Annotated in this window: 61 protein-coding genes, 2 tRNA genes and 1 riboswitch (2 of these 64 running past the window's edge); of the genes, 18 read left to right on the top strand and 45 right to left on the bottom strand. The window is 44.9% G+C overall.

The annotated features are described in order from the left end of the window. From N6H06_RS13930 to N6H06_RS13920, 3 genes are all read right to left on the bottom strand, one after another. Positions 1-61, bottom strand: a tRNA-Ser gene (locus tag N6H06_RS13930) (it extends 27 nt beyond the left edge of the window). 1 nt (position 62) lies between these two features. Further along, positions 63-137: transfer RNA gene (locus N6H06_RS13925), tRNA-Asn, on the bottom strand. Between the two features lie 52 nt (positions 138-189). Next, entirely contained in the window at positions 190-654 is a 465-nt protein-coding gene (locus N6H06_RS13920; protein WP_062751345.1) for a SprT family protein, read from the bottom strand. 80 nt (positions 655-734) lie between these two features. On the opposite strand from N6H06_RS13920, the gene cmpA reads away from it, so the two are divergent. Continuing rightward, entirely contained in the window at positions 735-878 is a 144-nt protein-coding gene (gene cmpA / locus N6H06_RS13915) for a cortex morphogenetic protein CmpA (protein WP_153020606.1), read from the top strand. Positions 879-905: 27 nt separating this feature from the next. Here cmpA and N6H06_RS13910 read toward each other — a convergent pair whose 3' ends face one another. From N6H06_RS13910 to acpS, 14 genes are all read right to left on the bottom strand, one after another. Then, positions 906-3,068: a Tex family protein gene (locus tag N6H06_RS13910; RefSeq protein WP_213029299.1), complete on the bottom strand. Its 2,163-nt coding sequence runs from the start codon at positions 3,066-3,068 to the stop codon at positions 906-908. A gap of 99 nt (positions 3,069-3,167) precedes the next feature. Beyond that, a complete protein-coding gene (locus N6H06_RS13905) occupies positions 3,168-3,794 on the bottom strand; it encodes a SpoIIE family protein phosphatase (protein WP_263707228.1) in 627 nt (208 codons plus the stop codon). A 1-nt stretch (position 3,795) separates the two neighbouring features. After that, positions 3,796-4,581: an RNA polymerase sigma factor SigB gene (sigB, locus tag N6H06_RS13900; protein WP_213029298.1), complete on the bottom strand. Its 786-nt coding sequence runs from the start codon at positions 4,579-4,581 to the stop codon at positions 3,796-3,798. After that, positions 4,541-5,023: an anti-sigma B factor RsbW gene (gene rsbW, locus N6H06_RS13895; protein ID WP_213029297.1), complete on the bottom strand. Its 483-nt coding sequence runs from the start codon at positions 5,021-5,023 to the stop codon at positions 4,541-4,543. Before rsbW ends, sigB begins: the two co-directional genes overlap by 41 nt. Further along, a complete protein-coding gene (locus N6H06_RS13890) occupies positions 5,023-5,352 on the bottom strand; it encodes an STAS domain-containing protein (RefSeq protein ID WP_062751354.1) in 330 nt (109 codons plus the stop codon). The genes rsbW and N6H06_RS13890 overlap by 1 nt, the downstream gene beginning before the upstream one ends. Before the next feature lie 64 nt (positions 5,353-5,416). Further along, on the bottom strand, positions 5,417-6,433 hold the full coding sequence (locus N6H06_RS13885; protein ID WP_213029295.1) for a PP2C family protein-serine/threonine phosphatase: 1,017 nt from the start codon (positions 6,431-6,433) through the stop codon (positions 5,417-5,419). Then, a complete protein-coding gene (locus N6H06_RS13880) occupies positions 6,434-6,865 on the bottom strand; it encodes an anti-sigma regulatory factor (RefSeq protein WP_062751358.1) in 432 nt (143 codons plus the stop codon). A gap of 2 nt (positions 6,866-6,867) precedes the next feature. After that, positions 6,868-7,224 carry an STAS domain-containing protein gene (locus tag N6H06_RS13875; RefSeq protein ID WP_062751360.1) on the bottom strand — a complete coding sequence of 119 codons (357 nt, stop codon included), beginning with the start codon at positions 7,222-7,224 and terminating at the stop codon, positions 6,868-6,870. Between the two features lie 17 nt (positions 7,225-7,241). Then, on the bottom strand, positions 7,242-8,060 hold the full coding sequence (locus tag N6H06_RS13870) for an RsbT co-antagonist protein RsbRA (protein WP_062751362.1): 819 nt from the start codon (positions 8,058-8,060) through the stop codon (positions 7,242-7,244). Positions 8,061-8,353: 293 nt separating this feature from the next. Then, on the bottom strand, positions 8,354-8,704 hold the full coding sequence (locus tag N6H06_RS13865; protein ID WP_062751375.1) for a type II toxin-antitoxin system PemK/MazF family toxin: 351 nt from the start codon (positions 8,702-8,704) through the stop codon (positions 8,354-8,356). Between the two features lie 4 nt (positions 8,705-8,708). Beyond that, positions 8,709-8,909, bottom strand: coding sequence for a hypothetical protein (locus N6H06_RS13860; protein ID WP_050748939.1), 201 nt, complete (start codon positions 8,907-8,909; stop codon positions 8,709-8,711). 142 nt (positions 8,910-9,051) lie between these two features. Beyond that, positions 9,052-10,284: an alanine racemase gene (gene alr, locus N6H06_RS13855; protein ID WP_263707216.1), complete on the bottom strand. Its 1,233-nt coding sequence runs from the start codon at positions 10,282-10,284 to the stop codon at positions 9,052-9,054. A gap of 268 nt (positions 10,285-10,552) precedes the next feature. Next, positions 10,553-11,575: a LolA family protein gene (locus N6H06_RS13850; protein ID WP_062751365.1), complete on the bottom strand. Its 1,023-nt coding sequence runs from the start codon at positions 11,573-11,575 to the stop codon at positions 10,553-10,555. Positions 11,576-11,694: 119 nt separating this feature from the next. Continuing rightward, positions 11,695-12,048 (bottom strand): holo-ACP synthase, encoded by a 354-nt coding sequence (acpS, locus tag N6H06_RS13845; protein WP_062751367.1) that lies wholly within the window; start codon positions 12,046-12,048, stop codon positions 11,695-11,697. A 123-nt stretch (positions 12,049-12,171) separates the two neighbouring features. On the opposite strand from acpS, the gene N6H06_RS13840 reads away from it, so the two are divergent. Further along, positions 12,172-12,933, top strand: coding sequence for a rhomboid family intramembrane serine protease (locus N6H06_RS13840; RefSeq protein ID WP_062751369.1), 762 nt, complete (start codon positions 12,172-12,174; stop codon positions 12,931-12,933). A 107-nt stretch (positions 12,934-13,040) separates the two neighbouring features. After that, positions 13,041-13,649, top strand: coding sequence for a YitT family protein (locus N6H06_RS13835; RefSeq protein ID WP_249413922.1), 609 nt, complete (start codon positions 13,041-13,043; stop codon positions 13,647-13,649). Between the two features lie 26 nt (positions 13,650-13,675). Here the strand turns inward: N6H06_RS13835 and N6H06_RS13830 are convergent, their stop codons facing one another. Together N6H06_RS13830 and N6H06_RS13825 are read right to left on the bottom strand one after the other, a co-directional pair. Then, complete coding sequence (locus N6H06_RS13830) at positions 13,676-15,559, bottom strand: LTA synthase family protein (protein WP_062747954.1); 1,884 nt, start codon at positions 15,557-15,559, stop codon at positions 13,676-13,678. Between the two features lie 190 nt (positions 15,560-15,749). Next, on the bottom strand, positions 15,750-16,502 hold the full coding sequence (locus N6H06_RS13825) for a M15 family metallopeptidase (protein WP_062747956.1): 753 nt from the start codon (positions 16,500-16,502) through the stop codon (positions 15,750-15,752). 379 nt (positions 16,503-16,881) lie between these two features. On the opposite strand from N6H06_RS13825, the gene N6H06_RS13820 reads away from it, so the two are divergent. The 3 genes from N6H06_RS13820 to N6H06_RS13810 all read left to right on the top strand — a co-directional run bounded on the left by N6H06_RS13820 (position 16,882) and on the right by N6H06_RS13810 (position 19,197). Beyond that, the gene (locus N6H06_RS13820; RefSeq protein WP_062747958.1) at positions 16,882-17,190 is read left to right on the top strand and encodes a hypothetical protein; all 309 of its coding nucleotides are present in this window, start codon (positions 16,882-16,884) and stop codon (positions 17,188-17,190) included. 93 nt (positions 17,191-17,283) lie between these two features. Further along, positions 17,284-17,916, top strand: a complete 633-nt coding sequence (locus N6H06_RS13815) for a YesL family protein (RefSeq protein ID WP_062747960.1) — start codon at positions 17,284-17,286, stop codon at positions 17,914-17,916. A gap of 126 nt (positions 17,917-18,042) precedes the next feature. Continuing rightward, positions 18,043-19,197 (top strand): DNA glycosylase AlkZ-like family protein, encoded by a 1,155-nt coding sequence (locus N6H06_RS13810; RefSeq protein WP_263707205.1) that lies wholly within the window; start codon positions 18,043-18,045, stop codon positions 19,195-19,197. Positions 19,198-19,415: 218 nt separating this feature from the next. On the opposite strand, the gene N6H06_RS13805 is transcribed toward N6H06_RS13810, so the two are convergent. From N6H06_RS13805 to N6H06_RS13795, 3 genes are read right to left on the bottom strand one after another with little or no spacing between them, the layout of a single operon-like run. Further along, a complete protein-coding gene (locus N6H06_RS13805) occupies positions 19,416-20,159 on the bottom strand; it encodes a sugar phosphate isomerase/epimerase family protein (RefSeq protein ID WP_213029291.1) in 744 nt (247 codons plus the stop codon). Positions 20,160-20,170: 11 nt separating this feature from the next. Further along, positions 20,171-21,208: a Gfo/Idh/MocA family protein gene (locus N6H06_RS13800; protein ID WP_062747966.1), complete on the bottom strand. Its 1,038-nt coding sequence runs from the start codon at positions 21,206-21,208 to the stop codon at positions 20,171-20,173. A gap of 14 nt (positions 21,209-21,222) precedes the next feature. Next, positions 21,223-22,191 (bottom strand): sugar phosphate isomerase/epimerase family protein, encoded by a 969-nt coding sequence (locus N6H06_RS13795; RefSeq protein WP_263707203.1) that lies wholly within the window; start codon positions 22,189-22,191, stop codon positions 21,223-21,225. Between the two features lie 174 nt (positions 22,192-22,365). Here N6H06_RS13795 and N6H06_RS13790 point away from each other — a divergent pair, with 174 nt between their 5' ends. Next, positions 22,366-23,217: a PRC-barrel domain-containing protein gene (locus tag N6H06_RS13790; protein ID WP_263707201.1), complete on the top strand. Its 852-nt coding sequence runs from the start codon at positions 22,366-22,368 to the stop codon at positions 23,215-23,217. A 214-nt stretch (positions 23,218-23,431) separates the two neighbouring features. Here N6H06_RS13790 and N6H06_RS13785 read toward each other — a convergent pair whose 3' ends face one another. The 7 genes from N6H06_RS13785 to N6H06_RS13755 are packed head-to-tail and all read right to left on the bottom strand — an operon-like array spanning position 23,432 to position 29,259. Continuing rightward, positions 23,432-23,824 carry a Na+/H+ antiporter subunit G gene (locus N6H06_RS13785; protein WP_062747972.1) on the bottom strand — a complete coding sequence of 131 codons (393 nt, stop codon included), beginning with the start codon at positions 23,822-23,824 and terminating at the stop codon, positions 23,432-23,434. Next, a complete protein-coding gene (locus tag N6H06_RS13780; protein ID WP_062747974.1) occupies positions 23,802-24,086 on the bottom strand; it encodes a Na(+)/H(+) antiporter subunit F1 in 285 nt (94 codons plus the stop codon). The genes N6H06_RS13785 and N6H06_RS13780 overlap by 23 nt, the downstream gene beginning before the upstream one ends. Further along, on the bottom strand, positions 24,086-24,568 hold the full coding sequence (locus tag N6H06_RS13775; protein ID WP_062749050.1) for a Na+/H+ antiporter subunit E: 483 nt from the start codon (positions 24,566-24,568) through the stop codon (positions 24,086-24,088). The genes N6H06_RS13780 and N6H06_RS13775 overlap by 1 nt, the downstream gene beginning before the upstream one ends. A 36-nt stretch (positions 24,569-24,604) precedes the next feature. Beyond that, a complete protein-coding gene (locus N6H06_RS13770) occupies positions 24,605-26,092 on the bottom strand; it encodes a Na+/H+ antiporter subunit D (RefSeq protein ID WP_263707304.1) in 1,488 nt (495 codons plus the stop codon). After that, complete coding sequence (locus N6H06_RS13765; RefSeq protein WP_062747976.1) at positions 26,085-26,429, bottom strand: Na(+)/H(+) antiporter subunit C; 345 nt, start codon at positions 26,427-26,429, stop codon at positions 26,085-26,087. Before N6H06_RS13765 ends, N6H06_RS13770 begins: the two co-directional genes overlap by 8 nt. A 3-nt stretch (positions 26,430-26,432) precedes the next feature. After that, complete coding sequence (locus N6H06_RS13760; RefSeq protein WP_062747978.1) at positions 26,433-26,855, bottom strand: Na(+)/H(+) antiporter subunit B; 423 nt, start codon at positions 26,853-26,855, stop codon at positions 26,433-26,435. Further along, complete coding sequence (locus tag N6H06_RS13755; protein ID WP_062747980.1) at positions 26,842-29,259, bottom strand: Na+/H+ antiporter subunit A; 2,418 nt, start codon at positions 29,257-29,259, stop codon at positions 26,842-26,844. Before N6H06_RS13755 ends, N6H06_RS13760 begins: the two co-directional genes overlap by 14 nt. A gap of 624 nt (positions 29,260-29,883) precedes the next feature. On the opposite strand from N6H06_RS13755, the gene N6H06_RS13750 reads away from it, so the two are divergent. After that, positions 29,884-30,570, top strand: a complete 687-nt coding sequence (locus N6H06_RS13750) for a universal stress protein (RefSeq protein WP_062747982.1) — start codon at positions 29,884-29,886, stop codon at positions 30,568-30,570. 66 nt (positions 30,571-30,636) lie between these two features. On the opposite strand, the gene N6H06_RS13745 is transcribed toward N6H06_RS13750, so the two are convergent. Beyond that, entirely contained in the window at positions 30,637-31,233 is a 597-nt protein-coding gene (locus tag N6H06_RS13745; RefSeq protein ID WP_062747984.1) for a nitroreductase family protein, read from the bottom strand. 201 nt (positions 31,234-31,434) lie between these two features. Here N6H06_RS13745 and N6H06_RS13740 point away from each other — a divergent pair, with 201 nt between their 5' ends. After that, positions 31,435-31,776 carry a winged helix-turn-helix transcriptional regulator gene (locus tag N6H06_RS13740; RefSeq protein ID WP_153020531.1) on the top strand — a complete coding sequence of 114 codons (342 nt, stop codon included), beginning with the start codon at positions 31,435-31,437 and terminating at the stop codon, positions 31,774-31,776. Between the two features lie 62 nt (positions 31,777-31,838). Here the strand turns inward: N6H06_RS13740 and N6H06_RS13735 are convergent, their stop codons facing one another. The 8 genes from N6H06_RS13735 to N6H06_RS13700 all read right to left on the bottom strand — a co-directional run bounded on the left by N6H06_RS13735 (position 31,839) and on the right by N6H06_RS13700 (position 40,099). Beyond that, positions 31,839-32,837, bottom strand: a complete 999-nt coding sequence (locus tag N6H06_RS13735) for an ABC transporter ATP-binding protein (protein WP_263707190.1) — start codon at positions 32,835-32,837, stop codon at positions 31,839-31,841. Next, positions 32,837-33,742, bottom strand: a complete 906-nt coding sequence (locus tag N6H06_RS13730) for a C40 family peptidase (RefSeq protein WP_062747991.1) — start codon at positions 33,740-33,742, stop codon at positions 32,837-32,839. Before N6H06_RS13730 ends, N6H06_RS13735 begins: the two co-directional genes overlap by 1 nt. After that, positions 33,739-34,677 carry a S66 peptidase family protein gene (locus N6H06_RS13725; RefSeq protein WP_062747993.1) on the bottom strand — a complete coding sequence of 313 codons (939 nt, stop codon included), beginning with the start codon at positions 34,675-34,677 and terminating at the stop codon, positions 33,739-33,741. The genes N6H06_RS13730 and N6H06_RS13725 overlap by 4 nt, the downstream gene beginning before the upstream one ends. Before the next feature lie 61 nt (positions 34,678-34,738). Further along, positions 34,739-36,385, bottom strand: coding sequence for a peptide ABC transporter substrate-binding protein (locus N6H06_RS13720; RefSeq protein ID WP_263707187.1), 1,647 nt, complete (start codon positions 36,383-36,385; stop codon positions 34,739-34,741). 13 nt (positions 36,386-36,398) lie between these two features. Then, on the bottom strand, positions 36,399-37,394 hold the full coding sequence (locus N6H06_RS13715; protein ID WP_062747997.1) for an ABC transporter ATP-binding protein: 996 nt from the start codon (positions 37,392-37,394) through the stop codon (positions 36,399-36,401). Positions 37,395-37,397: 3 nt separating this feature from the next. After that, positions 37,398-38,339, bottom strand: a complete 942-nt coding sequence (locus N6H06_RS13710; RefSeq protein WP_062747999.1) for an ABC transporter permease — start codon at positions 38,337-38,339, stop codon at positions 37,398-37,400. Continuing rightward, the gene (locus tag N6H06_RS13705; protein WP_094423776.1) at positions 38,339-39,262 is read right to left on the bottom strand and encodes an ABC transporter permease; all 924 of its coding nucleotides are present in this window, start codon (positions 39,260-39,262) and stop codon (positions 38,339-38,341) included. The genes N6H06_RS13710 and N6H06_RS13705 overlap by 1 nt, the downstream gene beginning before the upstream one ends. A gap of 15 nt (positions 39,263-39,277) precedes the next feature. Next, the gene (locus N6H06_RS13700) at positions 39,278-40,099 is read right to left on the bottom strand and encodes a M55 family metallopeptidase (protein ID WP_062748001.1); all 822 of its coding nucleotides are present in this window, start codon (positions 40,097-40,099) and stop codon (positions 39,278-39,280) included. A 255-nt stretch (positions 40,100-40,354) separates the two neighbouring features. Between N6H06_RS13700 and rarD the strand changes: the two genes are divergently transcribed. Both rarD and N6H06_RS13690 read left to right on the top strand, forming a co-directional pair. After that, on the top strand, positions 40,355-41,263 hold the full coding sequence (gene rarD / locus N6H06_RS13695) for an EamA family transporter RarD (protein ID WP_263707182.1): 909 nt from the start codon (positions 40,355-40,357) through the stop codon (positions 41,261-41,263). Positions 41,264-41,321: 58 nt separating this feature from the next. Further along, on the top strand, positions 41,322-42,377 hold the full coding sequence (locus N6H06_RS13690; protein WP_062748005.1) for a lactonase family protein: 1,056 nt from the start codon (positions 41,322-41,324) through the stop codon (positions 42,375-42,377). A gap of 48 nt (positions 42,378-42,425) precedes the next feature. Here the strand turns inward: N6H06_RS13690 and ald are convergent, their stop codons facing one another. The 3 genes from ald to N6H06_RS13675 all read right to left on the bottom strand — a co-directional run bounded on the left by ald (position 42,426) and on the right by N6H06_RS13675 (position 45,817). After that, positions 42,426-43,550, bottom strand: a complete 1,125-nt coding sequence (ald, locus tag N6H06_RS13685; protein ID WP_263707178.1) for an alanine dehydrogenase — start codon at positions 43,548-43,550, stop codon at positions 42,426-42,428. Between the two features lie 45 nt (positions 43,551-43,595). Next, positions 43,596-44,828 carry a PucR family transcriptional regulator gene (locus tag N6H06_RS13680; protein WP_062748009.1) on the bottom strand — a complete coding sequence of 411 codons (1,233 nt, stop codon included), beginning with the start codon at positions 44,826-44,828 and terminating at the stop codon, positions 43,596-43,598. Between the two features lie 161 nt (positions 44,829-44,989). After that, positions 44,990-45,817 (bottom strand): sulfurtransferase, encoded by an 828-nt coding sequence (locus tag N6H06_RS13675; RefSeq protein ID WP_263707176.1) that lies wholly within the window; start codon positions 45,815-45,817, stop codon positions 44,990-44,992. A gap of 156 nt (positions 45,818-45,973) precedes the next feature. Here N6H06_RS13675 and N6H06_RS13670 point away from each other — a divergent pair, with 156 nt between their 5' ends. The 3 genes from N6H06_RS13670 (at position 45,974) to N6H06_RS13660 (ending at position 49,475) form a co-directional block, all read left to right on the top strand. Further along, positions 45,974-47,314 (top strand): APC family permease, encoded by a 1,341-nt coding sequence (locus N6H06_RS13670; RefSeq protein WP_062748013.1) that lies wholly within the window; start codon positions 45,974-45,976, stop codon positions 47,312-47,314. A 132-nt stretch (positions 47,315-47,446) separates the two neighbouring features. Continuing rightward, a complete protein-coding gene (locus tag N6H06_RS13665) occupies positions 47,447-48,049 on the top strand; it encodes a M15 family metallopeptidase (protein ID WP_062748015.1) in 603 nt (200 codons plus the stop codon). A gap of 166 nt (positions 48,050-48,215) precedes the next feature. Then, complete coding sequence (locus tag N6H06_RS13660) at positions 48,216-49,475, top strand: helix-turn-helix domain-containing protein (RefSeq protein WP_062748017.1); 1,260 nt, start codon at positions 48,216-48,218, stop codon at positions 49,473-49,475. Positions 49,476-49,628: 153 nt separating this feature from the next. On the opposite strand, the gene N6H06_RS13655 is transcribed toward N6H06_RS13660, so the two are convergent. Then, positions 49,629-50,771: an alkaline protease gene (locus tag N6H06_RS13655; RefSeq protein ID WP_263707172.1), complete on the bottom strand. Its 1,143-nt coding sequence runs from the start codon at positions 50,769-50,771 to the stop codon at positions 49,629-49,631. Positions 50,772-50,953: 182 nt separating this feature from the next. On the opposite strand from N6H06_RS13655, the gene N6H06_RS13650 reads away from it, so the two are divergent. Continuing rightward, the gene (locus N6H06_RS13650) at positions 50,954-51,097 is read left to right on the top strand and encodes a hypothetical protein (protein WP_193754491.1); all 144 of its coding nucleotides are present in this window, start codon (positions 50,954-50,956) and stop codon (positions 51,095-51,097) included. Between the two features lie 94 nt (positions 51,098-51,191). On the opposite strand, the gene hflX is transcribed toward N6H06_RS13650, so the two are convergent. Together hflX and N6H06_RS13640 are read right to left on the bottom strand one after the other, a co-directional pair. Beyond that, positions 51,192-52,466, bottom strand: a complete 1,275-nt coding sequence (gene hflX / locus N6H06_RS13645) for a GTPase HflX (protein ID WP_263707170.1) — start codon at positions 52,464-52,466, stop codon at positions 51,192-51,194. 279 nt (positions 52,467-52,745) lie between these two features. Then, entirely contained in the window at positions 52,746-53,636 is an 891-nt protein-coding gene (locus N6H06_RS13640; protein WP_062748021.1) for an alpha/beta fold hydrolase, read from the bottom strand. Between the two features lie 356 nt (positions 53,637-53,992). Between N6H06_RS13640 and N6H06_RS13635 the strand changes: the two genes are divergently transcribed. Continuing rightward, positions 53,993-54,802 carry a TerC family protein gene (locus tag N6H06_RS13635; protein WP_062748023.1) on the top strand — a complete coding sequence of 270 codons (810 nt, stop codon included), beginning with the start codon at positions 53,993-53,995 and terminating at the stop codon, positions 54,800-54,802. A gap of 147 nt (positions 54,803-54,949) precedes the next feature. Here N6H06_RS13635 and N6H06_RS13630 read toward each other — a convergent pair whose 3' ends face one another. Beyond that, entirely contained in the window at positions 54,950-55,975 is a 1,026-nt protein-coding gene (locus N6H06_RS13630) for a PTS transporter subunit IIC (protein WP_263707302.1), read from the bottom strand. A gap of 185 nt (positions 55,976-56,160) precedes the next feature. Beyond that, positions 56,161-56,260, top strand: a riboswitch (TPP riboswitch). A 72-nt stretch (positions 56,261-56,332) separates the two neighbouring features. On the opposite strand from N6H06_RS13630, the gene tenA reads away from it, so the two are divergent. Further along, entirely contained in the window at positions 56,333-57,007 is a 675-nt protein-coding gene (gene tenA, locus N6H06_RS13625) for a thiaminase II (protein ID WP_263707166.1), read from the top strand. 39 nt (positions 57,008-57,046) lie between these two features. After that, positions 57,047-57,086 carry the 5' end (the start) of a DNA-3-methyladenine glycosylase I gene (locus N6H06_RS13620; protein WP_263707164.1) on the top strand. Its footprint extends 491 nt past the window's final position, so only the first 40 of its 531 coding nucleotides appear in the window; it begins with the start codon at positions 57,047-57,049; the stop codon falls past the right edge of the window.

Below are 57,086 nucleotides of genomic sequence, written 5' to 3'. Positions count from 1 at the left end.
GCCGCTTACACGACCTACTCCCTTAGCAGGGGAGCCCCTTCAGCCACTTGGGTACTTCTCCATGGCTCCACAGGCAGGATTCGAACCTGCGACCGATCGGTTAACAGCCGATAGCTCTACCACTGAGCTACTGTGGAATATGTAGACTATTTTCCGCCTCTCCTTGGCGACTCTTATAATATAGCATAGTCACTTCCTTTGATGCAATACTTTTTTCGATAAAAATTTTAGTTTCCCGTGGCAGTTGCCACAAACATATTTTTGCGTATTGATTTTTCGCCGCCGGTGGTATATTCGGCTACAAGATGTACATGTATACACCAGAACTGTCTGTTCGTCTTGCGCTGTTTTGCAGTAGCGAGGTGCTCCTGTTTTGGCAAGCCATTCCTGAAAATCTTTATCGCCATGTTTGTAGCCTTTCCCTTCGAGATGAAGGTGGTAATGGCAAAGTTCATGTTTAATGATGCCGATCAGTTCTTCTTTGCCATAGCGCTCATATTGTTTTGGGTTTAGCTCGATATCGTGGCTTTTTAGCAAATACCTTCCCCCCGTTGTGCGAAGGCGGTTATTGAAACGGGCCGTGTGTGTAAAAGGGCGCTTAAAAAAAGCAAGAGAAATCGTTTCTGTTAGCTGTTGCAATTCTTTGTTTGTCATTCTTTGTCCCCCATAAAAACTATTCAACTCTGACAAACAGCCTAACATATACTACTTGAAACATGAGAGGAGCGTTCGATATGCCTATTTGGTTAAAGAGACAGCTTCGCAAAGCGTATGCTGAAAAAAACCGCCATCAATTGAAGCTTTTAAATCAATGTTGGTTTTATTATAAAGCAACTCATGGAGAAAACACGCTTTCTCAACGTAAAGAACCGATGTAGGGAGCTTGAGACGCTCCCTTCATGCAGTTAGACAACAACCGGTGCCTTCATTGTCAGGCTGATGCGTCCTTTTTTCTCGTCAACGCCCTCTACCCAAACAGTAACAACGTCGCCAATGGACACAACTTCCATAGGGTGTTTGATGTAACGGTCCGCCAATTTGGAAACATGCACGAGACCGTCCTGTTTGACGCCAATATCGACAAAGGCGCCAAAATCGACGATATTGCGCACGGTGCCTTGAAGCTCCATACCTTCTTCCAAGTCCTCCATCTTAAGAACATCTTGTTTTAATTGTGGCGCTGCTAATTCATCCCGTGGATCCCGGTTTGGACGGGCAAGTGCGTCGATAATATCGGCTAATGTTAACGTGCCAATGTCAAGTTTTTCTGCTAATTCGCCTTGATTGAGGCTGTTTAGTCTTTGTTTCAATTTGTCTGTGCCAATGTCTTTTTGCTCGGCTTCTACATACTGAAGGAGTTTTTTCGCCTCGTTGTAGCTTTCTGGATGAATGGCCGTCGCATCCAATCGATTTTTGCCGTCTGGGACACGTAAAAAGCCAATGCATTGCTCATATGTTTTGGCGCCTAAACGGGGAACGCTTTTTAATGCTGTTCTTGTTGTAAATGGCCCGTGTTCGTCTCGATAGGCAACAATGTTGGTCGCTTGCGTTTTATTAAGCCCAGCCACATAAGAAAGCAATGCTGCTGAAGCAGTATTGACATTGACGCCGACACGGTTGACGGCTGTTTCCACGACAAAAGCAAGCGACTCATTTAGCTTTTTCTGTGACACATCATGCTGGTATTGGCCGACGCCAACCGATTTTGGATCAATTTTGACTAGCTCCGCCAACGGGTCTTGCAGGCGACGGGCAATGGAGATCGCGCTCCGCTGCTCGACTTGGAGATCAGGGAATTCAGTGCGGGCGATTTCAGAAGCAGAATAGACGCTCGCCCCCGCTTCGTTAACGATACAATAGTAAAGCGTATCATCGATCTCTTTAATCGTACTTGCGATAAATTGCTCGGTTTCACGGGAAGCTGTTCCGTTGCCGATGGCAATCATTTTGACGCCGTATTTTGTCGTCACATTCCGTATGATCGCTGCTGCTTCTTCTGTTTTATGGTGTGGCGCTGTTGGATACATGACCCCTACTTCAAGCGCTTTGCCTGTCGCATCTACAACCGCCCATTTGCAGCCTGTCCGAAAAGCTGGATCGATGCCTAACACGACTTTGCCTTTCATCGGCGGCTGCAAGAGCAGTTGCTTTACATTTTCTGCGAAAATCGTGATCGCCTGCTCTTCCGCTTTTTCAGTCAAAAATGCCCGTACTTCCCTTTCTAGTGAAGGCTCAACCAAACGCTTGTAAGCATCTTCAATCGCCTCTTCGACAATGGGAACGACCGGTGAACCATGCTTTTTGATGGTGAGGCGTTTGATTTGGTCGATAAAGGCATCGCTTGGGAAGCGTACGTGAACGCGCAATACCTCTTCTCGCTCACCGCGGTTAACGGCGAGTGTCCGGTGGGGCACCATTTTTTTAATAGGCTCTTGGAAATCATAATAAAGGGCGTAGACGCCTTTTTCATCTTCTGCGCCGCCATTTTTTCGGCTTGTTTCAACTGTCGCTTGCTTTAATGCCCGTTCACGGAGCCTCGACCGTACTTCTGGGTCTTCGGCAAACATCTCTGCTAGTATATCTTTCGCGCCAGCGATTGCGGTATCACTGTCTGGCACTCCTAATTCTTGATTGATAAAGGGCGTTGTCGCTGTTTCTAGCGAAAATTCTCTCGGAAAAGACAATATTTCTTGCGCCAATGGCTCAAGCCCTTTTTCTTTTGCTGCGGTTGCCCGAGTGCGTCGCTTTTGTTTATATGGCCGGTATAAGTCTTCTAATGTTTGCAGCTTTCGGGCCGCTTTAATTTGCGCCTTTAATTCGGCTGTCAATTTGCCTTGTTCATCAATGAGGCGTAGCACTTCTTCTCGCCGTTGCATGACGTTTTCAGCATATTCATGCGCATCGGCGATTGCTTTGATTTGCAATTCATCAAGACCGCCTGTTTGTTCTTTCCGGTATCGAGCAATAAAAGGGACCGTATTGCCTTCCTTTAACAACTCGACAACTTGCCTAACTTGTTTCGGCGCTAAGCCTGTTTCCGTTACCGTTTCGTTTACCAATTCCTCCATTGCCTTACCGTCCTCCAATCTCCGTTTATCATAGCACAAAAGCAAATAAACAAAAAAGAAACACCTCGCCCTGTAAGGTGTTTCTTTTCGCTTATCGCCCTATCCCCTATGTACCGGAGCAGGCACTCTAAATTTGCCGACCATTAACGTCGCGTCATCTTTTTGATTAAACCGTTTGGCTGCCACCACGTTCTCACTTACGTTGTATAAGCCACTCTGGTCAATTAACGCTTGTTTTGGCGGAAGCCGGTCGACGCCATCTGTATAGATCATAAAGGCGCTACCAGGAGAATATAAAAACTTGTCGCTTTTGATTTGGCTTTTGCGGCCACACAAATAACCCCGCGCCGGCATTGGCTGAATAAACGAGCCGTCAGGATGGAACAAGACAAAGCCAATGTTTCCGAAGTTTGCATAATGGAGGATGTTGCTTTCGTAATCAATTTTAACGACTGTAATAACAGCGCCCCGTTGGTGGATTAAAGCCCTATTGCAATGTTCAAGAATCACATCGACCGATTCAGCATGATACGTTTGTACCGCTTCTAGTGCAGTTATAGTAGAATGGTAAGCCCCTTGGCCGCTCCCTAAACCATCGACAACGGCACATACTGTGTATGTGCCTTTTTGAATCACCATATGCCCGTCGCCGCAAACGGCATTGCCTGGTTTGATTTGCTGGACAGTCGCAATATCCGTATAGTGGTCTTTAAAATACGTAAGCATTTCAGAAAATCTCCGTAGGCTCCACACGGATGGAGTCGCGCAGTTTTTGAAGTGCACGGCGCTGCAAACGGGATACATGCATTTGTGAAATGCCCAATTTTTCGCCTGTCTCTTTTTGGCTTAAATTCTCATAATAGGTGCATTGAAGAATGTCCTTTTCCCGTTCGTTTAGCACTTCGAACGCTTTTTCAAGCAATAACTTTTGGTCAGCTTGCTCATAGCCATCCTCTTCATTTCCAACAAGATCAAGAAGCGTCACTTCTCCGCCTTCTTGGTCTGCCTCAAGAGGACGATTGACGGATAGTGCTTGGTAACTTTTGCTCATTTCCATTGTCTCAAGCACCTCTTCCTCTGTAACTTGAAGGTACTCGGCAATTTCATGAACATAGGGGGAACGTTGCAACTCAATGGTTAATGTATCCGCTGCTTTCTTAATTTTTGGGCCTAGTTCTTTAATGCGGCGCGGCACATGGACACTCCATGTTTTGTCGCGGATAAACCGTTTAATCTCTCCTACCACTGTAGGAACAGCGAACGATTCAAAGCTTCTGCCATAGTCTTCGTTATAACGTTTCATTGCGGCGAGCAGGCCAACCATGCCGACTTGATACAAGTCTTCATCGTATTCCCGCCCTTTTGAAAACTTCCTTGAAAGGGAGCGGACAAGCGCTTCAAAATGGTTTACCAATTTGATTTGGGCTTCTTCACTTCCAGTTTTTTGGTATTCTTCGATCCAAAGATAGATATCATCCTTGTTCTGACTGTAAGGAAGAGATTCCGTCGACACTTTCCTCCACCCCACTCTCGTAAAGATACTTTGTCATGACGAGCATCACGCCGTTATCTTCATTAATTTCAACTTTATCCATTAAACTGCTGATGAGGAATAAACCAAGCCCTCCTTCCTTCAAATCTCCAACTGGCTTTTGCCCATCTACTGGGCCTAGTCGACTTTCCACATCTTGAATGTCAAAACTCTTGCCTTGATCAGCAACGACTACTTGAATTCGATCGTCATAAATATAACAAGCTAAATAAATCGATCCACCTTCGGAATAGGCGTGCTCTACGACATTCGTACATGCCTCGGCAACGGCGATCTTAATATCCTCAATGTCGTCGTAAGCAAAACCAAGACGGTTCGCGACGCCAGAAACCGTTAAGCGTGCAATACTTACGTATTCGGGCTTGGCAGGGAGCTCCACGTGGATACGGTCATGTTGTTCCATTAACTCTGCCCCTCCTTCACTTCTTCAATCGTAATCACTTCATCGAGTCCCGTTATCGAAAAAAGCCGCCTAACTCGACTGGACATGCCACAAAGCTTTAAGTTGCCGCCATTTGCATCGGTTGTTTTCAACACGCCAACAAAAACACCAAGTCCAGTACTGTCAATATATTCCACCTCATTAAAATGAATCGTCAACTCAATACCTTTTTCCTTTGCTAGAGGGATGAGAGATTCACGTAGTTGAGGAGCTGTATAAGCATCAATCTCGCCAGCAAGGTAAATATGATGGGCGTTGTCTGTTTGTTCTGATCGTATTGTAAGGTTCATATGTAAACCGTCCTCCTCAAGCAATTAAGTTCCATTTCTCTTTCATACCCGGCCAATCATATTTTTAAACTGTTCTCCGCAAAAGAATAAGCGTAAAATCATCACGTAATACAAAATCTTGGATTTTTACAAGTTCCTCATAAACGCGGTTCACGGTTTCTTGTGCGGATAAATGCATGTATTTACGAATTAATTTCGTTATCTCTTCCCGCTCAATAAATTCGTCGCCAATGCGGCATTCTGTTACGCCGTCGGACAAGAGCACAATAAAATCACCTACATCCAAGTGGCGTGTATATTCTTTATATTTTGTTTGCCGAGACACGCCTAATACGAGCCCTTTGGCATGCAATTCTTCAAATGCGTCGTTCGCCACGCTGTAAAAAAAGCCTGGCTCGTGTCCCGCACCTGAGTAGTGGAAATCACCCGTCGTTCTGTTATAATACCCGTACATCATCGTAATAAACATGCTGTCTCCGACGTTTTGGGCAACAACACGGTTTAAATTTTCAAGTAAAAGCGAAGGTTGGAGTTGCTGTTCTGATGGCAAACTGTCCATCGCATATTTGATCATAGACATGCAAAGAGCCGCTGGCACGCCTTTGCCAATGATATCGGCAATTGCCATGCCCAGCCCTTTGTCATCCTCGTGCACATAATGGTAATAATCGCCGCTCATTTTCTTTGCTGGTTCGCAAACAACACCGACATCGAGAAAATCCGTTTTTGGCTTTTCTTGCGGGAGAAGGGTCTGCTGCATATTGGCTGCGACGTCAATTTCTGACTCAAGTTCTTGCTGTCGGTTTCTCAAAATTTGATGTTCTTGATAAGCGAGCCCGTACCCCATCATGACTTCCAATAGGAGAACAAATGAATCTTGAACTTGCTCGTCCATTTGCGGGAGCATTTCTGTCAACACCTTAAAATGGATGCTGACAAATTCTTCAGGCGAAATTTTTTGCTCCAACAAAAACTTGCTCACTTTTTGCGCCTCGTAGAGACTTTGTTCAGATTTGTGTTCCAAAAAGTCTTTCAAGATGCGCTTATAAGAAAGCTGTAATTTATAGTCTACAACAGACATCTATCTCACATGCCCCCTCACTTGGGCCCATTTTGTTGCCGTGATCGTTGTTCCTACGCCTATTTCTGAATCAATTGTAAATTCATCCATAAGCCTTTTCACGCCAGGCAAACCTGCCCCTAGGCCGCTGGAGGTAGTAAATCCGTCTACCATCACTTGCCGTATATCTTGAATGCCAGGGCCGTCATCTTTAGCAATCACACGAATGCCTTTGATTACCTCGAGCTTGGAGGGCTTTTCCACCAATTCAAGGCGAATTTCTCCCCGTTTCGCATATAAATAAATGTTTCTTGCAAGTTCAGAAATGGCTGTCGTGATCCGAGCTTGATCTACACTGCCAAAGCCTATTTGGCGTGAAAGGTCGCGCCCTGCCTGCCTAGCAGCGACGATCCCCCATTCATTTTTTACTTCCACACAGGATTGGATATCCATCTCTAACCCTCCAATTCCTGTTGCAAGCTTGCGAGTCCCTGTTCAAGATCTAACGCGGTTGAAACACCTTCTAATTTGATTCCCATATCAATTAATGTAATCGCGACAGCAGGACGAATGCCGGTCAATACGACACGAGCCCCCATCAAATTGGACATGTCGACAACATCGCCAAGCACTTTGGCAATGAACGAGTCAATCATATCGACACTTGTCAAATCGATAACGACTCCCTTTGAACCTTCTTCGTGGATTTTTTTAAGCAGATCCTCCTGGAATTGGAGGGCTGTTTGATCATCTAACTCAATTTGGATGCTAATTAACAAATATTGATTGAGCTTGAGAATCGGAATCCTCATTGCATTTCCCCCTCCCATCATAAATCTACTACTTTCTTTCCTGTCATTTCTAAAGCCAACACAACCCCTTTGCGAAGCGTACTCTGCGTTGGAAATCTAGCCAGGTCAATGCCCAAGTTGACAATTGTCTGGGCAATTTCAGGGCGAATGCCTACTAATACAGCCTTCGCTCCAATTAAACGGACAGCTTCGGAAGCTTCAATGATATGCTGGGCAACCATTGTATCGACAACCGGGACACCTGTAATATCAATCAAAACAACTTTTGACCGGTGTTCAATCACACCTTCAAGCAAATTTTCCATAATCAATTTTGCCCTCGCTGTGTCAATCGTTCCGATTAGTGGCATCACGGTGATCCCTTCAAAAACAGGAATCAGCGGAGCGGACAATTCTAACAGCGAAAGCTTCTGCATTTCGATCGTACGTTCCCAATTCCCTGCATAGTCGTTTACAATTCGATCCGTCCGTTCATCGATCCATTCATTTAATTCAGCTAACATTTCCACAGCCTGACTTTCTCTTAAATCAGACGCTAAAACCAACCTTTGGCATACTTTCCTAAACAAATGCATCGATTTTGAAAATAAGATAAGTGAACCGCCATTTTGAATAAAACGGTCGACTTGCTCCTTTAATTCCGTGTAATAACTGTCTTTATGTCCTTCAGCCGTAGACAGCACCAATTCCATAAGTTTTTTGTTCGTATGTTCAAACGCCTCGTCAGGTAGCATTTGCAAATCGCTATCTGAACGAAGCTTAACCCATTCTTTTCCCCATTCTTCGATAAGTTTTGCTCGATTTTTTAATAGATAAGAAGCAATAAACGATTGCATAGCCTTCCCCTTTCACCCTGTATTTCTCTTATTGCTATTATTTCACGAGTCGACATCGCATGCAAAGATTAATCGTGTTCAGCGATCGTTTTTCTCCGTGTTTAACAATTCCACATTTTAAGGAATCGTACTTATAAATGGCAAATAAAAAACCCTGTACGAGTGCTGCCCCCAAGTTAGAGTTAAAAATCTAACCTTTTAGGGTCACTACCATGTACAGGGTATTGCATAAAAAAAGATTCGTGATGCACACCAATGAGATGGTTGCCATCCTCTTTTTTATACTCAAATGGTTAAAAATCAATTAATCCCAAACTGATCGTGAGTGCCTTGTCAACAGACCGCATCATTTTCTCGTCAAGATGGGTAATTTTATCTGTCAGTCGCTGTTTGTCAATGGTGCGTACTTGCTCAAGAAGAATGACCGAATCTCGGTCGAACCCATATTTGCTTGCATTGATTTCCACGTGTGTTGGGAGTTTTGCTTTTTGGATTTGGGCTGTAATGGCTGCTACGATCACTGTCGGGCTAAATCGGTTACCGATATTATTTTGTATGATGAGTACAGGCCTGACCCCACCTTGTTCTGAACCGACCACGGGGGAGAGATCTGCAAAATACACATCGCCGCGTTTGACTATCACATCGCTACACCCCACTAACGAGACGCGTCAGCGTATGATTCGCTTCCTCCTCAGCAAGAAAGGCTTCTGATGCAATTGTAAGATTAATTTTCGCCATCTCCATATAGCCTTGTTGCATTGACTCACGAATTTCAGCTTTTAGTTTTGCACGCTTATTGCTGTTTTCTTCGTTGTCCCACTTTTCCTGCTCAAGCACAGCATCCACCTCATTTAATCAGTGTAAGGCCTATTTAGGCAATTCATTTCTACGTCCGACCATTCGCCGCAAGTTATACATCATTTATCATAGCATTGCCAATCGCTCTTTGCAAAGCTCTTTTTCAAAATCTTGCTTTGCTATTTAGCCATTATCCATTCTGTTGGTCATTTTTCCCTTGCTCTTCTATTTTATGCATAACCCTTGATTCTATTTGCACAGATTGATATTTGCCGTTTTTCACGTAAACACGGGGCAAGCGAGGATTGAGCATACAGGCAGCTTCATAATTAATCGTATCAAGCCGCTTCGCGACGTCATCAAGCTCAATTTGTTCTTGGGCGTCTTTGCCTACAAGAGTAACAGTCGTTCCATTTGGCACTGGCTCAGGAAGTTCAATCATGCATTGGTCCATACAAATTCTCCCTGCAAAGCGCGCTTTTTGCCCATTGACAAGTGCATACCCGCCTTTCGTGCTGTTTTGCCTTGCCCAGCCATCGGCATAGCCGATTGGCAATGTCGCAATCCATGTTGGTGCTTCTGCTTGATAAGTAGCTCCGTAACTGACGGCGTCCCCTTTTTGAATAAGCTTTGTGAAAACTGTTTTTGTTTTTAGCGATAAGGCTGGAACGAGCTTAAATGGCAGCGCTTGTTTTATTTCTAATGAAGGGGTAAGTCCATACATGGAAATGCCAAAACGCACCATATTGTACATATCGCCTGGATAGCGCATGCTCGCTGCGCTATTGCCAGTGTGAATGAACGGAATCGACACCTTTGCTTCTTCCAATTTGTCGACACATGCTGCAAATCGTTCTTGTTGTTTTCGGTAATACGCATGATCGAGCTCGTCGGCAGTGGCAAAATGGGTAAACAGCCCTTCAACAACACCTATTTTTTGTGCAGCACAAACAACGGCGATCGTTTTTTCAACCGTTTGTTGGCCTAGGCGGCCCATGCCCGTGTCCATTTTGACATGGATACGGAGCGGATCGTTTAATGTTTTTGCCAGAAAACGTGTAGCCTTTTCTAGCCATTCCTGCTCAAATACAGTCACCGAGATCCCCTCAGAGCGGGCAAGCTCTGCATTTTCTGGGCGTGTTTTGCCAAGGACAAGGATTGGCGCCTGAATGCCTGCCTTTCTAAGTTCCAATGCTTCGTCTAATAAAGCCACGCCAAGAAAGGTCGCTCCGGCAGCAAGCGCCTCCTTAGCAACGGCTATAGCCCCGTGGCCATAGCCGTTCGCTTTCACCACTGCCATAATGGCGACATCGCGGCCTTGGCCGCTATAAAAGCGCGCTAGCGACGAAACATTGCTTGAAATAGCATCCAAATCAACCTCAACCCATGTATCCCTAAAGAAAGGGAGTGCCGTTCGATCCATCTAATTACCTCCAGGACAGTTAAGTTCTTATCCTAGTATAAAAGCTCATTGGAAAATTGTCGAACGGTGTTCTTTGGCAACACCGTTCCTTTGCATATGCTAAAAAAGCCACGAGTTCCCTCGCGGCTTCAGACTGTAGACAAACGCTCGCACCCTTCGATGCTTTCCTCGTTCACATGCTTTTTCATAGGCAAGAAACTTGTTGCTCACACGTCTTTTCCCATCTTTACTCGGTTTCGCGCCTCGGCTGACAAGCGTCTTCTCTCAGTTACTTTTCGGTCGTGGCGTAAACAGAGCGGGCAACATCAGCCATCTCTTCTTCTGATAAGCTCTCTGAAATCAGGGAGTAGTCGATGCCCTCATGGGACCACATAATGCGGTCAGCCGATTGGATTCCAATCGTAAAACCAAGGTCAACTGGATCTCCCTTCACTAAATTTAAAGGCGCTGTTGTCGCTGGGACGATCGTGCTCTTCTCTTGTATCAGTGTGAAAGGTTTATCGCCAGAATACTGTTGCACATAAGCTGTGCGCTCGCCTGTTTCGACAGTCTCCAATTTAGGCTCACTGTCGACTCCATCCGGGATAAACATCGGGTAGCGAATCGAAATTTCCTCCTCTTCTTCAGGAGTAGCCATTGTCGGTTCGGACATTTGCGCGCCATCCATTGTTTTTTCTGTATTAAAGTCCTCATTCGACAGCTCTGGATTTTTCTCGAATTCAGTAAACGTCAAGTCCACTAACACATTGTTGTCAGCATCCATAATCTTTACGGAAACAGGCGCTAAATCTTTTTTATTCAACCGAATTTCTTGGCTGTTTAAGTTTTTGTTTTGATACGTTGTCGCTGTTTTAAAGACATAATGGTTTTCGTCTTGTGAAAACATGACATCAGCGTCAAGGCTAATATCCTTTAAAAGCGATTCATATAGATAAGCTTGACTGCTCGTTTTTGGCCAATCGCTTTGGAAACGGAATGTTTTGTTTAGCGCTGGCGTCAAAACAAACACGCCGTCATCATTTTTTAAAATGATTTGGCTTTGTTCGTTTTTCGCATTTTTTAAATCAACTTTGTAATAAGCGTTATCTTTTTGCCACACTTCTACATCATACGTCTGCGGTTCTTGGCCGGTTTCCAGTACCATCGTCGCTTTTGATTTGTAGCTCTCCGTATTTTCTAGAGCCTCTTCTACGTCATTTAAAACATCCTCTTGCGATTTCTCTCCACATGCTGCCAATACGACTACCATTAGGACAGCAACCATGGCCAGCCATGATTTCGTCTTCTTCATGCCTACCTTCACCCCTTCGGCTCACTTTAGGCATGGACGGCGAGTCCATTGCCCTGTTGCTGTAAACTATATGAGCCGAATGGCGTCAATATGCAGACGAGTATTGACAAGTAGCATTTTTATGTTTCAATGACGACTTGTGCAGCAGCGTAATCTTTTGAGTGTGTAATGGAAAGATGGACACGGGCGCCGTCGTCGGTCACCACAATATACGGCTTCCCACTGCCTTCAGTGCGGATTTCAATATCATGCCAAGAAAGGCCGGCGCCAATTCCAGTCCCTTTCGCTTTCGCAAAAGCTTCCTTTGCAGCAAAGCGGCCAGCCAAATATTCGATTTGGCGGTTCAGCGCCAGCTGTGCCATTTGCTCTTGTTCATAGGAAGTCAACACCCGTGCCGGGAAACGAGGCTGTCTCACAAAAACAGCCTCAATTCGTTTTAGTTCAATCAAATCAATGCCAATGCCGACAATCATTTGCACACCACCTGTTTATCATTCTGTCCGGTTATGCGGCACAAGGCGCAAGCTGCTATAATGAGACTAATTCATGATGGCCAAACGCCTTATACTGCTAATTACCTAAAAAGGGGGACTCCCATGTTTTATCGCAACGAAACCTTTTCGAGCTATATTCGCAACTACCCTGTCATCACCACCATTATAGCGGCCAATGTGATCGTCTATTTCCTTTTCCTCATTATACCTTACGGGAGCTGGCTTCACTATTCTGGGATGGGATGGAATGCAGCGATTCTTGCTGGCGAGTACTGGCGCCTCGTAACGCCGATCTTTTTGCATGGCGGACTGTTCCATTTGTTTTCAAACATGTTCGCTTTGCTCATTTTCGCTCCTGCACTTGAAGTGATGCTTGGAAAAATAAAATTCGCAACCATTTATCTCATTTCAGGCGTCTTGGCAAACGTGGCCACTTTGTTTTTGGAATCACCAAGCTATACCCATGTCGGTGCGTCAGGCTCCATCTTTGGCTTATTTGGCATCTTTTTGTTTATGTACCTTTACCGTAAAGATTTAATGGATAGCCAATCGGGGCAAACGATTATTCCGATCATTGTTATTTCTGTGATCATGACTTTTGTCGGTGCCCATATTAATATTTTCGCCCACTTATTCGGACTGTTATTTGGCTTCCTACTAGCACCTTCCTTTCTAAAAGGGGCGCGTCCTTTTTATAGCCTCCAAACGACCAGCCGTGTTCGCCGTGCTTATTTTGACGACGATGAAATCCAGTTTAATCCTCAGCGCTGGAAACGTGCTAATAGCAATCGGAAACTGAAAAAAGTGTTATGGTTGCTTGTAGCGATTATTGCCATTATTTTATTGGGAACGATTCAGTTATAAGGGGCTTTGCGCCTTTAAACGCTCATCACACATCACCCGGCATAGCGATACGTTTGTCCGCATAGGATGGAAGAAAGCTTGGCTACTGAGTGGGTGAGGGTGATAGGGTGATAAAAGGACTTCGTTATGTCATTGTGTTGTTTGCAGGCTGTTTGCTAATTAGCCTTGGAATTAACTTATTTTTTGTTTCCTACCATTTGCTTGACGGCGGCATTATTGGCGTCGGATTGATCGCCCATTACATCTGGGACTTTCCAGTTGGGATGACCATCATTGTGGTCAGTATTCCCATTTACATTATTGCTTGGATGTACTATAGGCCGTTTTTTTACAACTCACTGGTAGGCGTTATTGTTTCTTCCTTAATGATCGATTACTTTGCCGCTTTTATACCGGCTACTCCCCTTTTGCCTCCACTTCCTAGCGCCATTATTGGTGGCCTGATGCTCGGAGTAGGCGCCGGTATTATGTTTCTCCTAGATATTAGCACTGGGGGCTTTGACTTGTTGGCACAGATGATTGCTGCTAAAACAAAATGGAATGTCGGTGTCTTAATTGTCGGTTTTGATTTAGGAGCAGTCGTAGCTGGCATTCCCATTGTGACACACGATGAGATCATTTTATCGGCTATTGCCGTCATTGGTACTGGCTTTGCTACCACTGTTATTACAGCTCTTGGCGGCGTGAATGGCCATGGCAGCATGTCGGCGAAATAAAAAGCCGTCGCATATGCGACGGCTTTTTATTCTTCAGAGCGATCAAACAAATCATTGTCTGGCTCAAAAAAGCGCAGCAAGTCACCATAAATGATTTTATCGGAGTACTCTAAGTCTGATTGCGCACGTGGGATAAATTCTTCACAGCTTGATGGGTCTTCCGTCTCTACTCCTGTATGTTTGTCATAGCACGTGTTATTGGCGTACACAAGATCATCCGTGATAAAATTGCCATTACGCAAAACCGCATAAGACTCATGTTCCGGAGAAAATAAGTCGCTGCCAAACTGGATGTCCTCTTTGGTCGACAAACCGAGCAAATGCATGAGCGTTGGCTTAATATCGATTTGCCCGCCGACTGTGTCAAATGTTTCCCCTTCATGGCCCGGAATATGAATGATCAGCGGGACACGTTGAAGCTGGACAGAATCAAATGGAGTAATCTCCTCTTTGTCGAGGTACATGGCCATTGCCCTGTTATGGTTGTCAGAAATTCCGTAATGGTCTCCATAAAGGATAAAGATGCTGTCTTCATAAAGGCCGGCTTCTTTTATATCCTCAAAAAACTGCTCAACCGCATAATCCATATAACGGACAGTTGGGAAGTAACGGTTTAACGTGCCGCTGTTCGAATCGTACTCCTCAATCATTTTGTCTTCCTCGCCCAGTTCAAATGGAAAATGGTTTGTCAACGTAATGAATTTTGTATAAAATGGCTGCGGCTGCTCCTTAAGCAAGTCAATCGACTGTTCGAAAAACTCCTTGTCTTTTAAGCCCCAACCAACTGAATTTTCCTCCGTTACTTCATAAGAGTCCACATCAAAAAAGCGGTCATACCCGAGCGTGTCATAAATGACATCACGGTTCCAAAACGTTCGGTTATTGGCATGCATGACAGATGAGTAGTAGCCATTCTCACCTAAAATTTCCGGCAACGCATTGTAGTCGTTTTGGGCATGGGTAAAGAATACAGCTCCACTGCTACGGGCAAACAGCGAATTGGCAACAATAAACTCAGAATCTGATGTTTTGCCTTGTTCAGTTTGGTGATAAAAATTCTCAAAATAATAACTTTCTTCTTTTAATTGGTTTAAAAACGGTGTAATTTCTTGTCCATAAACATCGTTGTCAATGACAAAACTTTGCAGCGACTCAAGGGAAATCATAAACACGTTTTTCCCTTCAGCTACGCCAAATAAATCTGGATTTGGCTCTTTATGGTTTGCCTGGGTATAGTTTTTCACTTCGACAATGTCGGAACTATCGGCTAATACACGCTGTGCTCTCGATTGTGATTGCAAAAAGACGTCGTAAATATGGAAGTTAAAAACGCCGATGTTTTTAACAATCATATCCCTGTCAAAAGAGCGCGTAAGCAGTTGTGGACGTTCTGTTTGCGCTAAGGACAAATTCCCTAAAAATAACAAGATCGCCAAAGCAAAAATTAAGCTAGGTTCTCTTTTTAAACGTCCCACTACAGGCACTTTTTTACGTGCGACCAAAATCCAAAGTACAGCAACATTTGTAAATAAGAAAACGTCCCAAAAGCTCATCAACTCAAATACACTGCCTGATAAATCTTGCATATTGTTGGTTTGCAGCAGCACAGGAAGCGTCAAGAAGTCCGTATAGAACCGGTAAAACAGCAAATTGACATACAAAATGAGTGAACCGACGAACGAAAGGACGACGACCATGATGTTGCGCATCCTGTTTTTAAATAACAGGGCAATCCCTAAAAGCAGGACAGACGAACTGATCGGATTAATGAGCAGTAAAAACTCTTGCATCATGTTATCAGCAGGAATCGCAAACGCGACTTTGTAAAGCACGTACGTTGTAATCGTTAGCAACGCGACAGCCAGCCAATAAAATGTCAGTCGCCTGAAGCCGGCTTTAATTTTTGTCATGAATTTTACTCTCCTCTCATGAACTTTGCATTTAAACAATACTCCGCCTAACTGTCTATTTGACGGGCCAGAAAACGGTTTTATATGTCCTAAAGCAAAAAACAGTCATTTGCCATTCAAGCAATCAGTTTATCAAAATTTCTGCTCCTTGAACATAGTTCCTTTGACATAACGAACTTTCACATCGTTTTTACAACTTCTTGACATTTTCCAGATATTCTTCAAGAGTAATAAAGTGGTTGTAAATGTCGTTGGCCACATCGCCCACATAGCGCAAGTGCCATGGTTCATAGCCATAGCCTGTTATTTCCTCTTTTTCGGCAGGATAGCGTATAATAAAGCCGAACTGATGGGCGTGTTCAGCAACCCATTGCCCTTCTGCCGTCAAACCAAACGCCTCAATCAAGCCATAATCGACAGAAGCGCTGCTAATATCCATCGCCAACCCAGTTTGATGTTCACTGTGCCCTGGCATGGCCACTAAATCTTGGTCTTCTCCTTGATTTTCAAGAGCTTCCTCATATAAAAGCTCTTGTCGTTCGTAAGATCTGAAACCTGATATAGCAAACAGTTCATAGCCTTCCTCTGCTGCGGCAGCAAACAATGCTTCCAAAGCTTCGGCAGCTTCTGCCCTGAGATAACGCCGGTCTTCTTCCTCATCAAAGGGAAAGGGAACATTCGGGATGGTTAAGTCGTCAGGTCGATAATCTTCCGGAAGGCGGTAGTCTTTATTGACATTGACCACAATATTATCCGGATTCATAATGGTCATTTGCCCATTTACGACCTCGGTTTCGTTAAAATAACGCTCTTCTAAGAAAAAAACAGGTGCAGAATCGCCGCCTTTTTTCATTTCCTCTTCATGTAGTCGTGGATGAGAATCTCCATCGCAAGCTGTAATAACTACGAGTGCACAAACAAAAGCGATAACAAGTTTGAGCATAGTTCTACCTTCCTCAAGGGTTTAATTTCTTCACTATAGCACAGCTCGTCCGGATAGAAAATCCCCTTCAGGTAGGATTTATTGACGATCATTCAACGGTTTGCCATAAAGTAAACGGGGTAAGGCTTGGTTAAGTGTTCCCCTAGTTGTCCCAGTAACGAAGACAAGATGTTTGCTTATAAGCTTGGCATATCCATTATTGTATGTTAGAGATAAAGGTTCTATGTCTTAGCCTAATGAATTGATGCAGTCGCTTTCTGTTTTGTTACCCAACTTTCTGAAAATGAAACACGCTCTTCCTTTTGTAGACAGTAATATGTGTAGAAAATCAATAATCGGGTATCAATAGGGAACAGAAAAAATTGGAGGGACGATTGCAATGGGCCGGAAACGTTATTTTGTTACAATCGATATGGCAATGATGCGCCTCTCAACCACAAAAACGCCTGACAACACGATCCAATATGAGATCTATGCCACAGATGAGGAAGCAGACAAAATTAAAGCGCTGCTGGAACAAATTCGATCTGAAGACTTTCGTGAGGAACAAGTTTTTCAACACCCGTTCCAAGAAAAGAAAGCCGACCAAGAAAAAGAAGCCACACAAAACGAACTTCAAGAGTTGTATCAAATCATTTACGATTTAGGGACAATTGAAACAAAAGAAGTCGTGAAAGATTTAAAATAAGTGAGCTATGTAAGGGGAGCGGCAATTTAACAAGCCGTCTTCCTTTTTTTGTGGTACAATTAGGATAACGCTTTCAAAAGGTGGTTAGTACAAATGGAAATGAATGGATTCATGGGAGGGATTTATAAAGCTGCCGAGTGGATCATGCGGCTTGCCATAGTCAACTTGCTTTGGCTTGGGTTTACATTTGCTGGACTGATTGTTGGCGGGTTGTTCCCAGCAACACAGGCTGCCTTTGCCGTTTGCCGCCAGTGGATTCGTGGAGAAACAGACATCCCTTTGTTCAAAACATTCCTTTCGTACTTCAAAAAAGACTATTGGAAAGTACAGCGTCTTGGCTTGATACTCGTCCTAATTGGTTTTGTCCTAGTAGTTGATGTCATGTTTATTTACAACCATACCAACCCTTATGTAACGATGCTCGCCATGCCGATTCTTCTTCTTTGCTTTTTGTATATATTAACAGCCGTTTACGCGTTTACGTTATTTGTCCATTACGAGATGCCCGTTTCACGCCTATTAAAGCATGCTGTCCTTCATGTGCTTGTTCGTCCTTTTCTGAGCATAGGCATGCTAATTACATCATTTGCTGTCGCTATACTCATGCTTCGCTTTCCAGGCGTTCTGCCTTTTTTCGGTGTGTCAGTCCCCATCTTTTTATTCATGTGGTTTTCCCATACGGGATTTGTCCGCAACGAAGAAAAACAACGGAGCCAAGCAGCATAGCTTGGCGCTGATTTTGATGTAGCCGGCAAGGCTCTTAAGTCTTTAAGCCCCTTTATTCCCTTAAAAGAAAAACGGTTTTGGTTTTTGTTGCCTTGCATTTCGCTATAGAAAGGACAGATCGTTACATTGCTCTTCATTTCAAAAGAAACGGCGCGTGCCTTTTTGCATAAAACGTTTATCGCGACACACTATTCAAGCATGCCTGACCTTCTTAATGGCTTGGAAGCCATTCAACTTGATCCTGTTGCTGTCATTGAGCGTAATCACCATTTGACTGCAAGTTTGCGAATGAAACGGTACAACCCAGCTGAATTAGAGCAGCTGCTTGAAAAGCAGCAAGCATTCGAATACTACGCTCAAGCTGCCTGCTTATTGCCGATCGCCGACTTTCCCTTATTTGAAGATGTTCGGCAGCGACTTCTAGCAGCTTGTGCTTCCGATTTATCCGCCCACAAGGATGTCATTCGCGTCATATTCAATCGGCTGGCAACCGAAGGTCCTCTCGCTTCAAACGCCTTTCAAAGCGAACGAAAAGTTATTGGTGGTTGGGATACAAACAGCGCCTCCACTAAAGAAACGTCTCATGCCTTGCAACTGCTCTTCCTAACAGGGCAAATCCAAGTCGTAAAACGTCAAGGGGCGAAACGGTTTTTTGCATTAACGGAAGACGCGATTCCAAACCATTACTTGAAATCGCCTTTGTCGACACAAGAGCGGACAAGGGCGTTACTCCTAAAATATGCACGCGCGTACCGGTTATTTAGCGCTGACGATCCTCGTTATGGATGGCAGAAGCACCGAGCTGCAACGCGAAAAAAATGGCACACACAGCTTGTTGAGGAGGGAGTCTTGACTGAAGTGGCGATTGAGGACGTGAAACGGCCTTATGCAGTGCTTTCAACCGATGTGGACGAGCTGCTTTCACTTAATGACAATCAACCTAGAGGCATTGCGTTCCTATCGCCGCTAGACCCTCTTTTATGGCGGAGAGAACGTTTACAAGATATTTACGACTTCCACTACCGCTGGGAAATTTACACGCCAAAAGCAGCCCGGAAAGTGGGCTCCTATGGCATGCCGATACTCTGGGACGGAAAGCTAATCGGCCAAATTTCGCCATTAATGAATCGGGAAACGGCTACTTTACATATTGAAAACATTGTCGTTGAGCCGTCATTCAAATGGACTCCAACGAGAAAAAAAGCGTTTGCCCGGGCATTGGAACAATTAGCCAAACGTGTCGGCGCAAAACAAGTTGCTTATGACTGTTTGTTTTGGTAAAAAAACGAAACGCCCACATTGCTTGGGCGTTTGAGGTTGTCGACAAAGTCGATAACCGCCCTCAGACTGATAGAAAACGCTTGTCAGACGAGGAGTGCAGCCGAGGGAAGATGCGAATAGAACGGGGGTTCATGAGCATATGACCGAGGCAAACGACGAAGTATGCGAGCGTTTGTCTACAGTCTGAAACGCCCACATTGCTTGGGCGTTTCATATTTTTAAGATAAGCGTTGTATGTTGTTAAAGCTAATTGAAATGCTTTCTAGAGGGGGGCGTTCACAAATGTCCTGTTCGACAAAAACGTAGCGAGCACCTGCTTCTTTCCCTGCCTGGATAATGCCTTTTATATCCAATGTTCCCTCTCCAACCTCGGCAAACGACTTATCGGTGGCTTTCATGTCTTTCAAATGAACCATCGGCACACGTCCAGTGTATTGGTTCATATAACGTTTGGCATCCACACCCGCAAACTCGACCCAATACGCATCACATTCTAATTGCACATGTTCCTTTGTTGTCTGGCTTAGCAACAAATCAAGGGCATATTCGCCATCGAATGTTTGCATTTCGAAATCGTGGTTATGGTAGCAAAATCCAATGCCAGCTTCTTTGCAGGCCCTTCCAATCGTTTCAAGGTCTTTCGCCAATTCGAGGTAATCGTCTTTTGCCTGCCGCTCTTCTGGCGTTAAGTATGGGCAGACAATATAATGAACACCGACTTCTTTATGGTAGGCAAGTACATCGTCAAGAGACTCACGAAGCTGAGCAAGAGGCACATGACTTGACCATGCTTCTAGACCAACTTCCTCTAACATTGCTTTTATCTCTGAAGCAGAGTGGTCGCCAAAACCAGCAAATTCGACACCCGCATACCCAATCTCTTTTACTTTTGCTAATGTGCCTTTAAAGTCTTTTGCTAACTCGTCACGCAGTGTAAATAAGGCAATTCCCCATTTATCCATGCTTTTCCCCCTTATTTGATGGTTGCAACAGACACAAACGTTTTGGACTTGGTCGACTCCAACGCTGCAAGAACAGTGCGCAAAGATTCCATTGCCGATTCTCCTGTAATGGAAGGAGTGCGGTCATTGGCAATCGCATCGACAAACTCGTCAATCACACCACTTGCCACTTGGCCGCCTGCTTCATTGGTCGCAATTGCCCCTACTGAATACCTTTCAATTGTGCCGTTAGCTAGCTTAACAACAACTTGGACATCAGGATCATCGTGGATTTCCAATACACCCTTTTCGCCGTAAATCGATGTCGTGTTGTCTTCGCCTTTGTAGTACGTCCAACTTGCTGCCATTGTACCAATTGCTCCGTTTTCCATGCGTAGTAACGTTGTCGCATTATCGTCTACATCCGCATCCTTATCGAGCGTCTCTACAAATGCAGCCACTTCAGCCACTTCTTCGTCAAAAAGCCAGCGCATTAAGTCAATCTTATGGACGCCTAAATCACCCATTGCGCCAACAAAAGCCTTGTCTTTTTGAAAGAACCATGTGTCTTTGCCTTGAATGCTCCAGGAATCAGGGCCACCATGGCCAAATGTCGTTTTAAATGTTAACGGCTTGCCGATTTTTCCAGATTGCAAGATTTCTTTCGCTTTTACATGGGGCGGCATAAGCCTTTGATTGTGACCTATCATCAACTTGACATTGTTGGTTTTAGCGGCGTCAATCATCTGTTGCGCTTCTTCGATCGAAGTAGCCATTGGCTTTTCGCACAATACATGGCAACCTGCGTTTGCTGCATCAATCGACACGTGTGCATGGTCCACATTTTGTGTACATACACTAACTGCATCAATTTGTACCTCTTTAAGCATAGCTTCGTGGGAGTCGTATACACGTTTGACTCCATATTGATCAGCAAGTCTTTGAGCGACTTCGATGTTTAGGTCACAAAAAGCGACCAGTTCTACATTTGGGTTGGCCGCATATTCAGGTACATGGCGGTGGATGGCAATCGACCCGCAGCCAACTACTGCTACTTTCAGTTTTGACATTGACTTTCTCCTCCTTACAGCCACCACATGTCTGGAGCTGGTTCTTTCATTAAAACTTGTTGCAAATTGGAAACAGCTTTTTGGAAACCTTCATCAATGGACATTAGCCCGTCTTCATGTTCAATGCTGACTGCACCGTCATAACCTACAAGGCGCAGAGCACTAATAATATCCGCCCACGTTTTCAAGTCATGGCCATAGCCAACTGAGCGGAAATACCAAGCACGGTCTTGCATATTTGCATAAGATTGCATATCAAGCAAACCGTGCATATTGACATTTTCTTGATCGATGTACGTATCTTTTGCATGGAAAAAGTGGATGGCATTATGCTTACCTAAAATTTTAATCGCTGCAACTGGATCGATTCCTTGCCACCATAAATGGCTAGGGTCCACATTTGCGCCAATCGCTTCGCCGCACGCTTCACGGAGTTTTAATAATGTAGCCGGCGAGTGCACTAAAAAACCACCATGCAGTTCAAGGGCGACTTTGACATTGTGATCGGCTGCATATTGGCCCCATTCGCTCCAATAAGGAATCAGTTTTTCTTGCCATTGCCATTTCAATATATCTCCATACTCATTCGGCCACGGGGCAACAGGCCAACTTGGCTGCTTTGCGCCTTCATACGCTCCTGCCGTTCCTGAAAAAGTAGTAACGGTCGGCACTTCTAGCTTTTCAGCCAATTGGACTGTTTTCACAAAGGCATCATGCGACTGTTTAGCAAAATCGGCATCTGGCGTTAGTGCATTGCCATGGCAGCTTAAGCTAGAAATCGTCAAACCACGGTCCTCTACCGCTTTTTTAAACGCTTTCAATTTTGTCTCATTTTCTAGTAGTTCGTCTGGATTGCAGTGTGCGTTCCCAGGATATCCTCCTGTACCAATCTCGACTGTTTCTAGGCCGAGCGCTTTTACATGGTCTAGCATCTCTTCAAACGGCTTTTCCGAAAATAGGACAGTAAACACGCCTAATTTCACTTTTACCCCTCCCTGAAATCGATCTCATATTAATGATAACGCTTTCTAGATTATTGTACTTCTTTTGCTGTTCGATTTTAACCCCCTTTTTTTGATTTCCCTAAAAAAGATTTTGCGTTTGGCCTCCGCCGAAAACGGCTATACGAACATTAATACGAATTCTGGAGGGGAAAAATGATGCTGATCCATGCAAAAACGCTCGAAAAGTACACAATGCGCGCCACAGACGGGGAACTCGGTTCACTTGCTGATTTTTATGTGGATGCAGACACGTTGCACCTTCGCTACTTTGTTGGAGATACACGCACTTGGTTTTTGGGCGGCAAAGTTCTCTTAAGTCCCCATGCGTTTACAAATGTGGATAAAGAAAACATGGCCATCGACGTTGATGCGACGAAAGCACAAATTAAAGATAGCCCAAAGCCAGAAGAACATGCACCAATTAATCGCAAATATGAAAAGGAACTGAACGAGCATTATGGCTGGCCACTTTATTGGTTTGGGCCCGCAGCCCCTCTCAACCAAACATATGGAGCTGGCTCTCCAGCAAGTGCGCCGCTAATCCCTCCTGTTCATATTCCAGAACGCAAAAACTTAGAAGGCACGGCCGATGATATACGAACAGGTGCAGACGAAGCACAAACAGAAGCACACTTCCAAGAACAAACTCGCCTATTTAGCCTTGAAGAGCTAACAGGGTATACCATTCATGCCAAGGGCGGTAAAGTCGGCAAAGTCGTAGATTTCATCATTGAACAAGAAGATGACTGGCTTGTCCGTTATTTTGTCGTTGATACAGGAGGGTTTATGCAGCGGGAGCTTGTGCTCGTCCTCATGGAAGACGTCCAAGAAGTTACCTGGCATGACCATGCGATCCTTGTCAAGACGAGTAAAGCCCAAATCGAATCGGCTCCTGCCCATTCACGAGAAAAAGAGCTGACAAAAGATGCTGAAAAAACTGTTTACGACCATTATGGAAAAACGCCACATTGGAAGCACGAGAGAAGTCTAGGCAAAAACAATTGAACATCTTTCTTGCACTTACACAAAAAGGCCGTCCGTCAAACAGCGGCCAGAACTCCAGATTAATCAAAACGCTTGTCAGCCGTGGAGAGAAGAGTGCATAAAACATGCGTTCATGGGCAACGATTTTCTTGCGCATGTATACGATAGATTCATATGCAAATGACCGAGAAGCGGGCATTTGTCTACAGTCTAATGGGGCGTGTAGCACGCCCCATTATTTATCTACATCAGCATGCTTAACTGGTTCATTGTAATTTTCTTTGTTTAACACTTCCTTCAGTTCATCTTCTACGCTTTCTTCCGTAAGCGGTACTTTAGAACGATATGCTGCACGCGTAATCAAATGTCCCGCCACCGGAGCAGTTAAAAACACGAATACAATACCGAGTACGAGACGAATGCTAATATAAGCGTCTGCAAGCCAAAAATAGATAAAGGAGCCGGTCAGCGTTAACAAAACAGCAAGCGTTGCGCTTTTTGTGGCGGCATGGGACCTTGTATAGACATCAGGAAGCCGGATGATGCCGATCGCGCTAATCACACTTATTATCGCACCCACACAAATAAAAATAGAAGCTAGCAGTTCACCGGTTACGCTTGCGTTCAATAATGACACCCCTCTCTATAAACTTCGAGAAAGCAACGGTGCTAATAAACGCAAGGATGCCTATAATTAAAATGACTTCCAAAAACGCTTTTGTCTCAAGGACAATTGAAATCACTGCAGCGATTGAAATTAAATTGACGCCAATTGTATCCAAAGCAACGACACGATCTGGCATCGTCGGCCCTTTCATAATTCTAACCGTACAAATACTAATTGCCGTTGCGAAAAGCACAAGAGATCCGACCATTGCAATCTCAAACATTATCGCGTCACCTCCATAATCGCTTTTTCAAATGTAGTCATTGCCCGTAAAACGGAATTTTTAGACTCGGGGATGTCCATCGTATGGATATAGAAGACGTCATTCGATGGAGAAACCTCAATAACGACAGAACCAGGCGTCAACATAAGCAAGAGTGCTAAAGCCGTTACTTCCACATCACTTTTTAGCTCTGTTTGATACGTAAAAATCCCCGGCGTAATTTTTTGTTTTGGGCTTAAAATATGCTTGATAATCATAATGCTCGAGTAGAGGAGCTCGCGGATGAAAATAAACAACAGTTTGATTACCGCAAACAGCCTATGCAAATAAAATTCTTTAAAAAAGAAACGACGCATTACGTAAATGATGCCGATCCCTACTAAATAGCCGGCGAAAAGCGTTGACAAGTAAAACTGGTCCTCATCTTGCAATAGTACCCACAGAAATGCGATCAAAATGTTTAGCAAAAGCTGTCCGAACATCGAGCCACCTCCCTTTGCTGTCGATCCTTCCATACCCTAAGCGCCTCCCCGATTTAATACAGCATCAATATAGATTTGTGGATTTAACAACGTATTTACAGCATCTTGGACAATACCAGAAATACTTTCAGTGCCGAGACCTAATGCCAGTGTTGCAGCACCAAGAAGGGCGCAAGGAAGGATCATACCTGTTTTCAATGGAACCATTTCGTCAGTGGCAATAATCGTTTCTCCCCAAAATACAGTACGGAAAATCCGCAAAAGCGAATAAAGGACAAATATACTTGAAATGAGCGTAACCGCCAACAGGACAAACGCTTGGCCGTCAATGGCGCCCTGTGCTACAAAGACTTTGCCGACAAAACCACTTAATGGTGGAATGCCAGCAAGAGAAATCGTCGCCAGGAAAAACAGCCAGCCTAGTAACGGATAGTTGCGAATCATGCCGCTCATTCGTTCGAGTCGTTGCGTCCCCGATAAATAAATCGTTACGCCTACTAATAAGAACAAAAACGCTTTGACGATCATGTCATGCACAAGGTAATAGATCGAACCTTCAATCGCAGCTTCGTTGAAGATCGCGAGTCCGCTTAAAATAAAGCCTACTGCGATGACCACATTATAAGAAACAATTTTCCGCAAATCATTGTAAGCGACTGCTCCAATGCTGCCACCGACCATCGTCACAATCGCCATAACTGCTATGATCGTATGGGTCAGTTCTGGTTCGTGGTAAAACAACATCGTGAAGAAGCGGAACAATGCGTAAATCCCCACTTTGGTAAGCAAAGCCCCAAACAACGCTGCAATGGCCATCGGTGGTGCCCCGTATGCGCCAGGCAACCAAAAATAAAGGAGCAGTCCGGCTTTTAAACTAAAGACGAGTAAGAAAACAATCGCGATTGTCGTTAGGATTGGCGGCTGCCCAGCTTCAGCAATCCGCACCGACAAATGGGCTAAGTTTAACGTCCCCGTCACGCCGTATAAATAAGCGATGGCGATTAAAAAAATAAAAGAAGACAGGACATTGACAAGAACATACTTAATCGCTTCCCGCAACTGCAAACGCTCTCCGCCAAGCATGATCAAGGCGTACGAAGCAAGAAGCATCACTTCAAAACAGACATACAAGTTAAACAAGTCGCCTGTCAAAAACGAACCAGAAACGCCAGCCAATAGCATGTGGACTAGAGGATAAACAAACATGTTTTCTTTGTCTTTGCCAATGGTCGAAAACGAGTAAAGCGAACAGATTGTTGCAATGAAATAGGTCGTAGCTGTTAACAACAATGAAAACGAATCGCCGACAAAAGAAATCCCAAATGGAGGATACCAGCCACCAAAATCAAGCGTTATAATGCCTTCCTGCTGAACATAAAGCAACAAATAAATGCTAAGGGCAAATGTCAGGAGCAACGTCACAAAACTAATGACTCGCTGCCATTTGACAAAAGGCCTCAAAAATATGAGTAGGATTCCTACAAGCAGCGGGAGAACCATCGGCAATACAAGTAAATTATTCATCATCATCGAGTCCCCTTAACTTTGTAAGATCATCCGTGCCTAAATCCCGGTACGTTCGATAGGCCAGTACTAAGAAAAGCGCCGTCACGCCAAAGCTAATAACAATAGCTGTTAAAATTAGCGCTTGAGGGAGTGCGTCTGTGTAAGAAGTTGCTTCCTCCCCAAGCAACGGGGCGCTTGAATCTCCCGAAAAGCCGCCCATAATCATAATGAGCAAGTGAACAGCGTGAGACATAATCGCAGTGCCTAAAATCACACGGAGCAAGCTTTTGGAAAGGATTAAATAAGTGGCGACTGAAACAAGCACGCCGACTAATAGAGACATCATAGTTTCCATAAGCTAAACATCCTCACTTATACTCAGAATAATAGTCACAACAGTGCCAATAACGGCGAGTGCGACTCCTGCTTCAAACAAAATGACAGACGTAAACCCTACCTCGCCAAAAATCGGCAAAGTCAGATGGGCTTCTTCCTGTGTAAGAAACGGAACGCCAAAGGCAATCGACGCTACTCCAGTGGCCACGGAGAGGAAAGCCCCTGCTCCTGCAAGCATTTTAAAATCGATGGGTATACCTCTTTGCACGGTCTCTATATCAAACGCCAAGTACATGAGCACAAATGCCGAAGCTAGGACGAGACCACCGACAAAGCCGCCGCCAGGTTCGTAATGCCCAGCTAAAAACAAGTGGACGCCATATGTTAAAATGATAAAGACAACCACTTTCGTTACTGTCCGTAAAATCACATCATTTGCCTTCAAGGTCACGTCCCCCCTTACTCGCCTTCAGCTTGATCAGCACATACACGCCAAGGCCGGCTATGAGCAACACCACAACTTCAAGCATCGTATCAAATGCACGGAAGTCACCGAGAATGGCGTTCACAATGTTCTTTGCGCCTGCAAGTTCATAGGCATTTTCATAAAAAGCGGAAATCGAGTCAAACAAGCGATTGCTGTTGACTGACAGCGCCAGCACAGTCACCATAGCTCCTGTTGCTACCGCGATCAAGCCATTGAGTAGTTTAGGCTTAGTCTTGTGCTTTTGTTTGTCCCAATCAGGCAGGAAATAAAAACAAAGCAAGAACAGTGCAGCTGTTACGGTTTCGATGACAAGCTGTGTCAGCGCTAAATCAGGGGCACGGAAAAAGACGAAGAACAATGCTACTAAATAACCAAGAACGCCATTTAGAAGAATGCCAGTCATTCGTGATTTAGCAAATAGGATTGAAATCGCTGTAATCGCCATCACAGCAGCAAGAATACCTTCATAGATACTAATAGGAGCATCATTCGAGGCATCAAAAGACAACGCGCCTGTCGTCAAGGCAATCGTATATACAAGCCCCAATATCACAAGGAATATATAGAGCAAATAGTGGTACATATTCCCTGTCATATAGCGGTTTGTTATTTCATTCGAGCGTCTTTCAACCGAAATCAGCGCCCCATTATATAGACGGTCCAACGATAGCTTTGCCGGAAAGAGAGAATACACCCCACTCCACCGCGGCAACGCCCGGTATAGAACAAAACCGAAACCAACAATCCCTAGCGTCATTAGCAGTTCCGTATTGATGCCATGCCACGCCTTGATCTGATAGTCGAATACCCCTGCTTCTATAAACGCAGGCATAACGGCCCCATATGCCGGTTTAAGCAAAAATTCGCCTAATACATTCGGGAAGAAGAAGAAAGCGACAACCAGGCTCGCTAAAATAACAGGCGAGACAAGCATACCAAACGGCGCTTCATGCGCTGACTTTTCTAGTTTTTCTGGCTGATGTTCGCCAAAAAACGTTTTGAATATGAGAATCAAGCAATAAACAAAGGTGAGCACGCTCGCCAGCCATGCAATGATCGGAAATAGCAGCCCCCATGTCTCAATCGAGAAAAATGGCAGCTCTATTATGCGCAAAACGGCCGTAAAAAACATTTCTTTGCTTAAAAAGCCGTTAAACGGTGGCAAACCTGCCATCGAAAAGCTGCCAATAACCGCTACAGTAAACGTTACTGGCATAACTGTCATCAATCCGCCCAGCCTACGAATGTCCCGTGTTCCTGTTTCATGGTCGACAATACCTACCACCATAAACAGTGCCCCTTTAAACGTCGAATGATTGACAAGGTGGAACAAAGCGGCAAAAATTGCGAGTGAATAGTAGAAAGACTGATTGTCTATAACGTCAAAATGCAGCGCTGCCGAGCCGAGCCCGAGCAACGTCATAATCAATCCTAGTTGGCTGATCGTCGAGTAAGCGAGAAGCGCTTTTAAATCCGTTTGGCGAATCGCTGTAAATGAGCCCCAGAATAGCGTCACAATCCCTACGATACTGACAACCCAAAACCAAACGGCCTCCCCGCCAAAAACAGGCGTAAACCGGGCAACTAAGTAAATGCCCGCCTTTACCATCGTTGCTGAGTGGAGATACGCGCTAACAGGTGTTGGCGCCTCCATTGCGTCAGGCAACCAAATATGAAACGGAAATTGGGCTGATTTCGTAAATGCACCTAATAGAACCAACAGCATTGCCGGCAAAAAAAGGGCGTGGCTGGCATAGTCGCCCATCCCGCCAATGATTTCTCTTATGCTGAATGTGCCTGCAAACGAACTAAGCATTAAAAATCCAGCAAGCATGCCAATTCCGCCCATCACCGTAATCAACATCGATTTTTGTGCTCCGTATCGAGATTGGCGGCGATGGTGCCAGTAAGCAATAAGCAAAAACGATGAAATGCTCGTCAATTCCCAAAATACATAAAGTACAAGCAAATTATCTGAGAACACCACGCCAAGCATGGCTCCCATAAACATGAGCAAATAAATATAAAAATGATGCAATGATTCCCGTTCTTTTGAAAGGTAATAAATCGAATAGAGGACCACCAAGCTTCCAACGCCTGTGATAAGCAACGCAAAAATTAAACCTAACCCGTCTAAATACGCTGTAAAATTAATGCCAAGTGACGGCAGCCATGGGATCGAGGAATAGAATGTGTCTCCAGTAGCAACAGCGGGAATATAACTAGCTAATATTGCGAAAAGGGTGACTGGTACAGCCAGCACAAACCAGCCTGTATGAATAGCAGATACCCTTTTATATAAGAAGGGGATAAAAAGAGCGACTATAAAAGGTGTTAAAATAGCAATGTTAACAGTGTACAAAACGCGACCTCCTTTTTCTCAAGTTACTGCGTAAATCTATGTACGTATTCATTCCTTTCACTTATGTCCTTCCAAGTGTTCCCTAAAAAAACCAAGCCAATCAAAGCTTGTGCTTCCTAGAGAGAACGTGTATGATGAAAGCAAAATATTGGAATGTCTGCTTTATGCCAGCTCGAAATCGCGCAACGGAGTGGATGCTGCACGGAAAAGCCAATTCGCCTGCTTTGGACGCTAGGCCTTTTATATACTTTTCCAGAGCACGAGGGAAGGCCAAAAAAGCATGAGGGTTGTTTGTAAAAAATGAACCGTTGGTGATTTACTTGTTGATTAAAAGTATATACTAATTTTGAAGGCAATGCACACAATACGCCTTGGGACACACAAAAATGTCACAAGCTGTACAGCGGCCCAAGCAAACAGACGTAATTGGCATTCAATAAGGATGAGAAAGAATTTTAATCTTTTTTGTAGAAACAATTGAAATTCGTCCATCGCCGTTATATAATAACGAAGTTTTCAAGATGCCTCGGTGGCAATGAGCTGACTGAGGGCAGAAGCCATATTCAGACCTAAACGTCATTCTTCATTGTTGGTTCGATAACATATTAACTGAGGTGATTTTTTATGAAAAAAGCTAAAGGACGCATGGATGAAAGCATTCTTGTGTGCGTTTATTACGGGCCAAACGGCGAACGTTTAATCAAACGCGGTGCTAAAATTGCTAACATGCTTGACTGCCCTTTATATATATTAACGGTTGACCCTCTCCCTTATGATGAATTAGATGCCGAAAAATCGGCCTATATTGATAGGTGGAAAGAGTTGGCGGAAGAGTATGATGTTGAAGAATTTATTATTCGTGATAATGAAAAAAAACCGGCGGTAAAAGTAATCGCTGAAGTAGCTAGAGAACACCATATTACGCAAATCATTATCGGCCAAACGGCCAAAAGCCGATGGGAAGAAATTACGAAAGGTTCCTTTATGAACGTGCTTCTCCGCGAGATTCCTTTCGTCGATTTCCACGTTGTTTCCTGTGACCGGGCAATCAAAGGGCTCGAAGGTCACTTTGAAAAAGGCGTACGCGCCTACCTAGTAGAAGACGAAGACGGGTATCGCCTCATGTTCAGCCATACGAAAGAGGCTAAATACGAAGGCATTTTCTTTAAAGAGACGGGAACGGACTTTAATAATGGCATCTTCAAATTTATGCGCCATAACAAAATGTGCCAAGTCCACATTACCGATGACCGCGTGACAGAGCCGACTAAAATTTACCCACAATTAAAAGAAGAGGCGTTGCGAAAATAAGATCGTTGCCTTGTAGCGCAACCGACAAAAAGCCAGTTGAGGACATGAGCTCAACTGGCTTTTGGCTTACTTAAACAATTTTACACGATCTTCAAGCGGCAAAAATTCTTTCTCCCCTGGTTCTTGAACAGGTTTGCCAAAAGGCATTTGCGCACGAAGTTTCCATGTTTCCGGAACATTCCATTCTTTTATAACCAACTCGTCAACAATCGGGTTATAGTGTTGCAACGAAGCGCCAAACCCTTCGTTTTCTAAACCAGTCCACACGGCAAATTGATGCATGCCTGAGGATTGTTCTGACCAAATTGGAAAGTTTTCTGCATAAAGCGGGAAAGACTCTTGCAGCTTCAGAATCGGCTCTTGGTCTTCAAAGAATAGTACGGTGCCATAGCCTGCTTTAAATCCATCCATTTTCTGCTGTGTACCTGAGAAGTCTCCGTCTCCGACAACTGCTTTTAGTGCCTCAGTCGTTAGATCCCAAAACTTGTCATGTTCTTTTCCAAGCAGAATGATCACCCGCGCCGATTGGGAATTAAACGCAGATGGAACATGTTTTACAGCATGCTCGACGATTTCTTTAATGCGTTCATCTGATGCGACAGCCTCTTTGCTAATTGCGTAATAGGAACGCCGTTTCTCAATTGCTTCAAAAAAAGTAGCCATTGAAATTCTCTCCTTTGTATGTTTTTTCTTTTTTAGTCTATCCAATCGCCGATGAATAAAACAGTACGCACTTTAAAGTACGTTAGTATAATCAAAGAAACTATAGGATCTACAAAAAAGGGCTTCAAGCAAAAAGATTGTCTATACCCCATTGTTTGTCATATAGTATATAAAAAGAAACTGTTTAGAGGAGTGGAAACGATGGAATCCTGCGAAGTAGATACAGCGTTAGAAATTCTTGTCGGAAAGTGGAAACATAAAATTTTATTTCAGTTAATGACACATGATGTTATGCGGTTTAACGAATTGAAACGCGCCATTCCTGGCATTACCCAAAAAATGTTGACTTCACAACTTCGAGAGTTAGAGTCTCATGATATTGTAGAGAGAAAAGTTTATCCACAAATCCCACCAAAAGTGGAGTATTCCATTTCTGAATACGGGAAAAGTTTACAGCCTGTTTTAGACGCCATGCACGAGTGGGGCAAGAACCATACGAACCACCTTAACAGGGTATACGCTGAAACAAACGAACAATCCTAATCAAAGACCCCATCGCCAAATGACGAGGGGGTAAGCTCATTGTCAGCATCGCTTCTGGCTGGTTATCCGTGAGTGGCAGCAGCTTCTCTGTGTATCGGTGTCGTGCCTTCGTATAAGTGACAAGCTGCAAAATGGCCGGGCTTGTATTCCTGCATTTGCGGTTCGACGAGCGAGCATCGCTCCATTGCTTTTGGGCAACGAGTCCGGAAAACACAGCCACTTGGCGGCGAAAGCGGGCTTGGAATCTCTCCCTTTAGCAAAATTTGCTCGCGCTTATCTTCTAAATCTGGATCTGGAATCGGAATCGCAGAAAGCAGGGCTTCTGTGTATGGGTGAAGGGGGTTCTTATACAGTGCCTCGCTCGTTGACAGCTCGACTAGCTTGCCCAAATACATCACACCAATCCGATCACTTATATGGCGGACCATCGATAAATCGTGAGCAATAAACAGAAAGGTTAGCCCCTTTTCACGTTGGAGTTTACGTAGCAAATTGACAATTTGTGCTTGGATTGAGACGTCTAAAGCCGAAATGGGCTCGTCTGCGACAATAAACTCTGGATCAACGGCAAGAGCGCGAGCAATGCCAATTCTTTGCCGCTGTCCGCCACTAAATTCATGCGGATAGCGATTGGCATGCTCGGCGCCTAAGCCAACTGTTTGCAACAGCTCATAAACCTGTTCCTTACGGCGGTTCCCTCTATACAGCTGATGTATGTCGATTCCTTCGGCAATGATATCCATTACGACGGAACGGGGGTTTAATGAAGCATATGGATCTTGGAAAATCATTTGCATGTTTCGGTTTAGTGCCTTTGCTTGCTTTTGTCCAGCTTTATGGACATCGGTGCCTTTAAACTTCACTGACCCCGACGTTCGTTCATATAAACGAAGGATCGTGCGGCCAAGCGTTGACTTTCCACAGCCTGATTCGCCCACAAGCCCTAGCATTTCTCCTTTTTTAATAGTAAAAGAAACGCCGTCGACCGCTTTAAGCGTTTGGTTTTTGCGAATAGCAAAATGTTTTTTTAAATCCGTCACTTCCAGTAGCGGTTCACTCACTAAATGTCCCTCCAACTAGGCGCACTTAAAAAACGGCGCACTGCGCAAAGTTCTTTTTCATATATAGTTCCGGCAAGCGGAATTTGCTCGACTGTTTTCCCTGTTTTTGGGGCATGAATCATTTCTCCATCGCCAGCATACATAGCTACATGATGAATCGCTCCTTTTCCATTGTCATGACCAAAATAGAGCAAATCGCCGATAGCTGGCCGGCTCGCATCAATGATTTCCCCCGTCAATACTTGATTGGAGGCATCTCTTGGAATAAGAATACCGCTAGCACGATGGATCGCATATACAAACCCGGAGCAGTCAAAACCAAATCCACTCATTCCCCCCCATAGATAGGGGAGACCAATAAACTGGCGAGCGCTTTTTAACAACGCCTCCCCTGTTCGTTCCCTTGGCCGTTCTTCTATATCAGTCCGTTTAACGATCCCTGTTCCAAGAGGCGTGTTGACATGGATGACATACTCTTCAACTTCAACTACTGCCAGCTCTGTTCCAAAGCTTAGCGTCAACCATTTTTGGTGGTTTTCAGTAAACAACGGCGCAACCGTGCTTGAAATACGAACAGTTTTTAGAGCAGGAGCGATCTTTTCTCGAAGCTGACAAAGAGGTATCCATCCTGGGTACCCTTCTTTATGTTTCGTCGTTGGCTGGTTTGGCAACAGTACTTTAGCCCACTTGTCGACTTCCTGGATGATCAGCACGGTTTCGCCAAACAAAATCTGGCTTTGGATGCGGTTTTCCGTACAAAGTGCTAAGCGCTCGTTATAGGAAAGCTGTTCAAGCCACTCTTCATAACAACTGTTTACACAGATGATTTTCTCGTCAATCGCTCTTGGCGAATCCCGTGATGTCCATAGTGTCACAACTGGCTCGGCTGCCTGTACTTCCTTCACTGCCCTTCCCCCCTCACGCCAGGTTCAACCACTAAACGCTTACGCTCTGTATCTAAAACAGCGATTGCTCCGTATGGAACAGACAATGCAGGTGAACAATGGCCAATTTGAAAACCGCTTATACATGGCTTGCCAGATGCAGAAAAATAATCGTCCAATACCTCTTCCAGTGTAAACGAATGTTGGCGCTTTTTCGGCTCACAGCCGTTAAAGTTGCCGATAACAAATCCCGCAGCATCATCAAGCTTACCAGCAAGCTTAAGCTGGTTTAGCATTCGGTCAATTCGATATGGTTCTTCCTCGATTTCTTCAATAAACAAGAGAGCGTCTTTTGTATCGATTTCATATGGCGTTCCAACCATGTTAGCAAGCAACGTTAAATTCCCGCCAACCAATTTCCCTGTTGCCATGCCTCCCGCTAAAATTTTCAATGGCTGAAGTGTTTGCTCAAACACTTGTTGGCGAGGCGCCATGACCTGTGATAATCCGGCTAACGTTGCTCCTTCCAATTCACTATTGCCGAGGTCAGAACTGAGCATAGGCCCATGAAACGTCACTAACCCTGTTTGCTGGTGGATCGCAACATGCAAGCACGTAATGTCGCTATAACCCCAAAATACTTTCGGATGTTCGGCAATTAATTTGTAATTCAGGCGGTCTACAATTCTCGGTGTTCCATATCCTCCGCAAGCACAAAACACGCCGCGAACGTCTTCATTGGCAAACATCGCTTCCAAGTCAGCAACACGCTCTGCATCCGTGCCCCCTAAGTAGCCGTGGCGTTTGCCTACCGAGGGAGCAAGCAACACCCGAAGCCCCATATCTTCATACAAAGATTTTGCTTTTTCAATACGGGCGATATCTGGTGGGCTTGCCGGAGCGATCACGCCAATGGCATCTCCCTTTTTTAACGCTTTTGGTAAGATAGCCTCCATAAGCCATTCCCCCTTTTGCAAAACGGGCATGAGGGAAGAGCGCCCTCTCCCCTCATGCCTTTTAATTGATGTCAGCCCATTTCAATTCAATATAGCCAACAGGATGGCGGACAACACCTGTCACGGAGTCGTTTTCTAAGACTGGCTGGTTATAAAAGTAAAGAGGGAAAATCGGCATTTCTTCCATTAACAGTGCTTCTGCTTCATGGAGCAACGCAAACCGCCGCTCTTCGTCCCCTTCCTCCTTAGACTCAGCAATTAACCGGTCATATTCTTCGTTTTCCCAACCAGTCCGGTTCATAGAGCTACCTGTTACAAAACTTTCAAGGAAGTTGACTGGATCAGCGTAGTCGGCGATAAAAGAAGACCGCGACATTTGCAGCTCTAAATTGCGTTGTTGGTCTAGGAAAACACTTGATTCAACGACTGCTAGGTCAACGGAAACTCCTAAGTTTTCTTCATACATTTGTTGGAGTGTTTCGGCAATGCGCTGATGCTCATCCACTCCTGAACTATAGGAAAGCGTGACAGGAGGCAATTCTGAATAGCCTTCTTCCGCCATCCCTTCTTCAAGCAATGCTTTTGCTTCGTCTGGGTCATATTCAAGCAAATCGCCGCCTGATTCTCGGAAATCACCTCCGCCAGGTTCGGTAAATCCGTAGGAAACAAACGCCCCTGTTGGTTCCTGGTTTTGGCGAATGACGCTATCAACAATCGCCTGGCGGTCAACTGCTTTGGCAAATGCTTGGCGGATTTTTTGATTTTGGAACGGCTCTTCGGTCACCAAAAACCGGTAAAAGTATGTGCCCGCTTGTTCCAATAGGTCAACTTCGCCCTCTGCAATCAGCTGTTCGGCCATGTCTGCCGGCGGTACGGCGGCATGAAGGTTTCCTTGTTCATACATTTGATAGGCGGTCATCGCATCTTCAAGCATTAGCCATTTGACACCGTCAAGAGCGACATTTTCCGCATCCCAATACTGGTCGTTTCTCTCCATCCGCAACTCCGAATTATGGTCCCAACCAGCGAGGACAAACGGGCCATTGCTGACATATGTGTCCGCTTCTGTATGCCAATCAGGATTTTCTTCTGCTGTTGCTTTATGGACTGGGAAAAACGATGGATTGGCAATAATGCTAAGAAAATATTGTTGCGGGCTTGTCAATACGACTTCAAGTGTTTTGTCATCGATAGCCGTCACGGCCATATCCTCAGCCGAGCCTTCTCCTGCATTGTATTCAGCAGCTCCTTCAATCAATTCCGCTAAAAAAGCCGCTGAGGAAGCGTTCTCTGGCTTCACAAGTTCTTTCCAGGCATACTCAAAGTCTTCCGCTGTCACAGGCTCCCCATTGGACCAATTGGCATCTTCGCGGATATGGAACGTATACGTCAAACCGTCATCGGATATTTCCCAACTCTCAGCCGTTGCTTCCTCTGGCGTGTGGTCAGAACCAAGCCGCGTAAGCCCTTCCATTATATTATTCAGCGGCGCATTCGAAACAGCTTCGAACGCAATTTGTGGGTTCAAAGAAACGGGCTCACTGCCATTGTTTAAAATCAATATTTTTTCCTCTGCTTTTTCTTCTGTACTTGTTTCCCCCTCCGTTGTTTCTGGTGGATTTTCGTCAGTCGACGTCCCGGTTGTACAAGCCGTGAGCGTCCATACAAAGCTTGCCGCTAGTGGAGCGAAATACCATTTCTTTTTCATCGTTCTTCCCCCTTTAAGCTAACTCTTTAAATACTTGTTTGGCGCGTGGATCTTGCAGCCAGCACGAAACAGCATGCGTTCCTGTCATCTCCGTTTCCGCTGGCATATGGGTACGGCAGACATCCATGGCGTATGCGCAGCGTGGCGCAAATGGGCACCCTGCCGGCGGTGCAAATAAATCAGGCGGCGTGCCGCCAATCGGTTCAAGCTCAGCTTCACTGCCGTCTAGGCGGGGAACTGAATGTAGCAACCCTTTTGTATAAGGGTGCTGAGGGTTATAAAACAACTCTCTACGATTGCTTGTTTCAACGATCTTTCCGGCATACATGACATGCACACGGTCAGCAAGCTGAGCCACAACGCCCAAATCATGCGTAATTAACATGATCGCGACTCCTGTCTGTTGTTGAATGTCTTTAAACAGCTTTAAAATTTGTGCTTGGATGGTGACATCAAGCGCCGTTGTTGGTTCATCAGCAATGAGAATGTCTGGTTTGCAAATAAGCGCCATCGCAATCATGAGACGCTGCCTCATCCCGCCACTAAACTCATGGGGGTACTGCTTTAGCCGTTCTTTGCCGTTGGCAATGCCAACCACTTCAAGCATTTCCAACGCTTTATGATTAGCCTCGCTTACAGATATGGATGTATGCTTGCGGATGCCTTCAGTCAATTGTGTTCCGACTGTTAATGATGGGTTGAGCGAAGTCATCGGATCTTGAAAAATCATCGAAATTTCGTTCCCTTGAATGCGGCGCATTTTTTTAGCGGACAGCTTCGTCAAATCTTGGCCTTTAAATAAAATTTCTCCCTGTTTGATCGCGGCGTTCCCTTTCGGCAACAGGCCCATGATGCTTTGGGCTGTTACGCTCTTGCCGCAGCCACTCTCGCCAACAACAGCAAGTGTTTCCCCTTTTTCCAGACTCAGATTGACTCCGCGGACTGCTTGAACTTCACCGCCATATGTTTTAAACGATATATGCACCTGTTTTAATTGCAATAAAGCCAACTGCTACCGCCTCCTTGTTTTTGGATCGAGTGCATCTTGGAGACCATCGCCAAAGACGTTAAAGGCAAACATGGTCAGCGAGATGAAAAAGGCAGGGAAAAACAGACGCCACCAATGGCCTGTCAATATGGAAGACAAACCGTTATTGGCGAGCGAACCCCAGGAAGCAAAAGGCGCTTGAATGCCAAGCCCTAAAAAACTTAAAAATGCTTCCGCGAAAATGGCTGAGGGGATGGTCAACGTCATTTGGATGATGATTGGCCCCATTGTATTCGGCAGAAGGCTCTTTCGAATAATATGCGAAGTGCTCCCGCCAAATACTTTTGAAGCAAGCACATACTCATTTTGCTTTAATGACAGCACTTGACCGCGAACAATTCGCGCCATTCCGACCCACCCGGTTACAGTCAAAGCGATAATAATCGTCAGCAAACCTGGCCCCATAATAACCATAAGCAGTATAACAACTAGCAAGTAAGGCAAACCGTACAAAATTTCAACGATGCGCATCATGATCGAGTCGACACGCCCGCCTTTGTAACCAGAGATCCCTCCATAAATAATCCCAATCAGGCAATCGATCGCGGCTGCAGCAAGGCCAACAAATAGTGAAATCCGGGCACCGTACCAAGTCCTGGCAAACATATCACGGCCAAGCTCGTCTGTGCCAAACCAATGTTCAGACGAAGGGGGCATGTTGACTTTCGTTAAATCGCCGGCAGTGACGCTATGGGGAGTAATCCATGGACCAATCACCGCCATCACGCCAAGGGCAACCATCGTCGCTAGGCCAAACATCGCCAATTTGTTTTCTCGCAAGCGGACCCAGGCTGAATGCCAATAAGACAAGGAGGGGCGAACGACTTTTTCGGCACTATCAGTCTGTACGGCTTTTTTAAATAGAGCGTCATCAACAGGCTGCTGGTTCGAATCAAGAAGCGCCATTAGTGGCCCTCCTTCCGATGCAGTTTAATTCTTGGATCAAGAAAACCGTAAACAATATCAACAAGGAACAGCATAACCAGCAGAATGGCGCTATAAAAAATCGTTGTCCCCATAATCACTGGATAATCGCGGTTATTGATCCCTTCAACAAAATAACGACCAATACCCGGTATGGCAAAAATCTTTTCAATCACAAAACTGCCTGTTAAAACGCCGGCGATTAGTGTGCCAAGTATGGTCGCAACAGGCATCAGGCCATTCCGCAACGCGTGTTTTACGACAATGGTCACGGGGGATAGCCCTTTTGCCTGAGCTGTCCGGATATAATCTTGTGTCAGTACATCCACCATCGTTGACCTTGTTAACCTAGCTATAATTGCCATTGGCGACGTAGCAAGAGCAAAAACGGGCAAGATCATATGCTGCCAACTCTGCCATGTCGCAATAGGCAAATAATCTTTAAATGAGTGTATAAGTAAAGCAGCCAAAATGAAATTAGGGACTGAAAGACCGAGCACGGCAAAAGTCATGAGCGTATAATCAATTAGGCCATTGCGCTTTAGCGCCGACAAGACCCCTAAAATAACGCCTGAGACAAGGGCAATGGCAATCGCATACACCCCAAGTTCCAAAGAAACAGGAAAGCCTCTTGCAATTAAATCATTGACGGATACGCCTGGTTGCGCAATCGAAGGCCCGAATTCAAACTGCATGAGCGATTGCAAATACGAGAAGTACTGGTTGATCACTGGCTGGTCAAGCCCAAAGTAAGCCTCTAAGTTGGCACGGATTGTTTCATTGGTCGTCTGTTCGCTATTGAGCGGCGAACCTGGCACCGCATGCATAAGCGTGAAGGTAGCCGTAATAATGACCCATAACGTGATTAGCATCGCTAAAAAACGTTTGCTCACATATTTAAGCAAGTGGATCGCCTCTTTCTAGCAAAACGTCGTTTGCATGGCAAGCTCAGTCATGACAAGCATCGCCTGGTACGCTTCCTTGACGTCTTTTGCTGCAAATTTAACGGTAGTGCCTATCTCTAATTCAGCACCAGGCATTAACGCGGCCCATTCCGCTTGCCCGTAATTGGCAAATTCAATATGTAAAACAGGCTGCTTGTTTGCAATCAGCGGCTCCACTTTACCGCTTTTCATTAAAGCTTCCTTTGTTTTTGCTTGTAACAACGCTTTGCTTTTGGCAGGCGTTAAACAAAGGGCGGACGAGCGGGATTGCGTTGTTTTTACAACAGCGGTTGTCACATTGGGAATGAGCGCTTCCGCTTCTTTTGCGGCCTGGTCATCTCCTGCTACAAGCAACACCGGAACGCCGTAATAACCGGCTAAATAAGCATTTAACCCCATTTCTCCGACTTCATGGCCATCAAGCCACATCGAACGAACGCCAAAAATCATCGTATGGCTCATGACTCCTGGCATGGAGGCCCTAGAGTGGTAGCCTATAAAGAAAGCACCGTCAAACGAATCATCGAGCCCTTGCACCATTGAATACGGTTTGACCTCGCCAGAAACCAATTCAATTTCTGCAAGAAGCCGCTCCACAAGCAAATTATTCATTTTTCCGTGTGAGTCGTTGACGACAAATCGTTTGCAGCCAAAGGCAAACGCAGCTTCTGCTACGTGGTTTACCTCTTGTGTCATCAACTGTTGGCCCCGTTCATAAAATCGTTCGCCTGGCGTTACAAACTGGCGATCTACAAGCCCTGTAATCCCTTCCATATCTACTGATGAATAAATGTTCATTTATTTCCCTCTCTTCAGCCTTATCTGTCCAGTATGATAGTTAGTATTCGAAGAAAAAGATCGTTTTCCTGCTCTTCTTACAGAAAATAAAAAAGAATTGTGTCAACTTTTCTGGCAATGCCTCGACTTTAGCACATTAGGCTTACACTAAAGGAACTACCTTTTTTCTGAATATTTTTTCACTGTAAATATTTTATTCGCCCTACGAAACAAAAATAAGGTAAACTAAAAAAAAAGAGAATTGGGGAGAGACGATTGAATACGCAAAAAGGAGATACACTTGGCATTATCGCGGCTTCTGGTTCTTATTTCATTTGGGGATTGTTGCCGCTGTATTGGGCATTGCTAAAACATCTGCCGTCACTAGATATATTAATGTACCGCATTGCGTTTGCCTTTGTTTTTATCGCTTTGCTGCTCTTGTTTTCGAAGCAAAAAGCTCATTATCGCACGGAGTTGAAATGGGTATTTACGAACGGGCGCGTTTTCATGAGCATCCTAGCAGCGTCTATTTTAATAAGTTTAAACTGGTTTATTTTCATCTTTGCCGTCAGCGGCGAAAAAGTGATTGATGCAAGCCTTGGCTATTACATTAACCCGCTCTTAAATGTTGTCCTTGCGACATTGTTCCTAAAAGAAAAGCTGAGCAAAGCAGAAGTCGCAGCAGTTGCCTCAGCGACAATAGGCGTATTGCTGCTCATCATCATCGGTGGCCACATTCCATGGGCTTCTTTCGGCATGGCGCTCACTTTTTGCTTGTATGGATTCATTAAACGTGCTGCTCCATTAAGTGCCACAGGGGGTTTATTCATTGAAACACTCCTTGTCGTCCCTGTTGCGCTTTGCTATTTCGCTTTCTTTACAGCCTATCCACTAGCTAGCTTTGATCCTCTGACGATCACCCTTCTTGTTGGCGCAGGAGTGGTGACGGCAGTGCCGCTGCTTCTTTTTTCTTATGGGGCAAAGCGGATTTCCTTTTCATTGATTGGCTTTCTACAGTATGTCGCGCCAACATTAATGTTGCTGCTAGGAATCTTTGTATTTGACGAGCCATTTTCCATTGTTCAGTTTTTCGCCTTTTTCTTCATTTGGATTGGCTTAGTTGTCTTTACGTCTTCACGACTCCTTGGCCATCGTCAGCAAAAAATAAACGCTAAAACATGAATGATTTCTACAAATCGGTTATACTGTTGAAGACATTGTACGAGAGGGAGTGTTTGGTTTGGCGATTTACCGAGGATACATTGGCACTTATTCCAAAGGAGATAGCAAAGGCGTCTATACGTTTACACTTGATACGAATACAAAGGAAATTACTGACCTTAAGCTAGCGGCTGAGTTGAAAGATGCAACGTATGTGACGATCTCCGATGACAATCAATACCTTTATGCAGTTATGAAAGAAGGAGACGCTGGCGGCATTCAATCCTTTTCCATCAATGCGCAAACAGGCGCCCTCGAACCGATCAATAAGGAAATAACGGCAGACGGCGGGCCTTGCCACATTAGTGTAGACAAGGCAGGAAAACGGGCGTTGTCCGCCAACTACCATAGCGGCATGATTCATGCTTTCGCCTTGAACAATGACGGCTCGATCGTAAAAACGCTAGCAAGTGTTCAACACAAAGGCAACGGCCCAAATGCAGAGCGGCAAGAAAAAGCCCATGCCCATTTTGCCGGTTTTACCCCTGATGAGCGATACATTGTAGCGGTCGATCTAGGCACAGACGAAGTGGTGTTGTATACACTTGATGGCGAAAACTTGGCAAAACATTTTACGTTCAATGCCACCCCCGGCTCTGGACCCCGTCATATTGCTTTTCACCCGACGGAGCCATATGCCTACATTATGACTGAGTTATCCAATGAAGTAATTGTGTGCGCTTTTGACGCCATTCCTGGAACATTAAAGGAAATACAGGTGGTTTCAACTTTGCCTGAAGGCTATGAAGATCTTAGCCAAGGCAGCGCCATCCACGTTTCCCGTGACGGCAAGTTTGTTTATGTCGGCAACCGTGGGCACAATTCGATCACAAGCTTCCGTGTTAATGAGCATTCAGGCGAACTAAGCCTAGTCGAATTTGTTTCGACTGAAGGCAATTGGCCGCGGGACTTTCGCCTTGATCCGACCGAGTCAATTGTCGTTGCTTCTAACCAAGAATCAGGGGACTTAACCGTCTACGCCCGAAACAAAGATACAGGCAAACTAACCCTTCATAAAGCCAATATTTCTGTGCCATACCCCGTTTGTGTAGCATTTTTAAGCACGCCGCTTTAAACGCTATTAAGAACGCTTGACCACATGTGGGTCAAGCGTTCTTTTTGTTTAAGGCAACTCAGCTAGAACTTCTTCTGCTTGTTTATAAGGATAGTCTAGATCACGAGCAACTGCTTCATACGTAATAAAGCCATTCGCTACGTTTAAACCTTTAGCGAGTGCCGTATTTGCTTGGAGCGCTTCTTTAGCCCCCTTGTTGGCAATTTGCATAGCGAAAGGAATGGTGACGTTTGTCAATGCAATCGTCGATGTGCGCGGCACCGCTCCTGGCATATTGGCGACAGCATAATGAATGACATCGTACTTCGTATAAGTCGGGGCATCATGTGTTGTTACTTTATCAGCTGTTTCAATAATGCCACCTTGGTCTACAGCGACGTCGACAACGACACTGCCCGCCCCCATTTTTTGAATCATTTCTGCGGTTACGAGTTTAGGCGCCCTCGCTCCTGGGATTAGTACGGCACCGATGACAAGATCCGCCTCGGCCACCGCGCTGGCAATATTTAAAGGGTTGGACATGATCGTTTGAATGTCATTTCCAAATTGATCGTCAAGTTGTCGCAGCCTTTCTCCACTGACATCAAGTAAAGTGACGTCAGCGCCAAGACCAACAGCCATTTTTGCCGCGTTTGTGCCCACAACACCGCCGCCGATGATCGTTACTTTGGCACGTTTAACGCCTGGCACGCCTGAAAGGAGAATCCCCTTCCCCCCTCGCGTCTTCTCTAAAAACTGGGCGCCCACTTGTGTTGCCATCCTTCCAGCCACTTCGCTCATCGGCGTTAACAACGGCAATGCCCGGTTTATCTCTACTGTCTCATAAGCAATTGCTGTCACGCCTGAATCGACTAATGCCTTTGTCAATTCAGGCTCTGCCGCCAAATGCAAGTACGTAAACAAAATTAATCCTTTGCGGAAATACCCATACTCTTCAGAAAGCGGCTCTTTGACTTTAATAATCATGTCTGCTGCCGCCCAAACATCTTTCGCGTTTTTTTCAATAGTTGCGCCTGCCTTTTCATACTCCTCATCCGTAAAGCCGCTGCCAATGCCTGCTCCTACCTCCACTAGGATACGGTGCCCACTGCCAACAAGAGCATCAACGCCAGCTGGCGTAATTGCTACCCGGTTTTCATAACTTTTAATCTCTTTCGGTATTCCGATAATCATGCCAAGACCTCCCTCGATAACGTTTATTTTCTTAGTATACCCGAGTTACGGTCTTTTTTTCTTTGGGGCATCCACCCTAAATTTCCCTATTCCATTTGTGGAATTCACCGAAAGTTGCGCTTTTTTGCGCTGAAAATCCAAATATAAGCCAATTCGTTCGGCTGGATTACGCAAATGCAAGCCAGTCAACTCGGCAATTCGCTTTAATCGGTATTGGAGGGAATTGGGATGAACATGAAGCGCTTTCGCCGCGGCGGTAAGGTGCCCGTCTTTTTCGATATACATCGCCAATGTTTCCAAAAGACTTGTTTGATTTTCTGCGTCATATTCACGCAACTGCTCAATTGCTGGATGGTCACCAGCGATCATCGCTTTGTCTTCATAAGGTTGTATATATTTGTACGCCCCTGCTTCATAGTAGAACAAGCAATCAGATAGCTCGCTGCCAAATCTTTTTTTCAATTCCAGCAATGCTTTCGCCTGTTCATAAGCCCGTGCGCATCCATCAACGACAAATGAAGGATTCCCTGCGGCCATGTGGACACCGTCTGGCAGTTTCTCAGCAAAGACGCCAACTTGTTTCCTTAAGTCTTTCCCATAAATAAAGGCAATAAAAAATTCACCATCAAACATGAAAAGCACAGCGTTGCTGCTTTCAAGTATTGCTTGGACAGTCTCCATATGTTCAAGCTGGTTTGCTACATCAATTAAAAGGATGCTGCTTTGCCGCTCCTCCTGCCGCACTTCTTCTGGCATGTCACCTTGTTCGTGCGTATTCGTCAACAGTTTCCAAAGTCGCTCCTCATTTGAAGCTTCCCCACGTTTAAACCGGTTCGCTTTTTGCATAAGCCGTGCTGCTTTTCGAGCTGCCTTTTTCAACCATTGCTGCTCATAGGCAGTAAGGGTTCGATTGGTTTCTGACACCCAAATATAACCAAGCACATGCCCTTCTTGGTCCCGAACGGATAAAGCAACTCTTGGCCCGAGTCCCATATCGGGAATTTCCGCAATGGAAATCGGTTCAGACGATTGATTTAACGAAGCCATAATCCCGTCTTTCCAAAAACGGTGAATTAACGGGGCTGGAACTTTCCGGCCGATAATGGTGGACACTCGTGCTTGGTCTGTTCCTTCTCCATGCTCTGAATAGGCCAGTAAATGATGGTGACTATTTTCTACTGTAACAGGACATTTCAGCAAGTCGCCTAATTCTTCCACAAATTGATCAAGGGTGGAAAACGAATGGCGTAAAAATTGATCGTATGCAAAAGCCAACATGATCACCACTTTTTCTCATCAATCGCTTCATCTGTGGAAACGATTACTCGTTTTTCACTAGTATAGCAACTGGAACATTTTTCTGCCTAGCATCTCTCCACAAAAAAACTCGCTGACGTGGGCGTTAACAGCACCAAACCCGTCTCGCGAGTCAATTGCATTTATTGGCTTGGGTGACCTGTCTCTACTGGATAACCGCTACGCGAAGACCAATCGCTCCAACTTCCTGCATATAGTGTCACCTGTTTAAATCCTGCCCGCTTTAATGCAAGGACATTTGGACATGCGGAAATGCCTGAGCCGCAGTAGACAATCACTTCCTGATCACGAGGGAGGGCGGCAAAATGCTGTACTAGTTCCTCAGTGCTCTTCCAGTTTCCGTCCTGGCGGAGCACACCACCCCACGGATAGTTGAGTGCACCTGGAATATGCCCAGCTTTTAGGTCAAGTGGTTCCTGTTCCCCTTGATAACGTTCCCTAGAACGGGAGTCAATCAAAACAGCACTTCCTAACTTATTTTTCACTTGTTCGGCGCTAACTAGCCAGTCTTCCTTTACATGGGGCTCAAATTCCGTCTCTTGTGGGAGCTTCACCTCATCCGTCGTCGGGTAGCCACTGTTCTTCCAAGCCTGAATCCCACCGTCAAGAATAGCTGCGTTGTTGTTGCCTAGAAATTCAAGCATCCACCATGCTCGTGCTGCCGCTATTCCTCCATTTTGGTCATCGTAAATAACGACTTTGCTGTCTTTTGATATGCCTTTTCTGGCAAACATCCGCGCCATGTCCTCTGGAGTTGGCAGCGGATGGCGCCCTGCTCCTTGGATGCGTTTGTCCGCCATTTCTTCGACCATATCGATAAATAGAGCACCTGGCAAATGTTCTGCACGATAAGCCTGTTTCCCTTTCTTTTCATCAAATAAATCAAAACGAGCATCAAGGACGATGACTTCGCCAAGCCTGTCATAGAGCCATTTAGGCGTTACAATCATGTGTACTCCTCCCTTTTCTATCTATCATACCAAAGAACAATCACAAAATGAAAAATGTGAATTAAAATTGCGAAAGTGGTTCTGTCGAAATGGACTATTGCACTCTTGTTTTCTAAGCCGTACAATGAAGTGTACATTTTTTTGGGGGTGGTTCCTTTGGAGAAAGAACAGCAGCTAAAGCGTACGCTTACGCTGGTACCGCTGCTCGTCATTGGCCTTGCCTACATGGACCCGCTTGTCGTCTTTGATACTTACGGCGTGGTCGCGCAACTCACACAAGGCCATGTAGCAACATCATACTTGTTTACAATCGCAGCACTACTTTTAACCGCTTATAGTTATGGACGAATGGTCCAAGCATTTCCAAAAGCGGGCTCAGCGTATACGTATGCGCAACAAAGCATCCATCCAAATGTTGGTTTTGCCGCTGGTTGGTCTTTGCTTCTTGATTACTTGTTTTTGCCAATGGTCAATTTTGCAATTGGCATGGCTTATTTAAACGCGGCTTTTCCAGAAGTACCAGCTTTTATTTGGGTCGTTATTTTGGCAGCGGCGATTACGACCATCAATATTCTCGGCATCCAATTAACCGCAAATATAACAGGGTTATTCGTGGCGTTCCAAGTTTTAGTTGCTGCCGTATTTGTTGTTTTTATGATTCGCGGTTTGATGAATGGCTTAGGCACTGGCGAGCTATTATCGCCTGTGCCCTTTTTTAGTGAAACATTCGCATTCCAAACCGCTTTTACAGGTGCTTCCATTCTCTGTTTTTCCTTTTTAGGATTTGATGCGATCTCGACTTTGTCTGAGGAAACGAAGAATCCGAAAAAAACTGTCCCACTGGCGATTGTACTAGTTGTCTTAATCGGGGGCGCATTGTTTGTAGCCGTTTCTTACTTGCTGCAGCTTGTTTATCCCAATTATGAGGCTTTCATCTCTGCCGAAGCGGCATCATTAGAAATCGCCCAGTACGTCGGGGGCGCATTTATGCACGCCTTTTTCCTTGCTGGAACAATGGTTGCTGTGGTCTCGTCCTCCATGTCTTCCCATGCAAGTGCTTCGAGATTGCTATTCGCGATGGGACGAGACAATACATTGCCTAAGCGCTTTTTCGGCTATGTTCATCCGCGTTTTAAAACGCCGACGTTTAATATTATTCTGATTGGCATTCTTTCCTTAACCGCCATTTTTGGCGAACTGGAGATCATATACTCATTCATTAGTTTTGGAGCGCTTATTGGTTTTATTAGCGTAAACGCATCGGTCATCTTCCATTACTATATTCGCGAAAAACGCCGTTCCCTTAAAGGAACATTGGCAAACTTGCTATTGCCCGCGTTAGGAGCGGCATTTTGCATTTGGTTGCTTTACTCCATTGATAGACACGCATTAACGATTGGCTTTATCTGGACAGTGCTTGGGCTTGTTTATTTTCTTATACGTCGAAAAAACAGTCCAAATTTCACAGCAGATGCGGCCAACCGCCATAAGGAATGAACGGGGGAATTTCCACTGCCTCAAAAAGTCGTAGTCGAGTGAGCCCCATAAGGTTTATCGCCTCGCTTGCCATTCCGCCAGTCTGGTTTGTACCATAAACGAAAATAGCTAGCGTGTGGAAGGGGGCATTTTGTGCGGGCATTTTTACGATTGCTGCTGTTTTTGGTTATCTGCAGCGGCCTTGTTTTCATTGCTGGATTTGTCTCAAGAACAGGTTGGCTCAACAGTTTGTTTCAACCTTCCCATACGGCGATAAACAATACAGAAGTCGAAATCGAAGAGCTTATCCCAGCGGATGGGCTTCACCCAGTTGTAGCTGACTATACGGAAAAATTGATTGACGAGGCAGGGGCAATCGGTATCTCGATCCTCATTACAGACGGTTATCGCACTCCCGAAGAACAAGACCGCCTTTACCAAAGAGGACGCGACCAAAATGGGCGTATTGTCACCAATGCAAAAGGCGGTCAGTCTTACCACAATTTTGGCCTTGCTATTGACTTCGCCCTTTTAAACGAGGACGGCGAGCCTTTATGGGACATCGCTTATGACGGCAACGAAAACGGCAAACCGGATTGGTTTGAAGTAGCTGAATTAGCGAAAGGACTTGGTTTTGAGTGGGGAGGAGATTGGGCAAATTTCACTGATTATCCACATTTGCAAATGACATTTGGCTATTCAATCGAAGAATTACAACATGCACAAACTGAGTTTGAAAAAAGCGAGCTTCCTTAATTGAAAGGGATCTCGCTTTTTTTGAATAAACTCTTTGTTAGGCCGATTATTTTCACTCAATTTGCAGGAATTTAAATATTATTGGCGAATAAAGTATATATAAAATTAAACATTTTGCTTCTTATAAATAGGTTAACGATACTTATACAAAGTGGGTTGATGAAACGTGGAGTTAGGCAAAACAATCAAATACTACCGAATTAAGCATAATATGACACAGGCAGAACTCGCCGATGGTATTTGCTCCATTCCACACCTTAGCAAAATTGAAAACAACATCTATAAGGCCAACCATGCTACAGCTTCCCTTTTGCTTGACCGGCTTGGCGTCAATATAGAAGATGAATATGCCCAACACAACGAGATTAAGCAGTCGCTGGAAGCCTTTATTGAAGCCATACAATTTGTGGATGTACAGGAAGCAAAACGAATTCAAAAATTATTAGTCGAGAAAGAATTTATCATTGCCCGAACAGATTACATTAATACGTACCATTTATACATGATGCGCTACCACCTGATGAACGGAGCGAACCACCTGGCCCAAGAGCAGCGAGCCATCTTAGATAAAAACCGCACGAATCTGTCCGCGATCGAAGAACTATCTTACCGTCTGTTCAACGGCATCCTCCTAGTAAACCGCAACCGCTTAAAGGAAGCAAAAGAAATTTTGCTTGATTTGCAAAGTGAAGACTATTCTTCCAAATACATTTTCGTTCGTGAAGTCGCATTCGTGCTTGCACAATGTTTTACACAGCTAAATGAGCCGGAAAAAGCCATTATTTATGCAAAAGAGGCGCTTCATATTTTTAAACAAGAGGACAATTACATTCGCGCTTTTCACACGCAAATGTTACTAGGTGTTAATTATACACAAATGAATATGACAGAGGAATCTCTTCGTCTCTACAAAATCCTTTTGCGAAACACACGTCTGTTTGGCCGTGACACGCTCTATTACCAGGCAATGTACAATTACGGCGTCTTGCTCAAAAAAATGGGTAACTATGAACAAAGCCATGAATGTTTTACAAAATGCAGCGCCTACTACGACAAAGACAGCCAAAATTACGTATTCAGCCTTCTTGCAGACATAGAAGTTCTCTTCCAATTGAAAACGGACAAAAAACAAATTGAATCAAAATTAAATGAAATTATCGAGATTAGTGCGAAACGTGGTTACAAACGCTCTGAGCTTCAAGCCCGCTACTATGCGCACCGCTTAAAAGCCGACGATGCAATGTACAACTTCATTGAACAGGAACTACTCCCTCATCTCGATAAGCTTGATAATAAAGAAGAGCCAGTCCATTATGCAATTGAGCTGGCACAATGGTATCAGAAAAACGGAGAGTACGAAAAAGCAAACGAATACTTAAATAAATACGCCATGAAAGTCAAAAGACGTGAATTTTCCATTGTGTAGCGGGGAGTCCTGCGAGCGTGAAGAGCTTCAACAGCCCTTTACGCTCGATTCTTGAAACGAGCATGCAAAATGAGAGAAAGGCCTCCTGTTCTCTTTTTCCATTCATACACAAAAAAACGCTGTGCCCTTTAAGCACAGCGTTTTTATTATTAATTAGCGTGTTGCCGCTTCTGCATTGACAAGTCCGCTTCCATACAAGTTCGTGCTTCCTAAGCTGGTTGCCGTATTCTTTAAATGATTGCGGACTTGTACATTAGACCAAGATGGGTTCTTTTGTTTAACAAGGGCTGCTACACCGGCAACATGAGGAGTAGCCATCGATGTACCGTTTAAGCTGGTATACGTTGAACCTGGGTATGTGCTCTGCACGTTTACACCGGGTGCGACAATGTCAAGCCCTGCGCCATACTGTGAAAAGCTGGCGCGGTTGTTGTTTTGGTCAGTAGCTCCGACTGCCATTGCGTTCGCATAACGGGCTGGATAGCTGATTGAGCCTGCTCCTGAATTACCAGACGCCGCTACGACAAGGACGCCTCTAGAAGTAGCGCTATTAACAGCTTGCTCAAGTGTCGCACTTGGCGACGGACTTCCTAAGCTCAAATTGGCGACGTGCATGCCATTGTTTCCTGCCCATTCCAATCCTTGGGCAATCGAGCTGACTGAACCTGAACCGCTGGCACCTAATACTTTAACAGCGTATAGTTCCGCACTCGGCGCTACGCCAAGAACGCCAATCGAATTGTTTAAAGCGGCAATCGTCCCTGCCACATGCGTGCCATGCCCATTTCCATCTTGAGTGGATGGTTCCCCTGGCACAAAGCTAGCGCCACCACGAATATTTAAGTCAGGATGAGTGGAAATACCTGTATCGAGGACAGCAACTTTTACACCAGAACCTGTCAATCCACGGTTATGGGCAGCTGGCGCTTGCACGCGGCTAATTCCCCATGGCACTGATTGTGCCATTGTCGTTACTTCCGCATCCTCTTCAATATAAGAAATCGCTGGATCGAGCTCAAGCGCGTCCACATCTTCTGGGCTTAGCTCAACGGATAAAACGGGAATCGTTTCAAACTCATGAAGCAATTCAATTTCGACTTCCTCTTCCTCAGAGAGAATCGCGACATCATCATTTGCCTCTACTTGTTCGACAAACTCACTGACAGCTTCCTGCTCATTAAAGCCAATTAAATATTTTTCTTTTGCTTCCTCAGCAGCCGATGCAATTGATGAACTAAAAGCGACAGAAATGAGTAGTGCGGTGCTTGCGACAATTTTCCCCAACGGTTTCTTCATTCGGTTCCCTCCTCATTTTTATACCAACTTGTCCAAGCTGGTAGTTTAAACGTATCAAAGTTAGAAAGATTTGCCTATTGGGAAACAAATATTAACAATAAGTTAAATGAATCTTCTCACTTCAATTTTGATTAAAACGGTTTCAAGTGGGGAAAGCTACAAATAAAAGGAGGTCGATGGATGTGGAAACTGTCCACAAACCAGCCGGTACAGAACGCAAAAGACTGCGCTTAAATACGCGGCTTTCTAAACATATTCTCACTTACAGCGACTGGTACGACTCGGCGACAATTGAACGAGCGAAAGCTGATTTAAAAAACGTGTAACAGGCAGATTCGTCTTTGTCGTAAAACCACGAAACAAGTCTATCATAGTCGCCAAAAAGCCATTTGAACGAGAAACATTCAAATGGCTTTTTCATTAACGTTCTTTTGAAACACAGTAGCTCTCAACCCGCTTCAAGTCACGTTCATGCAAATCGGCGACAATATGCCAGCCGTCCTCTTCAGCACGTTGCGTGTGAACATGGGCATAGTTGTTTAAATAGGCAGCCGCCTCCCCGTCACAATAAGGAACGATGAACAGATGTTTTTCAAAATCTTGAAAAACATAGCTTGCTATTTTCTGTGCCAATAAATCAAGCCCTTGTTTAGCCTTAGCTGATATAAACAGCTCATCGCCATGCGCTTGAGGAAACTCCCCTTTCAATCGATCCATTTTGTTATAAACATAAATCATGGGGCGATCGATTTCCATCGCCTGAAGTGTTTCATTTGTCGTATTTGCCATTTCGCGATGGCGTTCATTTGAATAGTCGACGACGTGCAGCAGCAAATCTGCTTCTCGCGCTTCTTCCAGTGTTGAGCGGAATGCTTTAACGAGGTGAGTTGGCAATTTAGAAACAAACCCAACCGTATCCGCCAATAAAACAGAATGGTTTTTGTCAAGTTCCACTTTGCGCACAGACGTATCAAGAGTGGCAAACAACATATCTTTTTCAAACACACTCTTTTCCTCGGCATTGTCCAGCAGCGTATTCATCAGCGACGATTTCCCTGCATTTGTATAGCCAACTAAGGCAACGACCGGCATCGCTTGTTTTTTCCGGCGTTTGCGTTGCAATTCGCGTCGTTTGACAACGTCTTCCAGCTCTTTTTCCAACGCATGAATACGTGCTTCAATTTTACGGCGGTCGAGCTCCAACTTTGTTTCCCCGGCGCCGCGGTTGGCCAAGCCAGTGCCGCTGCCGCCTTGCCTACTTAATGAAGCGCGCATGCCGACGAGCCGTGGCAGCAAATAGTGGAGCCGCGCCATTTCTACTTGGAGTTGAGCTTCTTTCGTCTTCGCCCTTTCGCCAAAAATGTCTAAAATCAACATGGTCCGATCATAAACGGTTACTTCGAGCAATTTCTCAAGATTGCGGATTTGTGAGGGCGATAGCTCATCATTAAACACAACGAGTGTAGCCTCAAGGGATTCACACATCATGGAAAGCTCAGACGCTTTGCCAGCACCAATATACGTCGCTTGATTCGGTACAGGCAGTTTTTGCGTGAGCTGTCCGACGACTTGCAAATCAAGAGCATCGGCCAAATTGTTTAACTCTTCCATCGAATAGTGGAAATCCGTGTCTTTTTGCAACTCCACGCCAACAATAATTGTTGGTTGTGTCGTTTGTCTCAATTGTTCATGCATATAATAAGTCCTCCAGTTGTTATGTCTATTTTGATTTTATTAGGCATAACAAAATACACACGCCTAAAAAGCCTGTGTGGGCAAACGAGGGTATTTAATTTAAGGTTCGGCCTTCATTACTTAGACGCACCTTTCCCGTTTACACTGGTACACAGCTAGACAGTATTCAGTTAGCGGCCTTGGCAGTCGTCTTTGTAATGATCATGATGAAAACCTCCCTTAAGATAACACATGTATCGTACCAGACTGATTGCCAAAACGCAACGGCGCGGCACAGCTTCACACTGGCCAAAGCCGCTTTTTTTGTTTTTGTAAATGTTCAAGCATGAGATGATTCACGATTTCAGGATGCTCATGGTGGAGCCAATGGGTAGCCCCATCTACTAACACGGCATCGCCATTGCTACACCTTTTTAAACTTGCTTGCGCGAGTGCTTTTCCTAAAAACAGGTCATTCGCTCCCCAAATGATCCTTGTCGGCACAGAAACTGGCAGATCAAGCTTGCCCTTCCTGTCTAACCCTTGGAAACGGATGGCACGATACCAATTAAGCATTCCTTTCATCGCTCCTGGCTGCCGCCAAGCTGTTTTATAGTGGCGCAATTCCGCCCTTGTAAAAGCCCGCTCATTGGCTGTTTTCGTCATTCCAGCTTCCAAGTAGGCAAAATCTCTGGCGGCAAGTAGCTTCTCTGGGGCCTGCGGCGCTTGGAAAAACAGCATATATGCACTACGGAACAGCTGCAATGGGTGCTTCATTAAAGCAACACGCATATCGGCTGGATGGGGAATATTAATGGCGACAAGCTTTTTCACAAGTTCTGGCTTCGAGGCAGCTAGATGCCAAGCAACGGCCCCTCCCCAATCATGGCCGATTAAATAAGCCTGTTTCCGCCCGAACGCTTTCATAAAAGCTACACAGTCATCTCGTAGGACATCGAGCGTGTAAGCTTTGATGTCTCTAGGCTTATCGGACTGATTATAGCCACGCTGGTCTGGCACAATGACGCGGTACCCTGCTTTTGCCAATGCATTGATTTGATGGCGAAATCCGTACCAAAATTCAGGAAATCCATGTAGTAAAAGGACCAGTTCTCCGTCTTCTTGTCCAGCGGATACGATATGAAACGTGTGGCCCCCTGTTTCGACGATGTGATGTTTGTATTTTTCCAACCTGAATCACACCTTTCTCCTATACTTCATGTTTACCCAAGAGCAGGCTTATTCATGCCCTGCCCATCCTATTTTTTAAAAAGACTTGACGTTTCTATTAATCTTCACGTATACTATCGTTAATTGCATAACATTCCTTCAAAGGGGAGTAGCTGCAAGTTATTGACATAACTTGAACCAAAGTCGTCATTACGTGGAATATCCACCGGCTTTGTTGTTGGCATGATACATAAATGTCTAGCAAGACCTTTGCCTCGTTTTAAAAACCAAGGCAGAGGTCTTTTTTGTGCATTCTTTCCTCTCTTTGGTGAAAACGAGCTGGAGTGGACATTAACTAAAGAGAGGCGAGTGGAGCGATGGATGTATCATTACTTTTAGAGTACAGCTGGGTGCTTGTTGTGCTTATTGCATTGGAAGGTGTATTGGCGGCTGATAATGCGCTAGTTCTAGCGATTATGGTCAAACATTTGCCTGAGAAAGAACGTAAAAAAGCGCTTTTTTACGGTTTGGCTGGCGCGTTTGTTTTTCGGCTAGGTTCGTTGTTTATCATTTCTTTTCTGGTCGATATTTGGCAAGTTCAAGCGATTGGTGCCGCATACCTATTATTCATTGCGCTAAACCATTTATACAGAAAGCATATTGTCAAGAAAAGCGAGGAAAAGGCCGGCATTACGAAAGCCAAAAAAGGAAGCGGCTTCTGGACGACTGTGTTAAAAGTCGAAGTCGCCGACATCGCCTTTGCCGTTGATTCAATTTTAGCTGCCGTTGCCTTGGCCACCGCTTTAACGCCAACTAATCTCGGCACGGTTGGCAGTATGGACATCGGCCAATTTATTGTCGTCTTTCTTGGCGGTTTTATCGGCCTCTTAATTATGCGCTTTGCAGCTACAAAATTTGTTGCACTGCTCGAGAAACGGCCTGGCCTCGAAACGGCCGCTTTTATCATTGTCGGCTGGGTTGGCGTCAAATTGACGGTGCAAGTGCTTGCCCATGATGCCATTGCGTTGATCCCACACGAATTCCCACACTCAACAGGCTGGAAGCTCTTTTTCTACGGTGTATTAGTTCTTATTGTCATTGCTGGATGGTTCTTATCGAGCAAACCACAAGATGGCGAACAAGCAGCACAGTCAGAAAAACGAGCTGAACGGAAAATTGAAGGATAAGAAAAAGACAAAGCTCGGCTTCCACGCTGAGCTTTGTCTTTTTCTATTTCAACCACAGCCTCGACTGGCACGTGCTTTTTATTAAGTCTATGTGTTGTGTGCGGCCATGAATTCGCCTAGCCTCACGTTTTAGTACCTTCTTCTCCATTATTGCAACTTAATATGCAAATCGCCTGCTTTCGCCCAGCCAGTCCGTTTGACTAGCTCGTATAGTGCCAACGAAATGATCCCTGGCAAAATGATGCCTGTGCCTATAAAAATGAACAAACCTGTTATTCCTTGTGTGGAAAAAATCGTAATGGGCGCAATCAAAGAATTCAAGCCTAAACCGGCAAGCTCATACGAAACTTGGAACTGAAAGGCGAGTGAAGCAATCGGAGCGCAAATAATTGCTGCGGCAAACGGAGGCAAACAGAGGCGCGGGTTTTTAATTAAATTGGGAAACTGTACTTTTGGCGTGACAAGCCCTTGGGCAAGTAAGGCGCCAGCATCGTTTTGTTTCCAAGACATAAGTGTGAAACCGACAAACTGGGCTGTGCAACCAATTAATGCTGCACCACTTGAGATGGGGTCCATTTGCAAAGCAATCGCAAGCGCAGCTGATGAAGCTGGTGTCATAAGCAAAATGCTCCATGTGAGAGCGATGGCCATTGGTGCGATAATGGGCGATCCTTGTACAGACGTAGCCAGTTGCGCGCTTATCCATTCTAGCATCGGTGTCGTAACGGCTGCCATGACAAGGCCTACAAGCCCACCAACAAAGATACCGGAGAAAGGAATCGCCATCATATCCAGTTTCGTCTTTCCTGTTAGTCGTTTGCCAACATAAGTCGCTGCCACTGCTGCAATAACAGCGCTCACAGGTTGTCCTGATGCGAGAACAGGCAAACCTTCAACAAAGCGAATTGCATTGCCACCCACCGTACTGGAAGCCATAGCCGCATAAATGACGAGCGTGTTTCCTCCTAGCTGGTAAGCGATGCCAGCGCCAATCGCCGGTGCGAGAAGAATTTTTGTAATGGAGCCAATTGTGACAAACGCACTCCAACCAAAAATATTGCCGAAAGATTCAAATAAAAGCCCAATACCTAACGTAACAAGCACTGCATTGGCAACCCCTGCAGATGCTTTATACATCCGATCAATTACGTATGATTTCATGCTGTCTCCTATCCTTACAACATTTCATTTATCTGTCTATTTTTAGTCTACGAAGCATCATAACACCTTCTAGCGTGCCTTGCAAATGATTTTTTTGCCGGAGAAATACCCAATGGCAACGTACTAACAGCTATCCATTCTCGCAATCTAGTCAAAATCGCATTTGCACTTTGTCTGAAGATATGGTTCACTTTAAGAAGAACCACTAGGGGAGCCGACTGGCTGAGAAAAGCGCTGCTTTGACCCTTTGAACCTGATCTGGCTTATACCAGCGTAGGGAAGTGGAGAACGATTGCTTATCCATTTAGAGCAACTCTCCTTTCTTGCGGCAGGCATCCCTTTGTGGAAAAAAAGGAGGAGACGATTTTTATGAGTTTTACTGCCGAACTTCGCAAAACCGCCGACCCGATTTACAAAGCCATTTTTAGCCATCCGTTTGTGCAAGGTATTGGTAAAGGTTCGTTGCCTGCAGATTCCCTTATTCATTACGTTAAACAAGATTTTGAATACTTAAATACGTTTATGCAAATATACGGCATTGCTATTAGCCGGTGCGAAAACCGCGAAGATATTGCGATGTTCACTGAACAAATCGGCTTTATTTTACACAGTGAAACACATCCTCACCATAATTTTTGCGAGGTGGCAGGCGTTCGCTATGAGGATTTGCAGTATGAGCCACTTGCCCCGACTGCCCACCATTATACACGCCATATGCTTGATGTTGCCCACCGTGGTTCTCTCGCCGAAATATTGGCTGTGCTTTTGCCTTGTCCGTGGACGTACCAAGCGATCGGCGACTATTTGTACGAAACGTTCCAGCCAAAAGCAAACCATCCATTTTACGATTGGATTTCCTTTTACCGCTCGAACGGAGAAATGGGCGTAACAAAACAATTTTGTAAACGCCTCGACGAGCTTGCGGCACATGCTACGCAACAAGAAAAAGAGCGGATGCTAGACCACTTTTTAAAAAGCTGTCAACTAGAGTACAGTTTTTGGGAAATGGCTTATGTAAAAGAAAAATGGCCAGTTGCTTATTAACAGCTGCTCCGGCTTAATCGTTCAAACGAGGAGGTTCCTATGCCAAAGCGTTGTAGTTGGGTAAGTGACATCCCCCTCT

It is taken from the genome of Shouchella tritolerans, assembly GCF_025770735.1.
Taxonomy (GTDB): domain Bacteria; phylum Bacillota; class Bacilli; order Bacillales; family Bacillaceae_D; genus Shouchella; species Shouchella tritolerans.
This window is presented reverse-complemented; position numbering and strand designations above follow the sequence as displayed.

What these genes read in the sequence shown, in the direction of transcription:
- N6H06_RS13920 (WP_062751345.1), bottom strand. Translation starts at nt 654, where the DNA reads ATGACAAACAAAGAATTGCAACAGCTAACAGAAACGATTTCTCTTGCT.
- cmpA (WP_153020606.1), top strand. Translation starts at nt 735, where the DNA reads ATGCCTATTTGGTTAAAGAGACAGCTTCGCAAAGCGTATGCTGAAAAA.
- N6H06_RS13910 (WP_213029299.1), bottom strand. Translation starts at nt 3,068, where the DNA reads ATGGAGGAATTGGTAAACGAAACGGTAACGGAAACAGGCTTAGCGCCG.
- N6H06_RS13905 (WP_263707228.1), bottom strand. Translation starts at nt 3,794, where the DNA reads ATGCTTACGTATTTTAAAGACCACTATACGGATATTGCGACTGTCCAG.
- rsbW (WP_213029297.1), bottom strand. Translation starts at nt 5,023, where the DNA reads ATGGAACAACATGACCGTATCCACGTGGAGCTCCCTGCCAAGCCCGAA.
- N6H06_RS13890 (WP_062751354.1), bottom strand. Translation starts at nt 5,352, where the DNA reads ATGAACCTTACAATACGATCAGAACAAACAGACAACGCCCATCATATT.
- N6H06_RS13885 (WP_213029295.1), bottom strand. Translation starts at nt 6,433, where the DNA reads ATGTCTGTTGTAGACTATAAATTACAGCTTTCTTATAAGCGCATCTTG.
- N6H06_RS13880 (WP_062751358.1), bottom strand. Translation starts at nt 6,865, where the DNA reads ATGGATATCCAATCCTGTGTGGAAGTAAAAAATGAATGGGGGATCGTC.
- N6H06_RS13875 (WP_062751360.1), bottom strand. Translation starts at nt 7,224, where the DNA reads ATGAGGATTCCGATTCTCAAGCTCAATCAATATTTGTTAATTAGCATC.
- N6H06_RS13870 (WP_062751362.1), bottom strand. Translation starts at nt 8,060, where the DNA reads ATGCAATCGTTTATTGCTTCTTATCTATTAAAAAATCGAGCAAAACTT.
- alr (WP_263707216.1), bottom strand. Translation starts at nt 10,284, where the DNA reads ATGGATCGAACGGCACTCCCTTTCTTTAGGGATACATGGGTTGAGGTT.
- N6H06_RS13850 (WP_062751365.1), bottom strand. Translation starts at nt 11,575, where the DNA reads ATGAAGAAGACGAAATCATGGCTGGCCATGGTTGCTGTCCTAATGGTA.
- acpS (WP_062751367.1), bottom strand. Translation starts at nt 12,048, where the DNA reads ATGATTGTCGGCATTGGCATTGATTTGATTGAACTAAAACGAATTGAG.
- N6H06_RS13840 (WP_062751369.1), top strand. Translation starts at nt 12,172, where the DNA reads ATGTTTTATCGCAACGAAACCTTTTCGAGCTATATTCGCAACTACCCT.
- N6H06_RS13830 (WP_062747954.1), bottom strand. Translation starts at nt 15,559, where the DNA reads ATGACAAAAATTAAAGCCGGCTTCAGGCGACTGACATTTTATTGGCTG.
- N6H06_RS13825 (WP_062747956.1), bottom strand. Translation starts at nt 16,502, where the DNA reads ATGCTCAAACTTGTTATCGCTTTTGTTTGTGCACTCGTAGTTATTACA.
- N6H06_RS13820 (WP_062747958.1), top strand. Translation starts at nt 16,882, where the DNA reads ATGGGCCGGAAACGTTATTTTGTTACAATCGATATGGCAATGATGCGC.
- N6H06_RS13815 (WP_062747960.1), top strand. Translation starts at nt 17,284, where the DNA reads ATGGAAATGAATGGATTCATGGGAGGGATTTATAAAGCTGCCGAGTGG.
- N6H06_RS13805 (WP_213029291.1), bottom strand. Translation starts at nt 20,159, where the DNA reads ATGGATAAATGGGGAATTGCCTTATTTACACTGCGTGACGAGTTAGCA.
- N6H06_RS13800 (WP_062747966.1), bottom strand. Translation starts at nt 21,208, where the DNA reads ATGTCAAAACTGAAAGTAGCAGTAGTTGGCTGCGGGTCGATTGCCATC.
- N6H06_RS13790 (WP_263707201.1), top strand. Translation starts at nt 22,366, where the DNA reads ATGATGCTGATCCATGCAAAAACGCTCGAAAAGTACACAATGCGCGCC.
- N6H06_RS13780 (WP_062747974.1), bottom strand. Translation starts at nt 24,086, where the DNA reads ATGTTTGAGATTGCAATGGTCGGATCTCTTGTGCTTTTCGCAACGGCA.
- N6H06_RS13775 (WP_062749050.1), bottom strand. Translation starts at nt 24,568, where the DNA reads ATGTTCGGACAGCTTTTGCTAAACATTTTGATCGCATTTCTGTGGGTA.
- N6H06_RS13770 (WP_263707304.1), bottom strand. Translation starts at nt 26,092, where the DNA reads ATGAATAATTTACTTGTATTGCCGATGGTTCTCCCGCTGCTTGTAGGA.
- N6H06_RS13765 (WP_062747976.1), bottom strand. Translation starts at nt 26,429, where the DNA reads ATGGAAACTATGATGTCTCTATTAGTCGGCGTGCTTGTTTCAGTCGCC.
- N6H06_RS13750 (WP_062747982.1), top strand. Translation starts at nt 29,884, where the DNA reads ATGAAAAAAGCTAAAGGACGCATGGATGAAAGCATTCTTGTGTGCGTT.
- N6H06_RS13745 (WP_062747984.1), bottom strand. Translation starts at nt 31,233, where the DNA reads ATGGCTACTTTTTTTGAAGCAATTGAGAAACGGCGTTCCTATTACGCA.
- N6H06_RS13740 (WP_153020531.1), top strand. Translation starts at nt 31,435, where the DNA reads ATGGAATCCTGCGAAGTAGATACAGCGTTAGAAATTCTTGTCGGAAAG.
- N6H06_RS13725 (WP_062747993.1), bottom strand. Translation starts at nt 34,677, where the DNA reads ATGGAGGCTATCTTACCAAAAGCGTTAAAAAAGGGAGATGCCATTGGC.
- N6H06_RS13720 (WP_263707187.1), bottom strand. Translation starts at nt 36,385, where the DNA reads ATGAAAAAGAAATGGTATTTCGCTCCACTAGCGGCAAGCTTTGTATGG.
- N6H06_RS13710 (WP_062747999.1), bottom strand. Translation starts at nt 38,339, where the DNA reads ATGGCGCTTCTTGATTCGAACCAGCAGCCTGTTGATGACGCTCTATTT.
- N6H06_RS13700 (WP_062748001.1), bottom strand. Translation starts at nt 40,099, where the DNA reads ATGAACATTTATTCATCAGTAGATATGGAAGGGATTACAGGGCTTGTA.
- ald (WP_263707178.1), bottom strand. Translation starts at nt 43,550, where the DNA reads ATGATTATCGGAATACCGAAAGAGATTAAAAGTTATGAAAACCGGGTA.
- N6H06_RS13680 (WP_062748009.1), bottom strand. Translation starts at nt 44,828, where the DNA reads ATGTTGGCTTTTGCATACGATCAATTTTTACGCCATTCGTTTTCCACC.
- N6H06_RS13675 (WP_263707176.1), bottom strand. Translation starts at nt 45,817, where the DNA reads ATGATTGTAACGCCTAAATGGCTCTATGACAGGCTTGGCGAAGTCATC.
- N6H06_RS13655 (WP_263707172.1), bottom strand. Translation starts at nt 50,771, where the DNA reads ATGAAGAAACCGTTGGGGAAAATTGTCGCAAGCACCGCACTACTCATT.
- hflX (WP_263707170.1), bottom strand. Translation starts at nt 52,466, where the DNA reads ATGCATGAACAATTGAGACAAACGACACAACCAACAATTATTGTTGGC.
- N6H06_RS13635 (WP_062748023.1), top strand. Translation starts at nt 53,993, where the DNA reads ATGGATGTATCATTACTTTTAGAGTACAGCTGGGTGCTTGTTGTGCTT.
- tenA (WP_263707166.1), top strand. Translation starts at nt 56,333, where the DNA reads ATGAGTTTTACTGCCGAACTTCGCAAAACCGCCGACCCGATTTACAAA.